Genomic DNA, 57671 nt, shown 5'->3' with positions numbered 1-57671 from the left:
TGCGATCCCCCGATGCACCGGATTAGCACGTTCGGGTGAACACGGTTCTGGGGCCGGCGGTCAGCGCGGGAAGGCGGCTGCGGTCACTCGGCGGCGGCCGGGCGGTCGGCGCCGCCCACGGCCACGTCCTGCTCGGGGACGGCCTGCCCCGAGCGGATCAGGTCGATCCGGCCCATCACCTTGGACCGCAGATCGGTGGGCACGTCGTCGTGCCCGCAGCAGCGCTTCACCAGCTTCTTCACGGCCTGCTCCAGGCCGTACTTCTCCAGGCACGGGGAGCACTCCTCGAAATGCACCTCGAACTTGGTGCATTCGCCCTCGGGCATCTCACGGTCGAGGAACTCGTAGAGATGGTCGAGAACCTCTGAGCAATCCGTCTCGTGCGGCTCTCCGCAGCTCATGAGGCCGAGCCTTTCGTGTCGTCCGACTCACCGGCTCCGGCCGGGACGAGTCCGCGCTCACGCGCGTAGTCCTCCAGCATGCCGCGCAGCTGGCGGCGGCCCCGGTGCAGCCGGGACATCACCGTACCGATGGGTGTCCCCATGATGTCCGCGATCTCCTTGTACGCAAAGCCCTCCACGTCGGCGAGATACACGGCGATACGGAATTCTTCGGGGATCGACTGCAGCGCGGACTTCACGTCGGAGTCCGGCAGGTGGTCGAGCGCCTGCGACTCGGCCGAGCGCAGACCGGTGGACATGTGCGACTCCGCACGTGCGAGCTGCCAGTCCTCGATCTCCTCGGCGGCACTCCGCTGGGGTTCCCGCTGCTTCTTGCGGTACGAGTTGATGAAGGTGTTCGTGAGGATGCGGTACATCCACGCCTTGAGATTCGTACCCTCACGGAACTGGTGGAAGGACCCGTACGCCTTGGCGTACGTCTCCTGCACCAGGTCCTCGGCATCGGCCGGGTTGCGCGTCATGCGCAGCGCGGCCGAGTACATCTGATCGAGAAAACCGAGGGCGTCCCGCTCGAAGCGCGCGTTGCGCTCGGCGGTCGTCTCCTGCGCACGGCCGTCGTCGGTCCCTGTGTCGGTCCCAGTGACCGGACCCACCTCCTCCAACGATGTCGCGGAGCCGAAACCGGACCCGCTCGCATCGGAGAATAGTCGACCTGCCTGCTGCGCGGGCTGTCGATCCGCTCCGCTCAGGGCACGCTCCCGCGTGCTCCTGTCCGCGTGCAGGACCGTCCACTCCAGCTCAGCGGCGTTCGAGCGGCGCGGGCAGATGGTCGAACCCATGCGACGGACTCCCTCTCCACGTACAGCGTTGTTCTTCAGACGCTCCGAACAACAGCGGCCCCGTACGGCGCATTCCCGGGGCCGGCGCGGCCCGCAGGGGGAGGCGGGTGGGACCACCCCGTCACCGGAGTCCCTCCAGCCACCCGGCCACCGCCGCGGTGAGCACGTCCATCGCCCGGTGCGCGGCCGGCGGGGCCTTCTTGGGCACGGCGAAGCCGTGGTCCGCGTACGGCACCTCGACGATCCGGTGCGCGCCGGCGGGGAACTCCTCCGGGCGCCCGAACGGGTCGCGGCCGCCCTGCACCACGAGGGTGGGCACCCCCGTCCCCAGCAGCTCGTCGGCGCGCGACTTCTCCGGGCGGCCCGGCGGGTGCAGCGGGAAGCTCAGCGCGAGCACCGCGTGCGCCCCCAGCTCACCCGCCGTGCGGCAGGCCACCCGGGCCCCCGCGCTGCGGCCGCCGGCGACGACGGGCAGCGCCGGTGCCGTCAGAGCCGGCCACAGTCCGCGCCAGCCGGCGTCGAGGGTCCGGGGTGCCGGCGCCAGCTTCTTTCCCGCCACCCGCCAGGGCTGTTCCACCAGGGCGGTGGTCACTCCGCGGGCGGGCAGGGCGGCCGCGAGGGCCTGGAGGTCGCGGGCCTCGACACCGCCTCCCGCGCCGTGGCCCACGGCGAGCACCAGACGGGCGTCCTCCGCGGGGAACCAGGTGATCCTGGCCGTCCCCGTGTCCGTCCCGACGGTCTCGGTCCTTCGTGTCGTCCCTGTGCGGCTCACGGACTCATCCTGCCGGATCCCGCCTGATCAGAAGAGTGTGCTCATCTCCGGCGCGGCCAGCTCCTCGAGCAGTTCCGGACCGTTGTTGCGTACGTTGCTGACCGCCGTGGTCACCGGGTAGGCGCGCATCAGCCCGCCGGGCGGCGGTTCCAGCAGCGCCTTCAGTTCCCCGATGTCGGTGCGCGACGGGTCGAGCCAGTCGTCCCAGCGGTCGGGAGTGAGCATGAGCGGCATCCTGGGGTGGATGTCGGCGAGCGTGGCCGGCCCCTCGGCCGGGGCCACGGCGAGCGGGGACGTCTCCGCCTCGGTGGTGATCACGGAACAGGTCACCCACCAGGCCCGGGGATGGTCGTCGGGCAGGGACGGATCGCGCCAGAACTCGTAGAGGCCGGCCATGGCGAAGACGGAGCCGTCGGCGGGTGTCACGAAGTAGGGCTGCTTGCGGGGGCGCTTGCGCTTCCCCTTCTCCTCCAGCTGCCGCTCGTCGGCGCCGGTGACCCACTCGTAGTAGCCGTCGGCGGGCAGGAGGCAGCGCCGGGACACGAAGGGGCGGCGGAAGGACGGCTTCTCGTGGACGGTCTCGGCGCGGGCGTTGATCATGCGGGCACCGCCCTCCGGGGTTTTCGACCAGGACGGCACGAGTCCCCACGTCAGTGTGCGCATCTGGCGAACCGGACGTTGGTCGTCCGCGTCCTTCACAGGACGTTCCAGGATCGCGTAGACCTCCTTGGTCGGGGCCACGTTCCAATCCGGTTCCAGGGTCTCCGTCGGGTCCCACTTCTCGACACCGAAGAGCCCGGTCAGATCCTCCGGCCGCCGGCTCGCCGCATACCGTCCGCACATAAGTGCCAGACTGCCACGACTCGCACGTCGAGCGGACACCACTGCCGTACTCACCTCAAGGAGCCGCCCGCACCATGGACAGCACCGCACTGGGCGATCTGTGGGATCGCGTCTTCGGCACCCAGCCCGCGCCCGAGCAGTGGCTGGTGGTCGTGACGGCCACCGTGGCACTAGCCGCCGTGGTGCCCGACCTCATATGGCGGCTCTCCCGCAACGCGATCACCATCGCCCACGAGGGCGGCCACGGGCTGGTCGCCCTGCTCACCGGGCGTCAGCTCTCCGGCATCCGTCTGCACTCGGACACCAGCGGCCTCACCGTCAGCCGCGGCAAACCGTCCGGCATCGGCATGATCCTCACCGCGGCGGCCGGTTACACGGCTCCCCCGCTGCTCGGCCTGGGAGGCGCCTGGCTGCTGTCCGCCGGGCGGATCACGCTGCTGCTGTGGCTGTCGACCGCACTGCTCGCGGTGATGCTGGTGATGATCCGCAATCTCTACGGCGCGCTGACCGTCATCCTCACGGGGACGACGTTCCTCCTGGTGTCCTGGCTGACCTCGCCCGACGTGCAGTCGGCGTTCGCGTACACCGTGGTCTGGTTCCTGCTGCTGGGCGGCGTGCGGCCGGCGTTCGAGCTGCAGTCCAAGCGCCGCCACGGCGGTGCGCCCGACTCCGACGCCGACCAACTGGCCCGGCTGACGCACGCCCCGGCGGCGATGTGGCTCCTCCTCTTCCATGCGGTCTCGCTCTGCTCGCTGATCGGCGGCGGACGCTGGATGCTCGGGCTCTGAGGTCCGACGCAGCCGAGCCCCTTTACCATCCCCTTGTTACGCCCTGATTTCGTCCTATTTGTTCAGGCTCTGGGATTGCGGTGAGCCACTAAAGTGAGGGGCATGACCGAAAGCTCCGCGCACCCCGCCCTCTGGCCCGCCCCCCGTGCGACCGGGGCCGTCGACGCGACCGTCACCGTGCCCGGATCCAAATCGGTCACCAACCGCGCTCTCGTCCTCGCCTCCCTGTCCTCCGAGCCGGGCTGGCTGCGCCGCCCGCTGCGCTCCCGCGACACCCTGCTGATGGCCCAGGCGCTGCGCGCGATGGGCGTCGGGATCGAGGAGGGGGTGGGTCCGGACGGGTCCGGTGAGGCCTGGCGCGTCATCCCGGCGGGCCTGCACGGTCCGGCCGCGGTCGACGTCGGCAACGCGGGCACGGTCATGCGTTTCCTGCCTCCGGTGGCCTGTCTGGCGGACGGCCCGGTCCACTTCGACGGGGACCCCCGCTCCTACGAGCGCCCCCTGCACGGGGTGATCGACGCGCTCAAGAGCCTGGGCGCCCGGATCGACGACGACGGACGCGGGGCACTGCCCCTGACCGTGCACGGCGCCGGTGCGCTGGACGGTGGTCGCGTGGCGATCGACGCCTCCTCGTCCTCCCAGTTCGTCTCCGCGCTCCTGCTGTCCGGCCCCCGCTTCAACCAGGGCGTGGAGGTCCGCCACACCGGCTCGGCCCTTCCCTCCATGCCCCACATCCGGATGACCGTCGACATGCTGCGCGCCGTCGGTGCCCAGGTCGACGAGCCGGAGACCGGCGGAGAACCGGACGTCTGGCGCGTCTCCCCGTCCGCGCTGCTCGGCCGCGACCTGACGGTGGAACCCGACCTCTCCAACGCCCAGCCCTTCCTGGCCGCCGCGCTCGTCACCGGCGGGCGCGTCACCGTTCCCGACTGGCCGCTGCGCACCACCCAGCCGGGTGACGCTCTGCGGGAGATCTTCACCGCGATGGGGGGCAGCTGCGAGCTGACCGAGCGGGGCCTCACCTTCACCGGCTCGGGCCGCGTCCACGGCATCGACGTCGACCTGAGCGAGGTCGGTGAGCTGACTCCGGGGATCGCGGCGCTGGCGGCGCTGGCCGACTCCCCGTCCACCCTCCGCGGCGTCGCCCATCTGCGGCTGCACGAGACCGACCGCCTGGCCGCCCTCACCAAGGAGATCAACGGCCTCGGCGGCGACGTCGTGGAGAGCGCCGACGGACTGCTGATCCGGCCCCGCCCGCTGCACGGTGGCACCTTCCAGACGTACGACGACCACCGCATGGCGACAGCGGGCGCGCTCATCGGCCTCGCGGTGCCCGGAGTCGAGATCGAGAACATCGGCACGACGGCCAAGACGCTGCCGGACTTCCCGGAGATGTGGTCGGGCATGCTCGGGGCCGCCCCCGGGGCGGTCGGCGTCTCACCCGGAACCACCGGGACCGCCCCCGCGCGGCGCGAGGTCTGAGCCGATGCGCCGTTACGGGAAGAACCCCGACGAGGACGACATCCGCGTCCGTCCCAACCGCAAGGGCAACCGGCCCCGCACCCACACCCGCCCCAAGCACGAGGACGCCCTGGACGGCATGGTCCTCACCGTCGACCGCGGCCGGCTCACCTGCCTGGTCGACGGCCGCACCGTGATGGCGATGAAGGCCCGGGAGCTGGGCCGCAAGGCGGCGGTGGTGGGTGACCGGGTCTCCCTCGTGGGTGACCTCTCCGGGGACAAGGACACCCTGGCCCGCATCGTCCGCATCGGCGAACGGCGCTCCGTACTGCGCCGCACGGCCGACGACGACGATCCGTACGAGCGCGTGGTCGTGGCCAACGCCGACCAGCTCGCCGTCGTCACCGCGCTCGCCGATCCCGAACCGCGGCCCCGCATGATCGACCGCTGCCTGGTGGCGGCGTACGACGGAGGCCTCTCCCCGCTCCTCGTCCTGACCAAGTCCGATCTGGCCTCCGCGGACAGGCTCCTGGAGGCGTACACCCCGCTGGGCGTCCCCTACATAGTCACCAGCCGCGAGGAACTGGAGAACGGCGACGCCGCGGACCGGGTGCGCGAACTGCTGGACGACCGGGTGACCGCCTTCGTCGGCCACTCCGGGGTCGGCAAGACGACGCTGGTCAACGCCCTGGTTCCGAAGGACAGGCGCCGGACCACCGGTGTGGTCAACGCCGTCACCGGGCGCGGCCGGCACACCACGACGTCGGCGCTCGCACTCCCGCTCCCCGACGCCCGCGGCTGGGTGATCGACACCCCGGGTGTGCGGTCCTTCGGGCTGCACCACGTGGACCCCTCCCGGGTCATCAACGCCTTCCCGGATCTCCAGCCGGGTACGGAGAACTGCCCGCGCGGCTGCACCCACGACGGCCAGGAGCCTGAGTGCGCCCTGGACGCCTGGGTGGCGGAGGGGCACGCCGATCCGGCGCGGCTGGACTCGCTGCGGCGGCTGCTCTCGACGCGGGAGCGTCGCGAGGGCGACTGACGGGCGGCGGTTCGGACGGGCGGCACGCTCGGCGGGGTAGGCCCGGCGGGCGGAGGCCCCGGCGACAGTGCCGCCCGACTCGCGCACGTTTGCGAGCCGTCACGGCTGGTAAGGGCATAATCGCGTCGAGCGAGACGAAGCCGTCACCTATGTGGGAGGCACCTGACGATGGCGTGGTTGCTGGTCGTGGTCGCCGGACTGCTCGAGACCGGCTTCGCCGTGTGCCTGAAGCTCTCCCACGGGTTCACCCGGCTCTGGCCCACCATCGCGTTCTGCGCCTTCGCCCTCGGCAGCTTCGGCCTGCTGACCCTGTCCCTCAAGAAACTCGACGTCGGCCCGGCGTACGCGGTGTGGACGGGCATCGGCGCGGCAGGCACCGCGATCTACGGGATGGTCTTCCTCGACGACGTGGTCTCGACGCTCAAGCTGGTGTCGATCTCGTTGGTGATCGTCGGTGTGATCGGTCTGCAGCTGTCCGGCTCCTCGCAGTGAACCCGCGCTCCCTGCCCTGCCTCCTCGGCGGCACGGCCGCCGCACCAGGACCTCGTGGGCGAGCGACGCCGCTCCGCACGCGTACCGATCCGACGGCGTGGGCCTTGGCACGTCAACCGTGTGCACGGCCGTCCACGCGGAAGGGGACGGCCGACGGAGCGCGGCCTCCCGCGCCCACGGCAGTCGCCGCCCGCAGCACCGGAGCCCCGGCGCTGCGGAGTTGACGAGCCCGGACGCCGTCGAGGGGCCGCACGACACCCGGCCGACGCTCTCCCGCCCGGCGGGGACGCGGGGCCGTGTAGCCCGGTCGGGTGCCGGTGGATACTGTGACGGCATGCCCGACTACCACGATGATCTGCGCCTGGCCCACGTACTGGCGGACGCCGCCGACGCGGCGACGATGGACCGGTTCAAGGCTCTGGACCTCAAGGTCGAGACCAAGCCGGACATGACCCCGGTGAGCGAGGCGGACAAGCACGCCGAGGAGCTGATCCGCGGACATCTGCACCGGGCGCGGCCGCGCGACGCCATTCTGGGCGAGGAGTACGGGGTCGAGGGCACGGGACCGCGGCGCTGGGTCGTCGACCCGATCGACGGCACCAAGAACTACGTACGGGGTGTCCCCGTGTGGGCGACGCTGATCTCCCTCATGGAGGCGGGCGAGGACGGCTTCCAGCCGGTGGTCGGCGTGGTCTCCGCGCCGGCGCTGAACCGCAGGTGGTGGGCCGCCAAGGGTGCGGGCGCCTTCTCCGGCCGCAGCCTCACCTCCGCGACGCGGCTGCACGTCTCGCAGGTCGAGCGGATCGCGGACTCCTCGTTCGCCTACGCCTCGATGACCGGCTGGGAGGAGCAGGGGCGGCTCGACGGGTTCATGGACCTGACGCGGGCCTGCTGGCGGACGCGGGGGTACGGGGACTTCTGGCCGTACATGATGGTCGCCGAGGGAGCGGTGGACATCTGCGCGGAGCCCGAGCTCTCCCTGTGGGACATGGCCGCGAACGCGATCATCGTCCAGGAGGCGGGCGGCATGTTCACGAGTCTGGACGGCGTCCCCGGCCCGGGCGGCGGCAACGCCGCGGCCTCCAACGGCCTGCTGCACCACGAGTTGCTCGGCTATCTCAACCAGCGCTACTGAGTGCTCCGCGCGCCCCCTTGTCGTGCCACTTCCGGGGTGCAACTCTGAGGCCCCCCACTTGTGAACTTGTGAATCGACTCACGAGAGTTGTTCGCACGTCACTCCTCGAAGGAGGTGGCTCCCTTTGCTCGTACGTGACGCCATGAGCACGGTTGTCCTCACCATCGGACCCGCACACACACTCCGCCAGGCGGCCCGCCTGATGTCGGCCCGCCGTATCGGAGCGGCCGTCGTCCACGACCCCGACCACTGCGGCCTCGGAATCATCACCGAACGCGACATCCTCAAGGCGGTCGGCTCCGGACAGGACCCTGACGTGGAGACCGCCTCCACCCACACCACGACCGACGTGGTCTTCGCCTCCCCCGCCTGGACCCTCGAGGAGGCCGCCGAGGCGATGACGCACGGCGGTTTCCGGCACCTGATCGTGCTGGACGGTGACGGGCCGGTGGGGATCGTCTCGGTCCGCGACATCATCCGGTGCTGGACGCCGGCCCGGCGGCCCCGCGCCGGAATGGTTCTCGGGCCCGCGTCGCCGACACCCTGACAGCGGTGGGCCGGATCCCCGGAAGAACCTTCCGGGGATCCGGCCCACCGCCTTGCGGTTGAGCGCCCTCGGACACGTCTCCACAGGAGGGTCGCCCTGCCCGGAGGGCAGGCCCGGCGACGTCCGGTGCGTGCGACCGACCGGCGGAGGGTCGCCCCGATACCTGAAGTGCCGGGGCGACCCGACAACGCGGCGTGTGTACGTGCCGGGTGTCGCCGGGCGGAGGGTACTTCCCGAAAAACCCGGCCCTAGCCGCGCAGGGCCTGGACCGCCGCCTCCAGCCGCTTGCCGAAGTCTCCGTCCGCCTGACGGAAGTTGTTGATCGCGCGATCGGCGATGTCGTCGCGCGAGACCTTCGCGATGAAGCCGGAGAGATTGTCGATCAGGCGGCCCTTCTCGTCCTCCGACATCAGCCGGTAGAGGTTCCCCGCCTGGACGAAGTCGTTGTCCTCGGCGTGCACCGCGGCCTCGTGGTTGCCGGTGCTGCCGGTGACCGGAACCGGCTGCCACAGCGGCCGGTCCGTCTGGAACGGGCCGCCGAAGCTGTTCGGCTCGTAGTTCTTCGCGCCCTTGTGACGGCCGTCGTACAGGTAGCCGTCACGGCTGTTGGTGCGCGCCTCCGTGGCATGCGGGCGGTTCACCGGCAGGTGGTCGGCATTGATGCCGACGCGGTAGCGGTGCGCGTCGCCGTACGCGAAGAGACGGCCCTGGAGCATCTTGTCCGGGGACGGGCCGATACCGGGCACGAAGTGCGCGGGGCTGAAGATCGACTGTTCGACCTCGGCGAAGATGTTCTCCGGGTTGCGGTTGAGCTCGAGCTTGCCGATCTCGATCGGCGGGTAGTCCGCGTGCGGCCAGACCTTCGTGAGGTCGAACGGGTTGAAGCGGTACGTCGCCGCCTCGGCCGCCGGCATGATCTGCACCTGCACGGTCCACGTCGGGAAGTCGCCGCGCTCGATGGACTCGCGCAGGTCGCGCTGGTGGCTGTCCGGGTCGACACCGGAGAGGCGGACGGCCTCCTCCGTGGTGAGGTTCTTGATGCCCTGGTCGGTCTTGAAGTGGTACTTGACCCAGAAGACCTCGCCGGCCTCGTTGTTCCACTGGAAGGTGTGCGAGCCGAAGCCGTCCATGTGGCGGTAGGAGGCGGGAATGCCGCGGTCACCGAAGAGCCAGGTCACCTGGTGCGTGGACTCCGGGGACAGCCCCCAGAAGTCCCAGACGTTGTCCGCCTCCTGCGAGCCCGTGTACGGGTCGCGCTTCTGGGTGTGGATGAAGTCCGGGAACTTGATGGCGTCCTTGATGAAGAACACCGGGGTGTTGTTGCCGACGAGGTCGTAGTTGCCCTCCTCGGTGTAGAACTTCAGCGCCCAGCCGCGGGGGTCGCGCACCGCGTCGGCCGCGCCGAGGTTGCCCGCGACGGTGGAGAAGCGCAGGAACGTCTCGGTCTGCTTGCCGACCTCGGAGAGGAACTTCGCCCGCGTCCACTGCGAGACGTCACGGGTCAGCGTGAACGTGCCGTACGCACCGGCGCCACGGGCGTGCACGACACGCTCCGGGATGCGCTCCCTGTTGAAGTGGGCGAGCTTCTCCAGAAGCGCCTGGTCCTGGACGAGAACCGGTCCACCCGGGCCAGCGGTCTCGCTGTTCTGGTTGTCGGCTACCGGCGCGCCGGCCTCCGTGGTGAGCGGTCCCTGCGTCACGTGCGCCTCCTGCGTCATGTCCTGCACAGTCGTGGTCTGCTGCGCAGCCTGTCCCTTGGCGTCTGCCGGTCTCGATCCTACGATGGACTTTGTCTAAGTCAAGTGAACATCCAAAGTCACACCCATTCGGGACTCGGTCCCTCCACTGTTAGGCTGGAGCCATGAGTGACCTCCTGGAACGACTTCGTGGACGCGGCTGGCGCATGACGGCCCAGCGGCGCGTCGTGGCCGAGGTTCTTGACGGAGAGCACGTGCACCTGACGGCGGACGAGGTCCACGCGCGGGCGGTCGACCGGCTCCCGGAGATCTCGCGCGCCACCGTGTACAACACCCTGGGCGAGATGGTCTCCCTGGGCGAGGTCATCGAAGTCTCCACGGACCGGCGCGCCAAGCGGTACGACCCGAACGCCCACCGCCCCCACCACCACCTGGTGTGTGCGCGCTGCGGAGCGATCCGGGACGTACACCCCTCCGGCAATCCGCTGGCCGATCTGCCGGCCGCCGAGCGGTTCGGCTTCACCGTCTCCGACGTGGAAGTGACCTACCGCGGCATCTGCCCTAACTGCGCGGCCACGGCCTGAGTCCACCGGGCTCCGGCCGGCGGCCGCGGAGACGCACGCCTCCCAGGACGTACGACACCGCCCCGCTCGCACAGAAACCGGCCGTTCGCGAAGTCGGCTGCTCGCACACAACGACCGAGGCCCGGATCCTTGAAAGGATCCGGGCCTCGGTCGTCAGTAGCGGGGACAGGATTTGAACCTGCGACCTCTGGGTTATGAGCCCAGCGAGCTACCGAGCTGCTCCACCCCGCGTCGTTGTGAGTGCAACGTTACGGCACCCCGCCGACCAGCGCAAATTCCTGCGCCGGACACGGGACCCGCCCGCCACGGGCCCGCCGTCCACCGTCACGCGGTGAGCTCCTGGTGCAACGCCTCCAGCAGCCGGGCGGCCCGCTCGGTCACCTCCGCCGGCCCGAGCTCGACCGCCCGGGCGCACCAGCGCTGCCCCTCGGTGAGCTCGCCCCTGCGGGCGGCGAGCAGCGCGAGGCGCAGCGCCGCACGGCCGTGCCCGTCGTTGGCCGCACGGCTCCACCACAGGGCCGCCTCCCGTTCACTGCCCTCCCGGGCGAGCAGGAGGCCGAGGTTGAACGCCCCGTTACGGCTGCCGGACTCGGCGGCCTCGCGGTACCAGCGGGCCGCGCTCTTCATGTCGCCGCGCGCGGCCGCGAGCATCCCCGCCCGGACCTGGGCCCGGCGGTGGCCCTGCTCGGCAGCCCTCTCGTACCACTCCTCGCACTCTGTCTTCTCGGGGGTCGGCTCCCCCAGCCCCGGCGGGCCGGGGGGCGGCTGCCGCAGGTCGAGGACACCGGCCAGCCGGAAGGCGGCCTCGGCGCTGCCGCCGCCCGCCGCGCAGCGCAGATGGCGCTCGGCCTCCTGTTCCTCGCCGTCCCGCAGCAGCGCCATCCCGACCTGGAGCGCCGCGTCGGTGTGCCCGGCCGCCGCCGCCCGCCGGTACCAGTCCAGCGCCGCACGGTCCTCGTCGCGTCCGGCGTGCAGGATGCCGAGGTTGAAGGCCGCGTCCACGCTGCCCGACTCGGCGGCCTTGGAGAACCAGGGCTCCGCGCCGGTCGCGTCACCCGCCTGGAGCAGCAGCACGGCCAGCGCGTTCGCCGCCTCGCGGTGCCCGGCGTAGGCAGCCCGGCGGTACCACTGCTCGGCCTGCGCGACGCGGTCCTGGGCAGCGCAGAGCAGGCCCAGGTTGTACGCGCCGTTGATGTCACCCGCGTCCATGGCGGCGCGGTACCAGCGCTCGGCCGTCTGCTGCTCGCCCCTCGCGGCGTGGAGCGCGCCCAGAGCGTTGGCGGCGTTGCCGTCGCCGTGCTGGGCGGCGCGCAGCCACCACACGGCGGCGCTCTCCTCGTCCCCCGCGTCGCGCAGCAGGAAGCCGAGGGCGCAGGCCGCGCGGGCCTCGCCGTCCTTGGCCGCGGTGAGGTACCAGCGGCCGGCCTCCTTGAGTTCACCGCGCTGCTCGAGGATGGCCCCGAGGTGCAGGGCCGCGCGGCGGTGCCCCCGCGCGGCGGCCTGCCGGTACCACTGCTCCGCCTCGCGGGCCCGGCCGGCCGCGGCGCCGGCGACACGGCTGTCGCGCCTCCCCCGGGCGCCGCCGTCCAGGGCGAACCGCGAGACCGCGCCGGCCTCGCGGCCGAGCCCGAGTGTGTCGTGCGGCTCACCGGCGGCCGTGCGCTCGAGGGCGCGGGCCAGGCGGTAGGCGGCCTCCCGGTGCCCCTGTTCGGCGGCGGCGCGCAGCCAGCGCTCCGCACCGAGGTCGCTGCGGTGTTCCAGCAGGTCGGCCAGGGCGTACGCACCGAGGGCGTGGCCCTGCTCGGCGGACTGGCGCAGCCAGTACTCGGCGCCCGGCTCGTCCCCGCGCTCACGGAAGTGGCGTCCGAGGGCATGCGCGGCGGCGGCGGAACCGGCGACCGCCGCGATGCGCCACCACCCTGCCGCCTCGTCCGCGTATCCACGCTGGTGGAGCAGTACACCCAGGTTGTTGGCCGCAGCCCGGTCGCCCTCGGCGGTGGCGGCGCGCAGATAGGCCTCTGCGGCGTCCAGATCGCCTCGTCGCAGCAGGAGCGCCCCGAGGACGCTCATCGACGCGATGTCGCCGGCCTCCGCCGCACGCCGGTGTCTCGCCTCCACCTCGTCGGCGTGGTCCGCCGTATCGGCCGTGTCCGTGGTGTCCGCCGTGTCCGTGGTGTCCGCCGTGTCACCGGTGTCCGTCGTGGCGTCGGTGATCGGAGCACCGGTGAGGTCCACGGCACCCTCGGCGTCACTCGCCCGGGCCCTGGTCGTGGCGATGGACGTGAGGCCGGCACCGACGCCGTCAGCGGCTCCGGCGCGCTCGGCGACGGCAGCGGCGAATACCGCATCTGCCACCTTTTCCGCCGCTCGGCCGCGTCGCTGCACAAACCGCCCTGTCTCCAACAGAGTTGCCCTGTCCCCCATAAATACCATCGTCGCACCACCCCCAACCCGCGTACACCTGGAATATCGCGGCCAGCGAGGTCACTTCAGCGTTTTGTCGACATGCCCACAGGGAGACAAGTCAAACACGTCCAGCAGCAACTCATGCCCTTCGAACCGCACTTCACCCGGACAACGTGAGAAAATCCGGCCCGGCATGACGAAGGCCCGGATCCTTGGAAAGGATCCGGGCCTCAATCTTCAGTAGCGGGGACAGGATTTGAACCTGCGACCTCTGGGTTATGAGCCCAGCGAGCTACCGAGCTGCTCCACCCCGCGTCGTTGTGTTCAAACCGTACCACGACGCGGGGTGGAGCTTTCTCAGCCGCCCTGGCCGTCGCCCTTCTCCCCGGACGCGCCGGCGGTGTCGGCCTTGTCCGGCGCTTCGGGAGCGCCGCCGTTGCCGGCCTCCTTGGGCTGGGCCGCCGCCGCCTTCCGGAGAGCGGCCTGCAGGGCTTCCTGCGCCTTGCCGTAGGCCGCCCAGTCGTCCTCCTTCAGGGCCGCCTGACCGTCCGCGTACGCCTTCTGGGCGTCCGCGATCGCCTTCCTCAGCGCGGCGTCCCCGGTGGCGGGGGGCTGCGTGGTGTCGCCCGGGGGCTGGTTCGGCTCCGTGGGCGGCGTGGTCGTGTCGGACCCCTCGACCCCGAAGACCGCGTTGAGCGCCTCCCCCAGGCTGTTCTCGAAGACGACCTTCGAGCCGTACGAGGCGGCCACCTTGCGCAGCAGCGGGTAGTTCTGCGTGCCACCGCGGGTGTAGACCGGTTCGATGTACAGGAAGCCTCCGTCGAGCGGCACCGTGAGCAGGTTGCCGTACTCGATGTCGGAGTCCGTGCCCTTGAGGTTTCTCACGAACTCGGCGACGTCGTCGTTGCCGTTGAGCTCACTCTGCACCTGGCCGGGACCCTTGACGGTGGTGGTGACTCTCAGGAGTCGGATCTTCCCGTAGTCCTTGCCGGCCGCGTCCGCGTCCACCGCCATGAAGGCCCCCAGGTTGGGGCGCCCCTTCGGGGTGAAGGTCGTGGTCAGGGAGAACCTCTGGGCGTCCTGGCCCGGCATCTTCATGCTCAGGTAGTACGGCGGAACGGCCCCGGGCTCCTTGTTGGTCGGGTCGTCCGGCACCTGCCAGGCGTCACTGCCGCTGTAGAACTGGGCCGGGTTCTCCACGTGGTAGCGGGTCAGGAGCTCGCGCTGGACCTTGAACAGGTCCTGCGGGTAGCGCAGGTGGTCCATCAGCTGCTGCGGGATGTCCGACCGGGACTTCACCGTGCCGGGGAACGCCTTGCGCCACGTCTTGAGCACCGGGTCCTCGGTGTCCCACTCGTAGAGCTTGACCTTTCCGTCGTACGCGTCGACGGTGGCCTTCACCGAGTTGCGGATGTAGTTGACCTGGTTCTGCTGGGCGACGACCGCGCGCTGGTTGGTGGTCAGCGAGTCGGCCGTGGTGTCGCCGAGCGTCGTACGCGAGGCGTAGGGGTAGCCGTTGGTCGTGGTGTACGCGTCGACGATCCACTGGATCCGGCCGTCGACGACCGCCGGGTAGGCGTCGCCGTCGATGGTCAGCCAGGGCGCCACCGCCTCGACGCGCTCCTTGGGCGTGCGGTTGTACAGGATCCGCGACCCGTCACCGATGGCTCCCGAGTACAGGATCTGCGGCTCGCTGAACGACACGGCGTAGGCCGCCCTGTTGAAGGCGCTGGAGAGGCTGACCCCGCTGTCGCCCTTGTAACTGGTGGTCTTCTCGCCGTCCTCCTCGTAGTCGAGCTCCTTCTGGGGCCCGCCGACGATGGAGTACTGCTCGGTCTTCTCGCCGTAGTAGACCCGCTGCTCGTACGTGCCCAGTTCGCCCGTGGTGGGCAGGCCCGACTCCGTGAAGTCCGGGGAGCCCGTCGGGTTGGTGCCCGTCGTCGTGCCGCGGGCCGCGATGACTCCGTAGCCGTGGGTGTACGTGAAGTGGTCGTTGATCCAGTTCCGCTTGGGCAGGCCCTGGAGGTTCAGCTCACGCAGGCCGATGACGGTGTCCTGCTCCTTGCCGTCCGGGCCCGGGTAGCGGTCGACGTCCAGTGTCTTGGGGAACTGGTAGTAGTTCCTCTTCTGCTGGAGCTGCTGGAAGGCCGGCGAGACGACGTTCGGGTCCATCACTCGGTAGCTGGCGGCGGAGTCGGCGCTCGCCCGCAGCTTGGCGTTGTCGTCCGTCGTGCTCGTGCCCGCGTAGTCGTCGACCTGTGCGTCGTCGATGTCGTACGCGTCGCGCGTCGCCTGGATGTTCTTCCGGATGAACGGCGCTTCCTTGGCCTGCTCGTTGGGCTGGACCTGGAACTTCTGCACGATCGCCGGGTAGAGCCCGCCGATCAGGATCGCCGAGAGCACCATCAGGCCGAAGCCGATCACCGGCAGCTGCCAGGTGCGACGCCAGAGCGTCGCGAAGAACAGCACCGCGCAGATCACGGCGATGCAGAACAGGATCGTCTTCGCCGGGAGATAGGCGTTGGCGTCGACGTACCGCAGGCCGGTCCAGTTGTCCGTGGCCTTGAAGTCACTGGACTTCACGGCCAGGCCGTACCGGTCGAGCCAGTACGCCACCGCCTTCAGCGTCACGAAGATGCCGAGCAGCACGGAGAGATGGCCGGTGGCCGCACCCGTGGCCCGGGCGCCGGGGCTGGTGATCCGCAGCCCGCCGTACAGGTAGTGGGTGAGCGCCGCCGCGATCAGCGACAGCACCGCCGCGGCGAAGCCGAAGCCCAGCAGGAAGCGGTACCACGGCAGGTCGAAGGCGTAGAAGGCCACGTCCAGCTTGAACTGGGGGTCCTTCTGCCCGAACGGCACGCCGTTGACATACATCAGCCACGTACGCCACTGACCCGAGGCGGAGGCCCCGGCGATCAGCCCGACGAGCGCGGTGACGGCGAGCAGCACCCACTTCTTGTACGGGGCGACGCTCATGCGGTAGCGGTCCAGGCTCTGCTGCTCCAGCGACATCGCGCTCAGCGGCGGCCGGAGCCGGTGCGCGAGCCAGATGTTCGCACCGATGGCCAGGGCCATCAGCAGTCCGAAGACGAGGAACAGTCCGATCTTGGTCCACAGTGTGGTCGTGAAGACGGACGAATACGCGACGGACCTGTACCAGAGCCAGTCCGTCCAGAACCCGGCGAACATGACGAAGGCCATGGCGAGAACCACCAGGACCCCTAGTGTCATGAGCAGGGTACGGACGCGCCGGGACGGGCGGCCGACTCTGATCCGTGGCCCGGTCGGGCCTCCGCCGCGGTCCGGCATCTGGAAAGCCAACGTGCGCACCTCGAAGTTCGCGGTCGTGTGAAGCAGGCCCAGCGATCGTAGAGCCCACCTATGCAACTTACTGAGGCTTTACCTAGTTCCCGTTACCGGGGCGGAAGGAGGCAGGATGTTCGACATGCCCAACGTTTCCCCCTCCGGCCCTCCGATGGCCGCCAGCCCCCTCACCGTCGCCGTCCTCGAGATCGACGCCTACGCCGCGACTCTCGGCTGGGACCAGCCCGCCCGGCTGTTCGCCCTCGTCGACACCGCGCGGCTGCGCGCCCAGGAGCCGGGTCTCGCCGCCCAGCTGGGTCTCGACGACACCTCGTCGACGACCGCCACCCTCACCCCCATCGAGCAGGAGGAACTCCCCGACGGCACCGCCCTGGACGAATTCCTCGCCACGATCGCCTGGCCCGACGCCGTGACCGGCTGCGCCATGACCGTCGAGCGGCTGATGCTGCCGCCGTCCGCCGAGGCGTCCGTACCGGACGGTCTGAGTGACTCCGAGCTCACCGCCTGGGTCGCCCGTCACCCGGACCGGCAGGAGGTCCGGATGACGGTGGCGGTACTGCGGGACGGGTCCCGGGACTCCGCCGTACGGCTTCGGGAGAAGGACTCCGCGAACGAGGTCCTGACCGGTGCGGGACTCGTTCCCGGGCTGGCCGAGGCCCTCGCGGCCACCTTCGAGTCCTGATCCCCGCTCGCCGACCCCCGTGGAGCCCGGCCTCGGAGCCTGCCGGGTGACCTGGGACCGGAAAGCGGACGCGGTCCGGTGCGTGCGATGACAAGGCGCCGGAAAGCCCTGGTGGCGGAGCTACCAGGGCTTTCCGGCAACGCGGGAAGCGTGCGTGCCGGGGCGTGGTCGCTCGCTCAGAGGTCACCCGGCAGGCTCTCAGCCCGCCGAGCAGCTCGGCAGGCCGGCCGTGTCCCCCGCGCGGATCCTGTCCAGGGACTTCTTCGCGTCGTCGAGCGTCTTCACGCGCACGAGCGTGAGTCCGTCGGGGGTGTCGGACGCGGCGGCGGCGCAGTTGTCGTCGGGGGTCAGGAAGTACCGGGCCCCGGCCTCGCGCGCACCGACCAGCTTCATGGTGATGCCGCCGATGGGTCCGACCTCGCCGGCGTCGTCGATGGTGCCGGTGCCGGCGACGAACGCGCCGCCCGTCAGCTTGCCGGGCGTCAGCTTGTCGATGATGCCCAGCGAGAACATGAGGCCGGCGCTGGGGCCCCCGACGTCGGCGAGCTTGATGTCGATCTCGAACGGGAAGGTGTAGTCGGTACCGGCCTGGATGCCGACGATCGCCCTGTTCTCCGTCGGCGCCTTCCGTGTGGTGAGGGTGATCTCCTGGGAGCCTCGGGGCTCCTTGCCCGCCTTCTCCGCGGCGGCCGCCACCTTGGCCGGGATGATCGTGAAGACGACCTTCTGACCGGGCTTGTGCTCGGTGACGAGCTTCGCGACGTCCTCGGGTCGCTCGACCGCCGTACCGTCGACGGCCTTGATCACGTCACCGGCGTGCAGTTCGCCCTGGGCGGCACTGTCCTTGAGGACGGTCGAGACGACGACGCGGGACGTCACGGGGATCTTCAGTTCCTTCAGGGCGGCGACCTTGGCGCTCTCCTGGGACTGACTGAACTCCTCGGCGTTCTCCTGCGTCGACTGCTCCTCCGTCTTGCCGTCCGGATAGAGGGTGTCGTGCGGCACGATCACGCTGTCGTGGGCCAGCCAGCCGTAGACGGCCTCGACCATGTTCATGTCGTAGTCCGCGCCGGTGACCCGGACCGTCGTCATGTTGAGGTGCCCGGACGTGGGGTAGGTCTTGTGGCCGCTGATGTGCAGCACCGGCTCGCCACGAGCGTCGCCCAGCGTGTTCACGGTCGGCCCGGGAGACATCTCCGCGTACGGCACGGGGATCAGCACGCCTGCGCAGAGCAGCGCGATCAGAATGAGGGTCGAGGCGAGCATCGTCGCGGTGCGGCGTGGCATGGAACGACAGTACGGGAAGGGACTGTCAGTGCACCGTCGGGGCCGGTCCGTACGGGCGGGCGGTCGGTGCCCGGCGCGGCGCCCGGCGTCGCCGGTCCGCCGGGCGTGCCGGGGGACGTGCGGACGGGGCCGAGAAGCGGTGCGGACGTCGGCGACTGCGTGCGGTCGACGTGCTCTCAGACGGATTCGGAACCGGAGTGCGACTTCTCCATCGCATCACGGAACCGGGCGTAACCGGCGAGTTCGGTGACGTCGCCGGTCGTGCGGTCGCGGGCCGCCCACCCTCCCCATATCGCCGCGCCAAGAGCAGCGATAAGCGGAATCAGAAGCCAAGCAAGTGCTGCCATCACGACCTCCCTACCCCATGAGCGACCGCAATTGACGATCAGAAGATTAACCACCTGCGGGACCAACGCTCGTGGCAGGGGTGCGGTTACGCAAATCGGGGCTGATGACCCCCGGGGCGGTTTGCGGTCAGCAGGCGCCGACCCACTCCTCCGTGCCGTCCGAGAAACGCTGGTGTTTCCAGATCGGGACCTCGTGCTTGAGGTCGTCGATCAGCTTGCGGCAGGCCTCGAACGCCTCACCCCGATGGGCGCAGGAGACGGCGACGACCACCGCCAGATCGCCTACAGCCAGCTCACCCACACGGTGGACGGCGGCCAGCGCCCTGACGGGGAACTCCGCGACGATCTTCTCCGCCACTCTGCGCAGCTCCTCCGGCGCCGTCGGATGACAGGAATAGCCGAGCGCGCCGACGTCCTGTCCCCCGTCGTGATTGCGCACCGTACCGACGAACAGCGCGGTGCCACCGGCGGCGTCGTCGCCGACCGCACGGAAGATCTCGTCGACGGAGAGCGGCGTCTCCCGGATCTCCAGCAGCCGGATGGGGTCCTGCGCCGCCTGCTCACCGGGGTGGTCCTGGGTGCGTGCCATGGGACCATCGTGCCGTACGCCACCTGCATCGCGGAATTGCGTGTCCGGCCGACGCGGGGCCCGCCGCCCTGGGGCCTTCTCCAGTACGCCGGCGGTACGGGACCTCCGGACCGGTCAGAAACGGCGGCGTGCCTTACGGGCGCGCCTGACCAGCGCGGCCGTGCCGAGCAGGGCGACCGTCGCCCCCGCGGCGCCCGCAGCGGTGGCGTCCTTACGTCCGAGGCGGCGTCCGGCGAGGGTGTGACGTCCCTCCACCTCTTCGAGGAGCGCGGCGAGGACGTCCTCGTTGGACCACCGGGGCCGCCATCCCACGTCGTGCAGCCGGCTCACACTGACCACCCAGGGGTGCATCGTGTAGGCGAGGTCGCCCGCCGGGGACGGCGTGAGACCGATCCTGTGCAGCCGGGCGGCGGCACCCAGAGCGACGGCGGACGGGAGTTCCATCCGGCGCACTCCGGAGAGTTCCTCGACCTCCTCCTGTTCGAGCCAGCCGTCGCAGCCGACCGCGAACTCGCCGTCGATCTTCTCGAGCGCGGCGTACTCCAGAGCGCTCACCAGGTCGTCGACGTGGCAGAACTGCCATGCGGGGCGTGATCCGGCGACCACCAGGAGCCTCGGCGACTCGAAGTACCGGGTCAGCGCCGTGTCGGTGCCGCCGACGAGGACCGCGGGGCGGACCACGGTGACGTTGAGACCGGGGTGGGCGCGGGGTGCGCGGCGACCCAGCCGTTCGATCTCCAGCAGGTCACCGACGCCGGTGGCCTCCGCGGTGGCGCGCAGTTCGGCGTCCTCGGAGAGCGGCAGGTCGTTGTCCGGCAACGCGCCGTAGACCATCGCCGAGGTGCACAGCACCACCCTGTGCACCCCTACGGCCGCGGCGGCGGTCAGCACCGTCTGCGTACCGCGCACGTTGTAGGCGGTACGGGCGGCCGGGTCTGTCTCCAGGTCCAGGTCGAGTGCCAGGTGCACGACCACGTCCGCCCCGCGGAGCTTCTCCGCGATGGCGGGGTCCCGGACGTCCAGGATGTGCCACGTCGCCTCGGAGACGTCCCCCCTGCGCTCGTCTATGGCGATGACCTGCTTGATGTCCTCGGAAGCGGCGAGGTGCGCGGTGAGCAGTTCACCGACGCCGCTCGCGGCGCCGGTGACCGCGACGACGGGGCCCCGGCTTCTCGGGCTGTCTTTCGTAGGCTTGCTTTCGGGCGAGGGGTCGGCCAGGTTTCGCGCTGCGCGAACCTGCGGATCTGGGGAACTCACCGGGCGTCTCCAGCGGTTGTCTTCAGTACGTACCCGAATGACGCGTGCGTACCAGGTGGCGTCCATCCTGCCGCAGGCCGGGAGCCGACGGAGCACTGAGGGCCCGACCGGGCTTCGGTGTCTACGCTGGATGGTGATGTCGGGCAGTCGCCGTCGGTTCGAGCCGGCGGCCCTACGAGCCGAGGAAACCCGTGAGTGACACCCCATTCGGATTCGGCCTTCCGCCGGAGGAGCCGGAAGACGGCGACGAGGGCAAGAAGAAGGACCCCACCGGAGGTGGGCAGGGCTCGGGCGGGCCGGCGAACCCGTTCGGCTTCGGCCCGGGCGCGGGCGGGGACAACCCGTTCGCTGCGATGTTCGGCTCCATGAACCCGAACGACCTGGGTGCGGCCTTCCAGCAGCTCGGCCAGATGCTGAGTTACGAGGGCGGCCCGGTCAACTGGGACATGGCCAAGCAGATCGCCCGCCAGACGGTGTCGCAAGGCACCCCGGACGGCAGCAAGGACGTGAGCGTCGGCGCTTCGGAGCGGTCCGCCGTGGACGAGGCACTGCGTCTCGCCGACCTCTGGCTGGACGGTGTGACCTCACTGCCCTCCGGCTCGGTCTCCTCGGTTGCGTGGAGCCGTGCCGAATGGGTCGAGGCGACGCTTCCCGCCTGGCAGCAGCTGGTGGACCCGGTGGCGGAGCGGGTCGGTCTCGCCATGGGCGACGTCCTGCCGGAGGAGATGCAGGCCATGGCCGGCCCGCTGATCGGCATGATGCGGTCGATGGGCGGCGCCATGTTCGGCCAGCAGATCGGGCAGGCCGTGGGGACGCTCGCCGGTGAGGTCGTCGGCTCGACCGACATCGGCCTGCCGCTGGGCCCGGCCGGCAAGGCCGCCCTGCTCCCGCAGAACGTCGAGCGGTTCGGCAAGGACCTCAGCGTCCCGCAGGACGAGGTGCGCCTGTACCTCGCGCTGCGTGAAGCCGCCCACCAGCGGCTCTTCGCACACGTTCCGTGGCTGCGCTCCCATCTGTTCGGGGCCGTCGAGGCCTATGCGCGTGGCATCAAGGTCGACACCAGCAAGCTGGAGGACGTCGTCGGCCAGTTCGATCCCTCCCAGCCCGAGCAGCTGCAGGACGCACTGCAGCAGGGCATGTTCCAGCCGGAGGACACCCCGGAGCAGAAGGCGTCGCTGGCCCGGCTGGAGACGGCGCTCGCCCTCGTCGAGGGCTGGGTGGACGCGGTGGTGCACGAGGCGGCCGCCTCCCGGCTCACCTCGGCGGACGCCCTGCGCGAGACGATGCGCAGGCGGCGGGCGTCCGGCGGTCCCGCCGAGCAGACCTTCGCCACCCTCATCGGTCTCCACCTGCGTCCGCGCCGCCTGCGGGACGCTTCGCGGCTGTGGGCCTCGCTCACGGACGCCCGGGGCGTCGACGGCCGTGACGGCCTGTGGGAGCACCCGGACATGCTGCCGACGGCCCAGGACCTGGACGACCCGGACGGCTTCGTCCACCACGAGCAGCTGGACTTCTCCGAGCTGGACAAGATGCTCGGCGAGGCTGCCCAGGGGAAGGGCACGCGGCCGTCCGGCGGCACGGAGCGGGACAGGGGCGACGATGCGCACGGCACGCCCGAGGTCGGCAAAGACGGCACCGAGCACGGCGAGGGCAAGGACGACGGCGACCGGTGAGCCTGCACGACGACGCCGTCCTCGTACTGAAGGAATACGGCGAGCTCCCCGGCCGGAGGACGGACGGGGAACAGGACGAGCTGCGGCAGACGTATCTGGACCATCTGGCCGGGCACCCGGACGGCATGTGGAAGTCGTGCGGGGTGGGGCACCTGACGGCCAGCGCGCTGGTGGTGGATCCGGAGCGGGGCAAGGTTCTGTTGACCCTGCACAGGAAGCTGCGGATGTGGCTGCAGATGGGCGGACACTGCGAACCGCAGGACGCCACGCTGGCGGCCGCGGCCCTGCGTGAGGCCACGGAGGAATCGGGCATCACCGGGCTCACCCTGCTGGCGGGCGGACCGGTCCGGCTGGACCGGCACCCGATTCCGGCCCCCTGCCACTGGCATCTCGACGTCCAGTACGCGGCGACCGCCCCGCCCGGGGCGGCGGAGCGGATCAGCGACGAATCCCTCGACCTGCGCTGGTTCCCGTACGACGAGGTGACCCGGGTGGCCGACGCCTCCGTCGTGCGGTTGCTGGAAGGGACCAGGGCGCGGCTGGAGGAGCAGGGCCAGGGCGTGCTCCGACACTAGGGCGTGTGTCGAAAGTAGCGCCGTCTGCCCGAAGGGCAGGCTCGGCGGTGTCCGGTGCGTGCGATCGCAAGGCGGAGGGTCGCCCCGATACTGGATGTATCGGGGCGATCCCGACAACGCGGCGAGTGTGCGTGCCGGGCGCCGCCGGGCAGGCGGGACTTTCGATACACGGCCTAGCGCCGCCCCGGCGGCGCCCGGGGTGCGAGCGCACGGCGGAGGGTCGCCCCGATACCGGATGTATCGGGGCGCTCCCGACCACACGGCGCGTGGGCGTGCCAGGCGTCGCCGGGCGAACGGGGCTTCGGAAGCCCGCCTGCGTGTACGGACCGGGAGGGGCGGCCCCCGAAGAGGCCGCCCCTTTCCGTTTCCGTCCCGTCCGGGACGTTCTTGCCGTCCGTGCCGAACCGCTCAGTTCCAGGCGTTGTTCTGGTTCTGGGCGCGGGCCCCGTGCTGGCCCACGCCGAACTGCGCTGCCGCGCCCTGGCCCATCTGCGCGTTCTGCGGAGGCAGCACCTCGCTCGGCTGAACGAGGGCGAAGCCCGTGCCCAGGAAGCTCAGCTCCCAGCCCTCCCCCGTGTTGCCGCGGCGCCGGGTGACACCCGAGGAGTGGGTCTGCGCCTGCATCTGCACCCGTAGCCCACTGGACCAGGCGACGACGGCGTCGGCGTCGGCGTTGACGTACTTCTCCGGGGTGACCTGCATCATCAGGGGCCGGCCGGACGTCATCAGCGCCACCTTGCCGGTCCCGGAGATGTTCAGCTGGTACTTGCCCGTCCCGGAGATCCCGTACTGGCTGTCCACGGCGATGACCTCGGTGTGCAGCGAGGAGTCCAGGGCCAGGACGTAGGCGCTGTCGACCGTCATGCCCTCGCGGTCGACGTCGACCAGGTGGATGTACTGGGCGAGGTTGGCCAGATAGACCGTTCCCTGGCCGGAGCAGCGCATCAGGTCGAGGCCCTCGCCCGTGTTCCTGCGGGCGCTCCGCTGCCCCTGCGACTGGTATTCGCCGTCGAATTCCATGAGCCCCTGGTAGGCGACCATGGCGCCCTTGCGGGCGAGGACGTCGTCGTGGCCGGTCAGCGAGACGCGCAGGAGCTGCGGGTTCTGAATGGTGTACCGGTCCTGCGACTGCTGTTCGGTGTGGCTGAAAAGCGGACTCTGCATGATGTGTCTCCCCCCGCTCAGTTCCTGATCCGCAGGCGGTCGGTGCTGTCCTCGCTCGGCTGGACAACGACGATGCCCTGCCCGGAGAACGCCATCTGGTACGCCTCTCCGCTGCCCCGTCCGATGAGGGAGCCGGCCTTGAAGCTGCGCTTGCCCTTCACCTTGAGGTTGGGCGACCACGCGACGAGCGCGTCCGGGTCGACGTACGTCTCGTCCTCGCCGCGGCCGCAGTCCACGACGATCGGTGTGCCGCGCGAGGTGATGGCCACCCACCCCGTGCCCTGGATGCCGACGTTCCACAGTCCCTGGCCGGTGAACTTGGCCAGACCCTTGACCCGCTCCACGCCCCAGGAGAGGTGGCCGTCGAACGCGAGGAGGTTGGAGCCGTTGACGGACAGCGCGTCGTTGTCGAGAGGGATGACGACGACGTCGGCGCCGTAGTCGGCGAGGTAGAGCAGTCCGTCACCGGCGCACTTCATCAGGGGCGCGCCCTCGCCGGTGATCCACTGAGCGGCGATCTGGCGGACGGCGGGGGGATTGGGCTCGTACTGGATGAAGCCTTCATAGGCCACCATCGAACCGGTACGTGCGTAAAGGTCCTGGCCGGAGGCCATGGCGACCTTGAGCATCGTGCGGCCGTGGTTCTCCATCCTGGCCGTGACGGGGGTCGGGGCGAAGCCCGCGAGTTGCTGGTTCATGACGGGCTCCCTCAGACCTCGTAGGGCTGGACGACGATGAAGTTCCCGGGCGCTCCCCGGAACTGGAGGTTGACGGTCTCTCCACTGTGACCGGGATACGCGTTACGGCGCAGCCGGACCTGACTGGAGATGATCACCTGGGAGGCGGACGACCAGGCCACCACCGCATTACAGTCCGCGAAGGTGGTCGGGGTGACGGGCAGGACCACCGGAGTCCCGTGGGTCTTGACGACGACGGTGCCAATCCCCTGGAACTGCATGGTGAACAGGGCCCCGCCGGGTATCCCGTGTCCCTCGATCCTGCGTACCTCGTACTGCAGCGACTCGTCGAAGGCGAGGACGTTCTCGGCGGAGACGCAGATGCCGTCGCCCTGGAGTTCGATCGGGTGCAGGTGCGATCCGTCCTCGGCGAGGAAGACCTGGCCGCGGCCGGTACAGCGCATCAGCTGCATTTCCTGGCCCGTCGCGTTGCCGACCACGCGGCCGGTGAATCCGGCGCCCTTGTAGCCGAAGTCGACCTTGCCCTGGTACATCACCATGCTGCCCTGGCGGGCGAGCACTCCGCCACCTCCCATGGTCAGGTCGACGCGCATGAGCTGCTGGTTCTGCGGGGTCCAGCGCTGCCCGGTGGCCGTCTCCTTGTAGGGCTGCAAGGCGGCCTGCAGCCCCGCGCCTCCCTGGGGGACACCTTGGGACACGCCCGCGTGCTGCTGGCCGTACGGGGCCTGGGTCTGCTGCCCGTAGGCCGGCGCGCCGGGGGGCTGCTGGCCGTACGGGGGCGCCGGGGGCTGCTGGCCGAACGGCGGGGTGCCGGGAGGCGCGGACTGGCCGGGGACCTGCGCGAACTGCGGCTGCTGGGGAGGCTGCCCGTAGGGGCCGGGCGCCTGGGGATTCACGGGCGCCTGGGGGGCCAGCGGCGCCGCCATGGTGGGTGCGGTGTGCAGCGGCTGCTGCGGTGCCGGAGCCGGGGCACCGAAGGCGGGTGAGGGCTGGGGCGCCTGGGGGGCGGCCGGAGCACCGAACGGCGGGGGGGCAGTGGCCTGGCCCGGCGGGGCGAACGACGGAGCGGCGGCTTGCGGCGGCACGGGAGCCTCCTCGGCCACCTCGCCGCCGAAGTTCTTCAGCAGCGCGTCGAGCCCACCGTCGAAGCCCTGGCCGACAGCGGCGAACCGCCAGACGTCCTTCAGGTAGAAGTCACCGAGCATGACGGCCCGCTCGGTGGTGAACTCCGAACCGGTGAAGGCGTACCTCGCCACCTCCTGGCCACCCGCGACGATACGGATGTACCCGGGGCCGGCCTGGGACATCTGTCCCGCCCCGTCCAGGGTCGCGGTGAAGGACAACCTGTGGATACCGGCCGGAACACGGTCGAGGGTGACGCGGAACGACTCGGTGTCACCGGCCTGAGGCCCGAGAAGCTGAATCGACTCTTCGGGCGATTTCGGTTGGTTGAAGAAGATGAAATACCGGTCGTCCGAGAGCCGTTCGTCGGCGTCGAGGCCGAAGCAGCTGATGTCGAACGTCAGGCCCGGTCCGGCGATCTGCACACCTACGTACAGATCCGTCCCCGGCGTGAGATCACTGATCTTGGCCTTGTGGCCGCGTTGGAATTCCCTGGCCATGCGTAACGACCGTCCCCCATCCCGAAGGTGAATGCGTCGCGTCAGGCTAACCGCAAAACACGACGGCGGGCTAAGTCGGTACAGACCCGGTACAGAATCACCGAACGTCACTCTTCGCGTGCGGCGGGCAGGCTCGGCAGCCGGTCGGCCGCCACGATCCCTTCGAGATAACCACGGGCCCGCTCGGTGCGCGGATAGGACTCCAGCAGGCGCCAGAAACGCGGACCGTGACCGGGCACCAGCAGATGGGCCAGCTCGTGCAGGAGCACGTAGTCGACGACGTACTCCGGCATGCCCTGCAGCCGGTGGGAGAGGCGGATGCTGCCTTCGGCGGGGGTGCAGGAGCCCCAGCGCGTGTTCTGGTTGGTCACCCAGCGCACCGAGGCGGGCCTCGCCCGCCCGTCGAGATACCGGACGGCCAGCCGCTCGGCACGCTCGGCGAGCTCGCTGTCACCGATCACCCGCCTGCTCTCCTGCGCGGCGAGCTTGTCGAGCATGCGGCCGACCCAGCGCTGCTCGTCCGCCTCCGACATCCGGGCCGGAATGAGCACGATGGTGCGGTCGCCCTCCCGGTAGGCGGAGACCGTCCTGCTGCGCCGGGCGCTCCTGCGGACTTCTACGGCGCCCGTCACGGAGGCACGGGACCGGGGGGCGGCCGTACCGCGCCGATCGCGTACGGAGCCGCGCGCGGGGGTCTCCCCGGCAGGACCGGGCGAGGAGTCGGCAGGCACGCCCCGACGTTACCCGCTGCGGGCGCGAGAAGTCCCGCCCCCTCGACGGCCGGCATTGATCTACTTGTCGCGCCGCGCCATTTGAACGATTAACGCCCCGCCCTGTGGATAACTCTGCGCACGATTCTCGGCCGCGCTGCATTCTGGCAACGAGCCCGAACGACTTGAGGAGAAGTCATGCATCCGATGCTGAAGCCCGCACTGCGCCGTGCCTGGCGCGGCCGGAACACCGTGCAATTCGGTGTGACACCCGCGCACGCGGTGACGCTGGGGCCGATGGATATCGCGACCGGAAGCTTTCTTGAACTGCTGGACGGAACACGCGGTTTGCCGCTGCTGCGGGAAGAGGCCAGGGCGCTGGACCTGTCGGACCGTCACGTCGACCTCCTCGTGTCGCGGCTCACGGAGGCCGGGCTGCTCGACGACCCGAAGGCGGGCGGCCCGGAAGCCGATGCCTTACGCCGGCGTGCGGAGACTCTGGAACGGCAGCGCCCCGACGCGGCGTCCCTCTCGGTGGTCCACCCGACGCCCGGCGGGGCCATGCGTACACTCGCCGCCCGTCGGGCGACGCGGGTACAGGTGCGGGGAGCGGGCAGGGTCGGCGCGGCGATCGCCGCGGTGCTGTCCGGGTCCGGCGTGGGCCGGGTCGAGGTGCTCGACGGCGGTCGTACGGAGCCCTGGGACGTCGCACCGGGAGGACTCCCGGAGGCGGCGATCGGGGAACGGCGGGACACGGCGGCCCGGCAGCTGGTCCGCCGGTCCTCGGTCGGCGGACCACCCCGGGCGGGGACGGACGGTGCGGCACCGGGCGGTGAGCCCGCCCTGTCCCTGGTCGTGGTGGCTCCGCGGGACGGCCTCTCCGTGTACGCCCCCGATCCGGACACGGCGGCGCAGTGGGTGGCTACGGGTACACCGCACCTGTTCGCCGGTGTGATCGAGGCCACGGGGGTGGTCGGCCCGCTCGTGCTGCCCGGCGGCACCGGATGCGCGGGGTGCCTGGCGCTGAACCGTGCCGACCTGGACCCGCAGTGGCCACGCATGCTGGCGCAGTGGCGATCCGGCCGGCGCACCTGGGTACCCGCCTGCGACCTGGGACTGGCGACGGCGGTGGCCGGGCTCGCGGCGGCTCATGCCCTGTCCTTCCTCGACGGGGACCTGCCTGCCAGTACGGGCACCCGGTGGGAGGCCGCCATGCCTCTGCTGGACTGGCGGTCGGAGCGCCTGGGGCCCCATGCAGACTGCTCCTGCGGGGCCGCCGGGCACACTGAGGGGGAACTCACCTCCGCAGGCGGTGCCGCGCAGGACACAATGGCCGGGTGACCGCCGCAGAGGGAGCAGGACCCCGTACTCACCGGCACGGCAGTCCGGGAACTGGAGGAGCACATGTCTGATCTTCCCCGGAAGGCGGTCACCCGTACCGCGAAGCTGGCCGCGCTACCGCTGGGCTTCGCCGGCCGTGCGACCTGGGGGCTGGGCAAGCGCCTCGGTGGCAGGTCCGCGGAGATCGTCGCCCGCGAGGTCCAGCAGCGCACCGCCGACCAGCTCTTCAAGGTGCTGGGCGAGTTGAAGGGCGGTGCCATGAAGCTCGGTCAGGCGCTGTCCGTGTTCGAGTCCGCGCTGCCCGAGGACATCGCGGGCCCATACCGGGCGGCGCTGACCAGACTGCAGGAAGCCGCGCCTCCCATGCCGACCCGGACCGTCCACGCGGTCCTGGCGGAGCGACTCGGTCCCGACTGGCGGGAGCTCTTCCTCTCCTTCGACGACCGGCCCTCGGCCGCCGCGTCGATCGGCCAGGTCCACCGGGCGGTGTGGCACGACGGCCGGGACGTCGCCGTGAAGGTGCAGTACCCGGGCGCGGGCGAGGCATTGCTCTCGGACCTGGCCCAACTCAGCCGGTTCGCGCGGCTGCTCGGTCCTCTGGTTCCGGGAATGGACATCAAGCCGCTCATCACGGAAATGCGGGACCGGGTCTCCGAGGAACTCGACTACGGGCTGGAGGCCAAGGCCCAGCAGGAGCACTCCGCGGAGTTCGAGGACGACCCGGACGTGGTGATCCCGGGGGTGGTGCACCAGTGCGAGCAGGTGCTCGTGACGGAGTGGATCGACGGGATACCCCTGTCCGAGGTGATCTCGGACGGCACACCGGCCCAGCGGGACAGGGCCGGGCAGTTGCTGGCGCGCTTCCTCTTCTCGGGACCGGCGCGCACCGGTCTGCTGCACGCCGATCCCCACCCGGGCAACTTCCGCCTGCTGCCTCCCGCGAGCGCCCCTGCCGGTACCGACCCGGCCACCGGCGCCGACACCGCACAGGCCGAATTCGACGGCGAAGCCGAGGCGGGGGAGAAAGCAGAGACTGGAGCCGGCTCCCAGGCCGCTACGGGTACCGGCCTGGACGCCGGCACCGAGGCGGAGGCCGAACCCGAGACCACGGAGGGCCTCGGCGAGGACGTGGACCGATGGCGCCTGGGAGTACTGGACTTCGGCACGGTGAACCATCTGCCGGGAGGCCTCCCGCAGCCCATCGGTGACTCCCTGCGGATGACGCTGGACGGTGACGCCGAAGCGGTGTACGCCATGCTCCGCGAGGAGGGCTTCGTCAAGGAGTCGGTCGAGCTCTCACCGGACGCCGTGCTCGACTATTTGCTCCCGATCATCGAACCCGCGCAGGTACAGGAGTTCACCTTCACCCGCTCCTGGCTGCGCGGTCAGGCGGCCCGGATCGCGGATCCGCGATCCCCCGCACATCAGCTGGGCAAGCAGATGAATCTCCCCCCGTCCTACCTGCTGATACACAGGGTCACGCTGAGCACCATCGGCGTCCTGTGCCAGTTGGGCGCGACAGTCCGGCTGCGGGAAGAACTGGAGGCCTGGCTGCCGGGCTTCGTCCAGGAGTACGAGCCGCAGGAGGAGTGGGCGGGCGAGCCGGAGAAGGAAGCGCCTGCCGAGGCCTGAGCCGTGTCAGCAGGGTTCTGTCCGCGGGCGCCGTCACCACCAGGCGGAGTCGAGGCGGCTCTCGATCGATCTGATGTGGGCGCGTGAGCACTCGCCGCAGAAGTACTGCCGCCTGCCGTTCTCCAGGGAGTAGACCCAGGTCGGGGGCACGGTATCGCCGTCCGCGGTGATGCCGCAGCGGGCGCAGGTCACGCGTTCGGCAGCCGCGTTCGCCGGCTGACGGCTCTCCTCGTCCACCGTGCGACGATAACTCCACCGGCCTCGGTCAGCACGGCGCAACGCCCCACGGGGCCGGTCGGTTGGGACCGGCCCCGCAGGAGGGAGAGCGGCTGCGACAGGGCAGAGCGGTTGCCCGGTCGGTCAGCCGTGGTGCGACGCTGACGCACGGTCAGTGCATGACCGCCATGGCGAGCGCGCGCCGGGCGCGCATCGAAGCGCGCTCCGCCCGGCGCTGCATCCGCCGAGCGGCCACCAGGCGCTGTGCCTGCCGGTCCACGTCTGCTTCCCTCAGGCGATCGCGCATATGCGCGCGTGCCAGGGCTTCTGGGATGAGTTGCATCTCGCGGGTCCTGTTCTGACGCGAGTCGTTCGCGCCGATGATGGTGACGTCCGGGGTCGCGGAGCCGACGGGCTCCCTCGTGGGGGTGATCATTGGTGTCTGGTTCCGGGGGTCATGGGTGTAGGGACGATCGATGGTTCCGACGCGCTTCGTTCGTGTGGGGGACATGACCCCCAGGCCGGCGGTCACGCCGCGACCGGGTTCTTGCGCGGGCGCCCACGCGGACGCTTGCGGGCCACGACCACGCCCTGGACGAAGAGCTCTCCACCCCAGACGCCCCACGGCTCGCGCCGCTCCTTGGCTCCGGCGAGGCAGGCCTCGACGAGCGGGCAGGTCCGGCAGAGGGACTTGGCGTACTCCACATCGGCCGGCGACTCGGCGAAGAAGACCTCCGGGTCGTAGGAACGGCAGGGGACGGGCACGCCGAGGTCGTCGATGGCGTCGTCGAGAGCGGTGAGCGTGGTGAGGGGGGTCAAGGTGGAGTCCTCCGTGAGGCCGGGCGGGGAGATCGCGTCGGAAGGCGGTACGGACGGGGCGTGCGTCTCGAGTTGCACGGTGGTGTTGTCCTCGTCTGGTCGTGCCGGCCTGTTGGCCGGTTGGCGGCTGGTACCAGGTCCTGCTGTCCCGAGGCTCCTTCGTCTCGTCTCATCCGTTCGGACAAAACAAAAGGGCCGCGGATCCCGGGTGGGGTTCCGCGGCCCTGAAGGCGCCGGCCTGATCGAATCAGGCTGGATCACTCCAGGGTTCAGGCCCACGGAAGGCCCACATCGTGTGGTGCTGCGTCGTCTTGTGCTGCTTCGCCCCCGCACCGGCTGCCGCAAAGGCATAGGCCTGGGCCTGTCCCTTCGCTACTGCTGCCGCCGGTGCCTCGGTCGGTCGCTCATTGCGGCGCTCCCGGACGGGCAGGCTCGCCAGGGAAAGCGGGCTGACAGCGGGAACGCCGGACACACCGGTGCCACGAAGCGAGAGTTCCGAAGAGCAGGCGAGGCTGCCGAGCGAGCATGCGGAGGCGACCGAGGGATCGGTCATTTTGATGGTGTTGATGATGCTGATCACTGCAATCGCCTCCTCTCGGCGTCTCGGCAGATCCGGCCGGGCCGGTCCTGCGGTATTCGGATAAGTACAGCACGGGGCCAGGGCTTCAGAGAAGCCGCTGTTCCCGTGGTTAAGAACCTATGGTGATGACTGCTGCCCGCGCAAACTGTTTTTTCGCCGAGTTCTTCTCACACCTCGCGGGCGGACTCCCCCGGGGACTCACCTACGGGCCGACCTGCGCAGATGGCCAGCACGTCAGCTCCGAACCGGGTCAGCTTCCGGTTTCCGACACCCGGGATGACGACGAGTTCACGCTCGGTGCCCGGCACGGCCTCCGCGATCGCCATCAGCGTTTTGTCCGTGAACACGCAGTAGGCGGGCTGGCTGGTCTCCCGCGCTCTCTCGGCACGCCACTGCCGCAGCCGCTCGTACAGCCCCTCGTCCATGTCGGAGGGGCAGTCCTCGCAGCGCATCAGCTTCATCTCGCCCGCCTCCGTGAGCGTCCTGCCGCAGACCCTGCACCGGACGGGGCCACGCCGTCCGGACCGGACCGCCGGCTCCGTCCCGGCCGCCCCCGTGGCCGTACCCGGGCCGCGGTCGATGCCTCCGCTTCCCCCGGATCCGCCTCGCGCACCGAGCGCCGGGGACCCGGGGCGCAACCCGTTCAGGAAGCGGGTGGGCCGCCGGTTCCCCCGGCCGCCCGGTGAGCGTGACACCGCCCACGACAGCGACAGGTGGAAGCGGGCCCGGGTGACTCCCACGTACAGCAGCCTGCGTTCCTCCTCGACCTGCTCGTCCGTCTTGGCGTAGGCGATCGGCATCATGCCCTCGGTGAGCCCGACCAGGAACGTGGCGTCCCATTCCAGGCCCTTGGCCGAGTGCAGCGAGGCGAGTGTGACGCCCTGGACGGTGGGGGCGTGCTGGGCGGCGGCGCGTTCGTCGAGCTCCGCCACCAGAGCGGAGAGCGTCGCACCCGGCCTGGCCTGTTCGAAGTCCTCGGCCAGTCGCACCAGCGCCGCAAGTGACTCCCAGCGGTCCCGTGCCGCACCCGATCCGGCGGGCGGCTTGGATGTCCATCCCTTGGTGGAGAGCACCGCACGCACCTCGGACGGCAGGTCGTCGGCGCCGTCGAGCAGGGAGTCGTTACTCCCCGCGCGAGCGGCCCCACGCAGGGCGACACCCGCCTCCCGCACCTCGGCCCGGTCGAAGAAGCGCTCCGCGCCGCGCAGTTGGTAGGGCACGCCGGCGTCCGCGAGGGCCTGCTCATAGACCTCGGACTGCGAATTGACCCGGTAGAGCACGGCGATCTCACCGGCCGGCACCCCGGCGGCGATCAGCTCGCGGATCCGGCGGGCGGTGCCCTCGGCCTCGGCGGGCTCGTCCGGGTATTCCGTGTAGGAGGGCTCCGGTCCCCTGGCACGCTGGGAAACCAGTTCCAGCCGGTGCTCGGCGGCCCTGCCGCGTGCCTGGCTCAGCAACCCGTTGGCCAGGTGCACCACCTGAGGTGTGGAGCGGTAGTCCCGCACCAGCTTGACGACCGTCGCGTTCGGGTGGCGGGTGCGGAAGTTCAGCAGGTGGTCGGGGGTGGCGCCGGTGAAGGAGTAGATCGTCTGGCCGACGTCGCCGACGACGCAGAGACTGTCCCGGTCACCGAGCCAGAGGTCCAGGAGCCGCTGCTGCAGGGGGCTGACGTCCTGGTACTCGTCGACGACGAAGTGCTGGTACTGGCGGCGTACGTGGTCGGCGATGTCATGCCGGTCCTGGAGGATGCCGACGGTGAGGAGCAGCACGTCCTCGAAGTCGATCACCGAGCGGTCGCGCTTCAGCTGCTCGTACGTCCCGTAGATCTGGGAGAGCTCGGCCGGGTCGCGCGGGGCGTCGCGCTGGGTCTTCGCGACAGCCGCCGGATAGTCCGCGGGCACCGTCTGGGTGACCTTGGCCCACTCGATCTCGCTCGTGACATCGCGCAGCTCGTTGCGGTCGAGGCGGATCCCGCAGCGGGCCGCGGCCTCGGCGACCAGCTGGACCTTGCGCTCCACGAGACGGGGAAGCTCCCCCCCGACCGCTTTCGGCCAGAAGTACTGGAGCTGGCGCAGGGCGGCGGAGTGGAACGTCCGGGCCTGCACACCGGTCGCGCCGAGCTGGCGCAGCCGTCCCCTCATCTCACCGGCCGCCCGGTTGGTGAAGGTGACGGCGAGCACGGTGGCCGGTTGGAGGATCCCGGCCCGCACCCCGTACGCGATGCGATGGGTGATCGCCCGCGTCTTGCCCGTACCGGCGCCGGCCAGCACACACACGGGACCGCCGAGGGCCACGGCGACCTCGCGCTGCTCCGGGTCGAGCCCGTCCAGCACGGCGTCCGCGGACTCGGGGACCTGAGGGAAAAGGGTGGAATGCGTTGCTGCTGTCACCCCGCCATGCTGCCAGGTCGCCGGGGGCGGGCGCGGTGGTTGTCCACAGGGAATGCCGTTCGTCATACCGGTCAGGGCCGGTGGGACAGTGTGTGCGGGAGAGCGGTTCGAACACGGAGAGGCTGACCTCGCTACGGGGCCGAGGCGCGACCCGCAGGACACCGGCCACCGCGGACGCCGAGCCGCCGGACCGGTTCCGGCCGCCACGGCAGGTTGACGGGAATGGGAGCCGGTCCGCGTTCGTTGCCTCCATGCGGGACAGTGCGCGAGCCGTGCTGTCCCGTTCTTCTCAACGAGACGGTCGAGACAAGGGAGCACTGACGACATGCCGGGCACTGTGACGATGTACAGCACCACGTGGTGCGGCTACTGCCGCCGGCTCAAGGGGCAGATGGACCGCGAAGGCATCGCGTACACCGAGGTCAACATCGAGCAGGACCCGGATTCGGCTGCCTTCGTCGAGAAGGCGAATGGCGGAAACCAGACGGTCCCCACTGTGCAGGTGGTTCCTTCCGGTGGCGGCGCTGAGGTCGTGATGACGAACCCGAGCCTCGCCCAGGTGAAGCAGGCGCTCGGCGTCTGACTCCCGCGAGACGCGAACCCCCCGACCGGCCTGACGCTGATCGGGGGATCGCGTGCCCTGGAGACCCCGCGCCGGACTCCGCACACCTCGCGGGAACGCAGCGGGACCGAGCGCTCGGCTCGGCGGCCGTCGCAGGCAGAAGCTCTCGGCGCATGACAGCCGCACCGGTTCAGAGCGTGAGTACGGGCCGGATGGAGAAGGCCTCGCACAGGTCCTCACCGTCCGGGCCGTACACGAATTCGGCCGTGGACGGATTGCGGTTGGAGGTGGCCAGGGGCAACCATGCGAGCAGGTGACCGTAGCCGCCGCACACCGACTCGCCACCGTCTCCGCCGTGGACCGCCGCGATGTCGCTCGTCAGCTCCGTGCGGTAGGTGTCGTAGGCGATGTGCAGGCCGAAGGCGTTCAACTGGTTCTGCGGGCCGGTGTGGTCCCCGTACGGGATGCGGTCGAGGGGGCAGTCGTTCCCCCACCGGAAGAGGGTCTCCGCGCCAGCTCCACAAGCGTGTTCCCACTCGTCGGAGGTCGGCATCCGCAGGCCACGAGCCGCGAGAACAGCCGGCGTGTCAGCAGGCGACGCGATCAGGTTCTCGTCCTCCACAGCCATGAGCACAGTGGCCATGACGACGTTCCGGCGGGCGCTGAGCACCTGCGCGAGGTGGGCCCGCAGGTCAGGTCCGTAGCCGAAGCCCTGGGCCAGGCTCTCGGCGTGGTCGGCAGTCTGCTGCGGGGTCGGTTGCCAACGGTCCAGGTCGAAGCCGAGGGACACCGGCCCTCCGGGTATCAGAGCGAATTCCTGCTCGTCCCGCTCGATCCGGACGCGATGCAGCGGGGCACCGAGGTGCTCCGTGGTCTCGACGAGGGTCACCCGACCGCCCACCGAGCCGGCGGCCTCCTCGGCGACGCGGCGTGCGGTGGGCAGTGCGAAGGACCGCCACTGGCCGAGAGTGAGATCAGCGAGAGACACGGACCGCAGTGTTGCACGCAGGTCCGACACGCCGGCGAACCCCTCGCCGGCCCAGGTCTAGGAGAAGATCGCCACCTGACGGGCCCGGTACCGGGTCCGCACACGGAGGAAGCCCCGCCGGAGCGGGGCTTCCTCCGTGTCACGGGCGTTCAGCCGGCGCTGCCCGGCCTCGGCAACGGCTTGCCGTACCAGAGCTCGATGAGGCGTGCCGCGATGGAGACGCCGAACGGAGGCAGGACCTCCCCGGACTCGAAGGCCGCGGCCAGTTCCTCACGGGAGAACCAGCGGGCTTCCTCGATCTCCTCGCCGTCCACGTCGATCTCCGAGGAGGTGGCGCGTGCCATGAAGCCGAGCATGAGGCTGGAGGGGAACGGCCAGGGCTGGCTGGCGATGTACTCGACCTCGCCCACCGTGATGCCCGCCTCCTCGAACACCTCGCGCGCCACGGACTGCTCGATCGACTCCCCGGGTTCGACGAAACCGGCGAGCGTGGAGAAGCGGCCCTCCGGCCAGTGCACCTGACGCCCCAGGAGCGCCCGGTCCTGGTCGTCCGTGACCAGCATGATCACCGCCGGGTCGGTCCGCGGGTAGTGTTCGGCGCCGCAGGCCTGGCAGCGGCGGATGTGGCCGGCGGCCGCGATGACCGTGCGTTCGCCGCAGCGTGAGCAGAAGCGGTGCAGCCGCTGCCAGTTCTCCAGGGCGACCGCGTGCACCATCAGCCCCGCGTCACGTGCGCCCAGGAGGAGACCGGCCTCGCGGAGCCCGGCGGGGCGCGCGGACTGGTCCATGCGGCCAGGGAGGGAGTCCTTCTGGAGCGCGAAGTAGCGGACACCCTCCTCGTCCACGCCGAGGAAGTAGCGGTGGGTCTCGGTGAGCGGCGCCTCGAAGGAGGGCGTCATGACGAGCTCGGTGCCGCCGTCGGGGGTGTCGTCGATGAGCGCCTGTCCCCCGGAGACGACGAAGACTCTGGTCGTCGGGTGGCTCCAGGCTGCGGCGAGCCAGGCTTCGTCGAGCCGGTGGTGCGCGGCGCGGTCGATACCGCTGGGCGCGGTGAGACCGATCGGACGGTCTGCGCTGGCGTGGTGGAAGGTGCTCACAGGTGCTTCCTACTCCCCCGGGGGTGGATCGGTGTGCAGAGGATTCAGCGGTGGGCCGCGGCCAGCTCGCCCCACAGGTGGGCGCTGGTCTCCACGCCCTTGAGGAGGAGGTCGAGCTCGACCTTCTCGTCGGGTCCGTGCCAGCCGTCGGACGGTACGGAGATGCCCAGGAACAGCACGGGCGCGCCGAGCACGTCCTGCAGGTCGGCGGCGGGCCCCGAGCCTCCCTCGCGGGTGAAGAGGACCTTCTTCCCGAAAGCCCGTCCCATGGCGCGGGCCGCCGCCCGGAGCGCGGGATGGCCGAGCGGGGTCAGGCAGGGGCGTGTGGCGGGCGAGAAGGTGATCCTGTGGCGGATCCCGGCGGGGATCCGGTCCTCGGCCCAGGCGCGGACCAGCGTCTGCACACGCTCCGGGTCCTGGCCGGCGACGAGCCGGAAGCTCAGCTTGACCAGGGCGGAGGAGGGGATCACGGTCTTGCTCCCCGCGCCCTGGTAGCCGCCGCCGATGCCGTTGACCTCGGCGGTGGGGCGGGCCCAGACGCGCTCGAGGGTGGTGTGGCCGGCCTCGCCCGCAGTGGCGTGCGAGGCCGCGGTACGCAGCCAGGCGTCCTCGTCGAAGGGCAGTTCGGCGAAGAGGGCCCGCTCGGTCTCGGTGAGCTCGGCCACGCCGTCGTAGAAACCGGGGACGGCGACCCGGCCGTCGTCGTCGTGGAGCGCCGCGACGAGGCGGGCCAGCGCCGTGGCGGGGTTGGGTACCGCGCCGCCGAAGGAGCCGGAGTGGATGTCCTGGTCCGGGCCGTACAGCTGGATCTCGCACTCCGCGAGTCCGCGCATGCCGGTGCAGAGGGTCGGGGTGTTCTCGTCCCACATGCCGGTGTCGGAGACGACCACGACGTCGGCGGCGAGGCGGGAGGCCCGTTGTTCGGCCAGCGCCCGGAAGTTCGGGGAGCCGGACTCCTCCTCGCCCTCGACGAGGAGCTTGAGGTGCACGGCGGGGGTGGTGCGGCCGGTCGCGGCGAGGTGGGCGCGGACCCCCAGGGTGTGGAAGAACACCTGGCCCTTGTCGTCGGCCGCGCCGCGTCCGTACATCCGGCCCTCGCGGATCACCGGCTCGAAGGGGTCGCTGTGCCAGCCGTCCTCGCGGGCCGCGGGCTGCACGTCGTGATGGCCGTAGACGAGTACGACCGGTGCGTGCGGGTCGTCGGAGGGCCATTCGGCGAAGACCGCCGGCGCACCGGGCGTCTCCCAGATCTCGGTGACCGGGAAGCCGGTCTCCGAGAGCTTGGCGGACAGCCACTCGGCGCTGCGCCGTACGTCCCCGTCGTGCTCCGGCTGGGCGGATACGGACGGGATGCGCAGCCATGCGGCGAGGTCGTCGAGGAAGGCCGCGCGGTGCTGCTCGGTGTACGTACGGACGGCATTGTCCGGGGTGTCGCTCATGCTCCTGAGCCTATCGGCCCCGCGGAGGTGGCTCGTCCAGCAGGAGCCGCTCCAGCTCCGCCCTGCCGGGCAGGGCGGCCGGGCGGACCGTCTCCCCCGTCCGCACGTACAGGAAGGTCGCGGTGACCGACTCCAGGGGCAGTGCGTGCAGCTCCGCCCAGGCCAGCCGGTAGACGGCGAGCTGGAGCGGGTCGGCCGTGCGGTGCCGGGTGGTCTTCCAGTCGACGATCTCGTACGTGTCGCCCGTGCGGTAGACCGCGTCGATCCGGCCGCGGATCAGCCGGCCCGCGAGGACGATCTGGAACGGGGTCTCCACGCGGTACGGGGTGCGCCGGGCGTACTCCGTGCGCTCGAAGGCCTCCTTGAGCTCGGCGAGGTCGCGTTCGTCGGCGATCTCCGCGTCGTCCTCGCCTCCGGGGAGCTCGTCCGGGCCGAGCATGGGCAGCGGCAGTTCCTCGAAGCGGGACTCCACCCAGGCGTGGAAGCGGGTGCCCCGGCGGGCGGCGGGCTGCGGGGGCCTGGGCATGGGGCGGGCGAGCTCGCGGGCGAAGCCGTCGGGGTCGTCGGCCAGGTGCAGCAGCTGGGTGGCGGAGAGCGAGGCGGGTACGAGGACGTCGCGCACGGCCGCGCGGGCACGGCGCAGCTCCCCGGCGAGGGCGTCGAGATCCCGGTCCCAGGAGGCGAGCGTGCGGGCTTCCTCCGGGGTCAGGCACGCACCCGTGTCCCGGTCCGGCCCGCCGCCACGGTCCACGGGGGTGCGGGCGGCCGGGACGTGCGGGACGGCCTCCCCCGCGTGCGGGCCGGAGACGTCCGTCGGCGGCTCACCCTCCGGGAACGGGTCGTCGTAGGGCGCTTCCTCCTCGGAGGCGTAGGCGGGGTCGTCGTACGGGGCGTCCTCGTCCGCGTACGGCGGTTCGTCCTCCTCGTACGGAGGTTCGTCGCCGTGCGGGGAGGGCGGGGCGTACGCGTCCGGTACGGGGGTGGCGGACAGGGCCTCGAGGTGGGCCAGCACCGTGTCCCGGGCGGCCCGGCGGCGGGCCATGGCCGTGGCGTCCAGGGGGAGCGGCCAGGCCTGATCGGTGTTCCGCTCCGCGAGGGCGGGATTCTCCTCGTCCTCCGCCGGTTCGTCGGCCCAGACCTCGATCTCGCCGTACCCGGCCGCGCAGTGGTCGTGGAGGGCCTCCAGGAAGGCGGACGGTCCGCGGGCCTTCTTCTGGGACGGCCCCCACCGGTGCCCGGAACCCAGGAGGAGGCTGCGGGGACGGGTGAAGGTGACGTAGCCGAGGCGGAGCTCCTCGGTGTGCTGGTGCGCCTTCATCTCCTCCTTGAAGGCCTTCAGGCCCTTGGCGTCCCAGGAGCGGACGTCCGGGAGGGTGGCCGCGTCGCCGCGCAGGTCGTGCGGCAGGACCTTGGCCTGGGAGGTCCAGGCGTCCCGGGACCGGCCGCTGGGGAACGTGCCGGTGACCAGGCCGGGTACGGCGACCACGTCCCACTCCAGCCCTTTGGACTTGTGCGCGGTGAGGACCTTGACGGTGTTCTCGCCGCCGGGCAGGGCGTTGTCCAGCCCCTTCTCGTACTGCGCCGCGGTGCGCAGGAAGCCGAGGAAGGCCAGGAGGGAGGCCTCCCCGTCCACTGCCGCGAACCCGGCCGCGACGTCCAGGAAGTTGGCGAGGGTCTCGCGGCGGCGGGCGGCCAGGGCGTGCGGTGACGCGGAGAGTTCCACTTCGAGGCCGGTGGTGGAAAGGACACGGTGCAGCACGTCCATGAGGGGGTCGGCCAGCGCGCGGCGCAGGTCGCGGAGCTCGGTGGCCAGGCGGGCGAAGCGGACGCGCGCCTCGGCCGAGAAGGGCAGACCGTCGTCCTCGGTCCCGCCGGTCTCCAGGAAGGTGTCGAGGGCGTCGGCGAGCGAGATCACCTCCGCCGGGTCGACGCCTTCGACGGCCTCCGCCAGCCGGACGTCCGGGTCGATGTCCTCGCCGCCGGGCGACGCGCGGTGCACAAGGAGGCGGGCGCGACGGCCCAGCAGGGCGAGGTCGCGGGGGCCGATGCGCCAGCGCGGGCCGGTGAGCAGCCGGACCAGGGAGGCGTTGGCCCCGGGGTCCTGGAGGACTTCGCAGACCGCGACGAGGTCGGCGACCTCCGGAAGGTGGAGCAGCCCGGACAGGCCGACGACCTCGACGGGGACGTCCCGGGCGACGAGTGCCGCCTGGATGCGGGGGAAGTCCCCGGCGGTGCGGCACAGGACGGCGATCTCACCGGGCTCCGTACCGGTGCGCACCAGGTGGGCGAGGGAGTCGGCGAGCCAGTCGAGCTCCTCGGCGTGCGTACGCAGGAGGGCGCACCGGACCATGCCGTCGCGCTCGGCGCCCGGGGCGGGGCGCAGGGCCTCGACGCCTTCGTGCATGGCGCGCAGGGGTTCGGCGAGTCCGTTGGCGAGGTGGAGGAGGCGGCCTCCGCTGCGGCGGTTCTCGCTGAGGGAGTAGCGGGTGGCGGGGGTGCCGTCGGCGTGCGGGAAGTGGAGCGGGAAGTCGTCGAGGTTGGCGACGGAGGCTCCGCGCCAGCCGTAGATGGCCTGGCAGGGGTCGCCGACGGCGGTGACGGCGTGGCCGGTCGCGGCTCCGCCCTCCCCGCCGAAGAGGGCGGCGAGCAGGAGTCGCTGGGCGACGGAGGTGTCCTGGTACTCGTCGAGCAGGACGACCCGGAACTCGTCGCGCAGGAGGGCGCCGACCTCGGGCCGGGTCAGGGCCAGCTCGGCGGAGAGGGCGATCTGGTCGCCGAAGTCGAGGAGGTCGCGGCTGCGTTTGGCGTCCCGGTAGCGCCGGGTCAGTTCGAGGAGCTCGCGGCGGGCCTCGGCCGTCTCGGGGATCTGGCGCAGCTCGGCGTTGGTGAGCCGGGCCGTCGCCAGCGTGCCGAGGAGCTCGGTGTCGTACGCGGCGAGCCGCTCGGGGCGTACGAGGTGTTCGGAGAGCTCGGCGTCCAGGGCGAGCAGGTCGCTGACCAGGGTGGGGAAGGACCGGGTCAGGGCGGGGTAGGGGCCGGGTGCCTCGCGCAGCACCCGGGCGGCGAGCTGGTAGCGGGTGGCGTCGGCGAGGAGGCGGGTGGTCGGTTCGAGCCCGATCCGCAGGCCGTGGTCGGTGAGGAGCCGGCCGGCGAAGGCGTGGTACGTGGAGATGCTGGGCTCGCCCGGGGGGTCGTCCGGGTCGATGACGTCCGGGTCGGTGACCCCGGCGCGGACGAGGGCCTTGCGCACGCGTTCGGCGAGCTCTCCCGCCGCCTTGTTGGTGAAGGTCAGGCCCAGGACCTGTTCGGGAGCGACCTGGCCGGTGCCCACGAGCCACACCACACGGGCGGCCATCACGGTGGTCTTCCCCGAACCGGCTCCGGCCACGATCACCTGCGGGGCGGGCGGCGCGGTGATGCAGGCCGTCTGCTCCGGGGTGAAGGGGACCCCGAGGAGTTCCTTGAGCTGCTCGGGGTCGGTGATACGGGTGGACACCTGGAGAGGCTAACCGGAGGGACCGACAACGCCGCCCCCGCGGCCGTTCCCCCCCGGGCCGTCACTCGATGATCTGCCGGCCTTCGGGCTGCGCGCTGCACGAGGCCCGGAAGGCGCAGTGGGTGCAGTGCTGGCCGGTCGTGGGCGTGAAGCGCTCGTCCAGGACGCGGCCGGCGGCCGTCGCCAGGAGGTCGGAGACCCACTCCCCGGAGAGGGGCTCCTGGGCCTGAACCCTGGGGAGGGTGTCGCCGCCCTCCTTCTTCGGGGCGGGCTGGCGCAGTTGTACGAGTTCGGCCCCGCCGGCTTCGGGCCGGCGACCGTCGAACACGTCGTCGACGGCGCCCTCCCTGACCGCCAGCTGATACACGGCGAGCTGAGGGTGGGCGGCCACCTCGTCCTTCGTCGGGGCCGCCTTCCCGGTCTTGAAGTCGACGACGTAGGCCCGGCCCTCGGTGTCCTGTTCGACCCGGTCCATGGAACCCCGGATGCGCACCGCGTACGCGCCCGCTTCGAGCGTCACGTCGAAATCGTGCTCACTGGCGGCCGGTGTGCGGCCGGCGCGGTCCAGGACGTGCCAGTGCAGGAAGCGTTCCAGGGCGGCCCGTGCCTGGTCCTTCTCCTGGCGTGACTTCCAGGGAGCGTCGAAGACGAGGCCGTTCCACACGGAGTCCAGCCGCTCCATCAGGACGTCCAGATCGGCGGCGGTGCGTCCCGAGGCCACCTCGTCGGCCAGGACGTGCACCACGTTGCCGAAGCCCTGGGCAGCGGTCGACGGGGCGTCCGCCTTCACTTCGCGGCCCAGGAACCACTGGAGGGCACAGGTGTTGGCGAGCTGGTCGAGCGCGCTCCCGGAGAGCGCGACGGGGCGGTCGCGGTCCCGCAGCGGCACCTCGGAGCGGGTGGGCTCGTTCAGTCCCCACCAGCGGTGGGGGTGGGCGGCCGGGACGAGCGGCCGGTCCTCGTCGTCGGTGAGCGCGGCCATCCGCGCCAGCCGGTGTGCCGCGGCGTCGCGCAGGGCGTCGGAGGCCTCCGGGTCGACGGTCGTCGCCCGGAGCTCGGCGACGAGCGGGGCCACGGCGAGCGGGCGGCGGGGCCGGCCGGTGACGTCCCGGGGTGCGACGCCCAGCTCGGCGAGGAAGCGGGACGGCTGGTCGCCGTCGTCGGCGGGTGCCTTGACCGCGGTCACCACGAGCCGCTCCCGGGCACGGGTGGCGGCGACGTAGAAGAGGCGGCGCTCCTCGGCGAGGAGTGCCCCGGGGGTGAGCGGTTCCGCCAGCCCGTCACGGCCGATCCGGTCCGCCTCGAGGAGCGAGCCCCGGCGGCGCAGGTCGGGCCAGAGTCCTTCCTGCACGCCGGCGACGACGACCAGCCGCCACTCCAGGCCCTTGGACCGGTGCGCGGTCATCAGCCGTACGGCGTCGGGGCGCACGGCACGCCGGGAGAGGGTGTCAGCGGCGATGTCCTGGGCGTCGACCTCCTCCAGGAAGTTGAGGGCGCCCCGACCTCCGGTACGTTCCTCGGCCCGGGCCGCGGTCTCGAACAGGGCGCAGACGGCGTCGAGGTCCCGGTCGGCGTTCCGGCCGCTCACTCCTCCGCGCAGCGCGGCCCGCTCGAGCCGGCCGGGCCAGGGCGTGCCGTCCCACAGCGTCCACAGGGCCTCTTCGGCCGTCCCGCCGCCCTCGAGGAGTTCGCGGGCCGTGCGCAGGAGTGCGCCGAGCCGCTGTGCGCCCCGGGCGTACGCCGGGTCGTGGGTGACGAGCCGTTCGGGTTCGGCGAGCGCCCGGGCGAGCAGTTCCCCGGAGGGCGGGGGTACCCGGTTGCCCGCGGCCCGCTCCTCGTCGCGCAGTGCCCGGCCGAGACGCCGCAGATCGGCCGCGTCCATGGAGCCGAGCGGGGAGGTGAGCAGGGCCAGGGCCGTCTCGGTGTCGAGCAGTCCGTGCGCCGTACCGTCCTGCTCGGGCAGCGGCCCGGCGGCCGGCTGCGACAGCCTGGGAGCAGCGCCGCTGACGGCCGAGTCGTCCGCGGGCGCGCCGGACCGCTCCGGGACGGCGCCACGTCCCTGGAGCGGCCCCGTGAAGTCACTCCCGGCGTCGGGCCGAGGGGAGGCGTCACGTCCCGCGTCGGAGTGCTCAGGGGAGGCGTCACTCCCCGCCTCGTCCCTGCCGGCCGGCCGCCGCTCCACCGCCGCGCCGCCCAGGGCCGCCGTGGCGACCGCGCGCAGGGCGGTCAGCAGCGGGGCGACCGCGGGCTCGTGGCGCAGCGGCAGGTCGTCGCCGTCCACGTCCAGGGGTACGCCCGCGGAGGTCAGGGCCCGGCGCACCGCGGGGATGGAACGGCCACCGGCACGGGCGAGGACCGCCATGTCCTTCCACGGCACACCCTCCTCCAGGTGCGCGCGCCGCAGCAGGTCGGCGATGTTCTCCAGTTCGGTGGAGGCCGTCGGGTAGGTGTACGCCTCCACCCTGCCGCCCTCCCGCACCGCCGACAGTTCACGGTGCGCGCGCACCTTGTCCGACGGTAGGCGGGTGAGCGGCATCCGGCGGGTCAGCAGTCGCGTGGCCCCGAGCAGGTCGGCCCCGGAGCGGCGGGAGGTGGTGAGGACCCCGACGGGAGCGGGGCCGCCGTCGGCCCGGCGGAAGGTGTCGGGGAAGTCCAGGATGCCGTTCACGTCGGCGCCCCGGAAGGCGTAGATCGACTGGTCCGGGTCACCGAAGGCGATCAGCGTCCGGCCGCCGCCGGCGCCCGGGGAGCCGCTTCCCCGGTTGCCGGCCAGTGCGTGCAGCAGACGGACCTGGGCCGGGTCCGTGTCCTGGTATTCGTCGACGAGTACCGCGTCGTAACTGCCGGCGAGTTCGGCCGCCACCTCCGGCCGTTCGGCGAGCAGGACCGCCCGGTGGACCAGTTCGGCGTAGTCCAGGACGCCCTGCGCGTCCAGGACGTCCAGGTACTCGGCGAGGAACTGGGCGGCGGCGCTCCAGTCCGGGCGGCCGGTGCGCCGGGCGAAAGCGGCGAGGGCGTCGGGACCGAGGCCCAGTTCGCGGCTGCGGGCCAGCACCGCGCGTACCTCGTCGGCGAAGCCCCGGGTGGTCAGGCAGGCCCGCAGTTCGTCGGGCCAGCGCACGTGGGCGAGCCCGGCCTGTTCCAGACCGAGCTGACCGGCGAGCAGGTCGCGGACGGTGACGTCCTGCTCCGGCCCGGAGAGCAGGCGCAGCGGATCGGCGAACAGGTCGGCGTCCTGGTGGGCGCGGACCAGGGCGTAGCAGTACGAGTGGAAGGTGGTGGCCTGCGGGCCCCGGATGCCGCCCAGCCGGGACGCCATGCGGTCGCGCAGTTCCACGGCGGCCTTGCGGCTGAAGGTGAGTACCAGGATCCGGGCGGGGTCCGTCCCCGCCGCAACGCGCCGCGCGACCGCTTCGACGAGTGTCGTCGTCTTGCCCGTACCCGGTCCCGCAAGGACGAGCAGCGGCCCGTCCCGGTGGTCAACCACCGCACGCTGGGCAGCGTCCAGAAGAGGCGGGGCCACAGAACCCGGGGGCGTCCGCACCAGCCGGTACGCCCCCGGCGCCCGCCGTCGTGTCCGAGGGTGCGGGCTGTGCCGGGTGGTGGAGGAGGAACTCACGTGGGTCGCCGGTCCTGGTGGGTGTACGCGGTCTGTGCGGTGCCTGGGGTGCTGCTGGCTACGAGGGAACGGAGCTGCGCGTGAACGACGCTACGCCGGTGTCGCCGCGGATCGTGACCGGCCGGCTGCGTCCCTCGTCACGTGTGCGTCGTCCCCGCAACCCGCGGGCGCCCTCGTACCGGCCCGGCGCCTGTCGTGGCGGGGCACGATGGCCGAAGCTGTCACCTGTGAGTTTCCTCGCTCCCGTCCGGGCCGTCGCCCTCGCGCCCGTTCCCGTCCGGACCGCTCCCGCCAGGACCGTCGCCCTCCGGACCGCTCCGGCCCCGGCCGCAGCTCCCGTCCGGATCACCGCCCCCGCCGACGACGCCGTCCCACCTCGCGTGCTTCATATCGAGGCGCGGAAGGTGCCCCTCTGCACCCCGCGGGGCCGTGCGCAGCGGCGTGCCCTCCTCGCGGTAGTGGCCCAGGGCCCGCTGCTCGTGTCCCGGCAGGAGCGCCCCGTCGGCCCGCACCACACGCCACCACGGCACCGCGGAGCCGTACAGCGCCATGACCCTGCCCACCTGCCTGGGCCCGCCGTCCCCGAGCCATTCGGCGACGTCGCCGTAGGTCATGACCCGACCGGGCGGGATCAGGTCGGCGACGTCCAGGACCCGTTCCGCGTACGCGGGCAGCTCGGCGGCGGGCACGGAGGGCGCGGCGCCGGGGAAGCCTCCGCCTGTCCGGTTCTTGCTCATCCGGTTCATCTTGCCGTACGCCACCGACAGGGGCGCCGGTTCGGTGTAACCCTTGTCACACAGGGGGCGGGCAGGGGCGAAAAAGCGTATGTTGCGCTTCGCGCGCCCGTGCAATGCCCCCTGATGCCCCCGTCTGTCTGCAGGCCGTGCCACCATCGTCCGGGCGGTGACCGGTGATACGAGAACACGAAGACACATCAGAGGCGATGAAGGAGCAGGGCGTGCAGCCACCGAAGTCGGCGGACGCCCCTGATGCCGATCCGCGCCCTGATGTCCCGGAGGGCTCTGACGTCCCGGAGGGCTCTGACGTCCCGGAGGGCTCTGACGTCCCGGAGGGCTCTGACGTCCCGGAGGGCTCTGACGCAGGTCACCCCACAGAAGCCGCCGACACATCCGCAGGAGCCGGCACCTCGGCACCTGCCGGCACGTCGGGCTCCCGGAAGACTCCGGAGGCCGCCTCCGGCTCCCGGAAGGCCCCGGAGGCCCTCTCCGGCTCGACCCTCGCGTCCGCCGACGCCGCCCTGACGGACCGCGTCTCCGGCGACGAACCGCTGCTGCCCGCCCGGGTGCACCGCCCCTCCGACCTCCTGCGGCTCCTCATCGGCGTCCTCGCCATCGCCCTGCTCTTCGCCGTCGCCGCCTTCGCCCAGGGCACCACCACCGGGCTGGAGAACGACATCTCCAAGGGCACCGACCAGGCACCGGACCTGCTGATCAAACTCGCGGGCCTGATGTCGAGCATCGCCGTCCTCCTCGTGCCCGTGGCCTTCGCCATCGAACGCCTGATCAAACGCGACGGACTGCGCATCGCGGACGGTGTGCTCGCCGCCGTGCTCGCCCACGGAGTCACCCTCGCCACCGACCTCTGGGTCGCGGGATCGGCCCCCGCCACCATCAGGGAGGCGCTGACCCAGCCGCAGCCCGGTCATGCGCTCACCGATCCGGTCCACGGGTACCTCGCGCCCGTCATCGCCTACATGACGGCGGTCGGGATGGCCCGCAGACCGCGCTGGCGGGTCGTCCTGTGGGTGGTCCTGCTCCTGGACGCCTTCGCGATGCTGGTCGGGGGGTACACCACGCCGTTCTCCATCGTGCTCACGGTGCTGATCGGCTGGACCGTGGCGTACGGCACCCTGTACGCCGTCGGTTCCCCGAACGTCCGTCCGACCGGCCAGCATCTGATGGCCGGCCTGCGCCACGTCGGGTTCCGTCCGGTCGCCGCGATGCGGACCGAGGCCGAGGAGACCCCCGACAACATCGACCAGAGCGACCGGGGCCGCCGCTACCTCGTGACCCTCGAGGACGGGGCACCCCTGGACGTCACGGTCGTCGACCGCGAGCAGCAGGCCCAGGGCTTCTTCTACCGGGTGTGGCGCAGGCTCACCCTGCGCAGCATCACCCAGCGCCGCTCCATCCAGTCGCTGCGCCAGGCGCTGGAGCAGGAGGCGCTCCTCGCGTACGCGGCGATCGCGGCCGGGGCCAACGCCCCCAAGCTGATCGCCACCTCCGAACTCGGCCCCGACGCGGTGATGCTCGTCTACGAGCACATCGGCGGACGCTCGCTGGACGCGATGGCGGACGAGGAGGTCACCGACGAACTGGTGCGCGGCGCGTGGCGGCAGGTGAAGGCGCTCCAGTCGCGTCGGATCGCCCACCGCAGGCTGACCGGGGACGCCATCCTGGTGGACGGTTCCGGCACCGTCTTCGTCACCGACCTGCGCGGGGGCGAGATCGCGGCAGGCGACCTGGTCCTGCGCATGGACGTCGCCCAGCTGCTCACCACGACCGGGCTGCGGGTGGGCGCCGAACGGGCCGTCGCCGGAGCGCTCGCCGTGCTGGGGCCCGACGCCGTCGCCGACTGCCTGCCGCTGCTGCAGCCGATCGCGCTCAGCCGCTCCACCCGGGCGACGCTGCGCCGTCTCGCCCGGGAGCGCTCGCAGCGTGAGCGTGACGCGGTCCTGGAGGCCTCCCAGGTGGCCAAGCAGTCCCGGGCCCAGGAGCACGAGGAGCCGGCCGGGGACCGCAAGGCGGCCCGCAGATCGCTGCGCACCGAGAAGCAGGCCGAGAAACGGGCGATAGACGACGCCCTGGAAGAGGCGCGCGAGGAGGACATGCTCGCCCAGATCCGGCGGCAGGTGCTGCTGATCCGGCCACAGGCTCCGGTGGAACCGGTCCGGCTGGAGCGCATCAAGCCCCGGACACTGTTCAGCTTCATCGCCGGCTCGATCGCCGCGTACTTCCTGATCTCGCAGGTCACCGAGGCCGACTTCGGCACGGTCGTGGAGCAGGCGGAGTGGGGCTGGGTCGCGGCGGCCCTGGGCTTCTCCGCCCTGAGCTACGTCGCTGCGGCCATGAGCCTGCTCGGCTTCGTGCCCGAGCGGGTGCCGTTCGGCAAGACCGTGCTGGCCCAGGTGGCCGGTTCCTTCGTGAAGATCGTGGCACCGGCGGCCGTCGGCGGGGTGGCCCTCAACACGCGCTTCCTCCAGCGCGCCGGAGTGCGCCCGGGCCTCGCTGTCGCGAGTGTCGGTGCCTCCCAGCTGTTCGGACTGGGCGCCCACATCCTGCTGCTCGCCCTGTTCGGCTATCTGACGGGTACGGAGAAGACACCGGACTCGCTCACCCCTTCGAGAACGGTGATCGCGGGGCTGCTGACCGTCGCCGTACTGGTGCTGGTGGTGACGGCGATCCCGTTCATGCGCAAGTTCGTCGTGACGCGGGTCCGGTCGCTGTTCGCGGGAGTCGTCCCGCGCATGCTCGACGTCGTGCAGCGCCCGCAGAAGCTCGTCACCGGGATCGGCGGCATGCTGCTGCTGACCGGCCTGTTCGTCCTCTGCCTGGACGCGTCGATCCGCGCGTTCAGCGGACCCGACGTCCCGCAGCTCAGTTACGCCAGCATCGCGGTGGTCTTCCTCGCGGGCAACGCCCTCGGTTCGGCGGCCCCGACCCCGGGCGGCATGGGAGCGGTCGAGGGCGCCCTGACCCTGGGCCTGATCGCAGTCGGCCTGCCGAAGGAGGTCGCGGCGCCGGCGGTCCTGCTGTACCGCGTGATGACGTTGTGGCTGCCGGTACTGCCGGGCTGGATCTGCTTCAACCAGCTGACCCGCAAGGGCGAGCTCTAGGTGTTCTCCACGGAGGTCGGTCGCGGTGACCGTGATCACCGTCCGGGGAGCTCGAGCGGGTGAGGGCCTTACGGGTTCGGTGTGGATGACGGCGCCCCGGCCCGGAAGGCCCTCGTGCCCCACCGTCACGCACTTCTGAACCCGGACCGGAGCGGGGTGGGCAGGGCCACCCGCATGGACCGGCGCCCCGGGCGGCCGGCCCCCGCCCGCCGCACGATGGGGGCTATGAGGACTTCCCCCGCCGTGCGCTCCGCCGCCCTCGTCGCCACCACCGTCGTGCTGCTGCCCCTGGCCGCCTGCTCGGACGGCGGCGGAGGTGCGGACCGGTCGGTGCCCTCGGCGGCGTCGACCGCCTCCCCCACGGCGACGGCGCGGAAGCTGGTCTCACAGAAACTGGACTGGCAGCCCTGCCCGGCGCCGAACCAGGCCCAGGGCAGCGGCACCACGCCCTCCCCGCTCCCGGGCGGGGCGTCGTGGGAGTGTTCCTTCATGAACGTACCGCTCGACTACGGGGATCCGGGCGGCGAGACCATCGAGCTGGCGCTCATCCGCGCCGCCGCAAGGAACAAGGACCGGCGAATCGGCTCCCTGGTCTTCAACTTCGGGGGTCCCGGCGCCTCCGGGGTCGCCACGCTGCCGTCCTTCGGGACCGCGTACGACGCCCTGCGCACCCGCTACGACCTGGTGAGCTTCGATCCGCGCGGGGTCGGCCGCAGCGAAGGTGTCGAATGTTCGAGCGACCAGGCGCTGGACGCCCGCTACGAGAAGGACGGCACGCCGGACGACCCCCAGGAGGTGAAGGCGTTCGTCGAGGACCAGCGGTCCTACATCGCGGACTGCGAGAAGACCTCCGGGGGCGAGCTGCCCTACGTCGGCACCACGAACGCCGCCCGGGACATGGATCTGCTGCGTCAGGTGCTCGGCGACAGCAAGCTGCACTACTTCGGCATCTCGTACGGCACCGAGCTGGGCGGCGTCTACGCCCACCTCTACCCGAGGAACGTCGGCCGGGCCGTCCTGGACGCCGTGGTCGACCCGACGCAGGACGCGAAGCAGTCCTCGGTCGGCCAGGCACGGGGCTTCCAGCTCGCCCTGGACAACTTCACCGCCGACTGCGCCGAACGCGACGCCTGCAAGCTGCCCGGTTCCACCGCCGCGGAGGTCCAGGACGGGATCGCCGCGCTCCTCGCCGGCCTGGAGAAGTCACCCGTTCCGGGGCTCGGCGAACGGAAGCTGACGCAGACCCAGGCCACCACGGGCATCGCGTCCGCCCTGTACTCCAAGGAGACCTGGCCTCTGCTCGAACAAGGGCTCGACGAGGCGGACGGTGGCAACGGCGGTCTGCTGCTCGCGCTCGCCGACTCCCTGAACGGCCGTGACCAGAACGGCCACTACGACAACTCCAACGCGGCCAATGCGGCGATCAACTGCGCCGACTCGAAGCAGCGGTTCACCCCGGAGCAGACCGAGGCCGCCCTCCCCGAGTTCCGCAAGGCCTCCCCCGTCTTCGGTGACTACCTGGGGTGGGGACTGATGTCCTGCACCGGGTGGCCCGTGGCGGGCGCCTGGGTGACCCCGGACGTCAGCGCCCCGGGGTCCGCGCCCATCCTGGTCATCGGGAACACCGGGGACCCTGCGACGCCGTATGCCGGCGCGAAGGCGATGGCCACCGAGCTCGGCAAGGGGGTCGGGGTCGAGCTCACGTACAAGGGCCAGGGGCACGGCGCGTACAACGGCGGCAGCGCCTGCGTGCAGAAGGCCGTGGACGGCTACCTGCTGGACGGCAAGGTCCCGCCGGACGGGACCGTCTGTTCCTGACCCGGGCCGGCCGCTGGTACGCCCCACGCGGGCGGGGCACGGCTCGTAGGGCGGAAGGGGCCGCGTGACCTCGCTTCACCGGCGCCCGACCCCCCGGGACGGGTGGCGGACGGCGGACGGCGCACGTGCTCCTGACCCGGCGCACACGAACGGGCCGGCTCCGCGGGGAACGGAACCGGCCCCTGTCCGCCTACGGCCTCACGGGCCGCGAACCGCCTCGGTGACGCCGCTCGTGCTCACTCCAGGACGTGTATCGAAAGCCCCGCCTGCCCTTCGGGCAGACGGGCAGACGGGGCTACTTTCGACAGACGCCCTAGTAGACCGGCTTCTCGGGCTCGATCTGGTGGACCCATCCGATCACGCCGCCGCCGACGTGCACCGCGTCGGCGAAGCCCGCGGACTTGAGGACCGCGAGGACCTCCGCGCTGCGGACACCGGTCTTGCAGTGCAGGACGATGCGCCTGTCCTGCGGGAGGTCCTGCAGGGCGTTGCCCAGGAGGAACTGGTCCTTCGGGATCAGCTGGGCACCCGGGATCGAAACGATCTCGTACTCGTTGGGCTCGCGGACGTCGATGATCTGGATCTTCTCGTCCCCGTCGATCCACTCCTTGAGCTGCTTCGGAGTGATCGTGGAGCCGGCCGCCGCCTCCTGGGCCTCCTCGGACACGACGCCGCAGAAGGCCTCGTAGTCGATGAGCTCGGTGACGGTGGGGTTCTCTCCGCAGACGGCGCAGTTCGGGTCCTTGCGGACCTTGACCTGGCGGTACTGCATCTCCAGCGCGTCGTAGATCATCAGTCGGCCGACCAGCGGGTCACCGATGCCGGCGAGCAGCTTGATGGCCTCGTTGACCTGGATGGAGCCGATGGACGCGCACAGCACGCCGAGGACACCGCCCTCGGCGCAGGACGGGACCATGCCGGGGGGCGGCGGCTCCGGGTAGAGGCAGCGGTAGCAGGGTCCGTGCTCGGACCAGAAGACGGACGCCTGGCCGTCGAAGCGGTAGATCGAGCCCCATACGTAGGGCTTGTTCAGCAGGACCGCCGCGTCGTTGACGAGGTAACGGGTGGCGAAGTTGTCCGTACCGTCCACGATCAGGTCGTACTGGGCGAAGATGTCCATCACGTTGTCGGCTTCGAGCCGCTCCTCGTGAAGGACCACGTTCACCAGGGGGTTGATCCCCTGCACGGTCTCCTTGGCCGACTGGGCCTTGGACCTGCCGATATCGGCCTGGCTGTGGATGACCTGGCGCTGCAGGTTCGACTCGTCGACCTCGTCGAACTCCACGATGCCGAGCGTTCCGACGCCGGCCGCGGCCATGTACATCAGGGCCGGCGAGCCGAGGCCGCCGGCACCGACGCAGAGCACCTTCGCGTTCTTCAGCCGCTTCTGTCCGTCCATCCCGACATCCGGGATGATCAGGTGGCGGGAGTACCTGCGGACCTCGTCGACGGTGAGCTCAGCAGCTGGCTCGACCAAGGGGGGCAGCGACACAGGAACCTCAACAATGCAGGTGGTCGGTTTCTACGTACTTCATCTACGTACGGTTGTTCTCCCGTAACACTGCCACGCCGCTCCTCATTCCGAGATACCCGGTCCGATCCGCGAGACGAATTCGTCCCAGTAGCTGGGCAGTGTCGCGAATGGGTCGGCCTGTCCCCCCTCGTCACCCCGGTCGGTGAAGAAGATCGTGCCCGCACCCTGCCACCGGGCGATGCGCATGGCCTCCTCGAGGTGGGTGCGCGGGACGCCGTGGACGAAGTGGGCGAAGCGGCCCGGCTCGTAGGCTGCGGTCCATTCGGCCACCTGCGACCAGCGGTAGTCGGTCCACGGCCCCCGGAAGGTGACGAGCTGGTCGGCGGCCTCGGCGTAGCCCGGATACGGATGGGTGCCGTGCCCCAGCACCAGTAGCCCGCCCTCCTCGTCCGTGCCGTCGCTGTCCCCGAGGAGGGCTGCGAGGGTGCTGGTGAGCCGGCGGACGGCCGGCAGGAGATCGCGATCGGCCGGGCAGCGGTCGAGGTAGAAGCCGCCGACGCGGTACCAGTCGAGGAAGGACCGGGCGTCGGCGACCAGCTCCCCGTAGGGGCGGCTGCCGAAGGCGAGGTCGAGGTGCCCCAGCAGCCTGCCCCCCGCCGCCGCCCGGAGGGTGTCGTCCGGAGCCTCGCCGTGCAGGGCGCGGTCGCGGGCGTTGCGCAGCCGGCCGGCGGCGTCGAGGCAGTGCGGGTCGGGGCGGGCGCCCGGCCCGTTGTCGATGTTGAGTACCGCCCAGCGCAGCGGGGTGCCGGGGCGGTTCAGCCCGGCCCATTCGGCCGGCGCGAGCAGCGGATGGGCGTAGCCCGGGACACCGACGCCGAGCCGTTCGGCGCCGCCGGTCCGGGCGAGAAACCCGGTGCCGGTCAGATGCGGCACGCCGCCTCCATCCAGATGTCGGCGAGGGACTCCTCCAGGTTGATCCGGGGGCGCCAGCCGAGCCGGTCACGGGCGGTGCGGACGTCGGCCTGCTGCCAGGCACCGCAGCCGTCGGGGTAGGGCGACGGGGTTGCCGCGAGGTGTTCGACGACGGACTCCGTGGAAGTACGGGGGGCGCCGATCGGGAGCCGGGCGGGCGGGGTGTCCAGTTCGTGGAGGGCGCCCATGTACCCCGCGACCCGCGCGAGGACCGCGGCGGCGTCGCGCAGCCGTACGGCCCTGCCCGTGCCGATGTTCACGACACCCTGGGCGGCGGAGAGCGAGGCGGCGTGCACGGCGCGCGCCACGTCCCGTACGTCGACGAAGTCGCGCTGGACACCGAGGCCGCTCAGCCTGAGCTCGGCGTCTCCGGACTGCATGGCGCGGCGCATGGTCTCGGCGAGCCGGCCGATCGGGGAGCCGGCCGGGGTGCCGGGCCCGACCGGTGAGAAGACCCGGAGCACCACGGCGTCCAGACCGGAGCCGAGGACGAGTTCGGTGGCGGCGAGTTTGCTGACCCCGTACGGGCCCCCGGGGCGGGGCACAGCGTCCTCCGCGGTGGACGACCCGGGCTGCGAGGGGCCGTACTCGGAGGCGCAGCCGACCTGCACGAGCCGGGCGCTGCACCCACTGCGCCGCATGGCCTCGCAGACCGTCGCGACGGCCACGGTGTTGTGGCGGGTCAGGTCCCGGGCGCCGCCGCGGGTGGCGCCCGCGCAGTTGACGACGACTCCGGGATGGACGGCGTCCAGGAAGCGGGTGAGCGCTCCGGGACTGCCGCTGGCGAGGTCGAAGCGTACGTCGGCGTCGTCGCCGCGGCCGAGTGCCGTGAGGTGCACGGCGGGGTCGGCGAGCAGGCGGTCGGCGACGAAGCGGCCGAGGAATCCGTTGGCTCCGAGCAGCAGAACCCTCATCGCGCACCCCCTCGGTGCCGACGGCGGGCTGCCGGTGCGGGAAATTGGGGGTTCATGTCCGGTTTCTCCTTGTGGAAGGTGTGTGCGGTGCGAGGGGAAGGCCCGCGGCGTCGGCTCCGCGGGACGGTGCGTCCACGGCCTGGACCGTGGCGTGGGTGGATGCCCGGGAGAGGGTGACCGATGCGTGGATCAGTAACCCCAGGGCGGCGATTCCACAGGCCAGGGCGGGTACGCCGGCTGCTCCGGCCTCCCGGACGACGGTGTCCACAGGCCGGGCGAGGAGGTCGAGGCCGGGCAGGCGCCCGGCCAGAACGAGGAAGGGGGCCGCCGCTTCGACGGCGCAGGCGGCCGCGAGCCCGGTCGCGGCGGCTTCCGGGAAACCGTGGACGGCGAGCAGACGGGCCAGCAGGAGGAGGACGCCAAGGGCGGCCGGGGCGAGGAGGGCGCCGTCGCCTCCGTAGCCGAGACCGGCGAGGTACAGCAGCGCGGTCGTCGCGCACAGGAAGAGTGCGACGACTCCGAGGAGCAGGGGGCGCACCCCGCCGCCGAAGTCCGCCAGTGCGTGGCTTCCCGTCAGCCGGTGGCGCGCGCCTGCGGAGAACAGATGGGCACACCAGGTGGCCGGGGCCACGGCCAGGGCGAGTCCGAGCAGCGGGGCGGGGGCGGCGTTCCAGTGACCGTCGGGGCCGCCGCTGATGACCTGGTGGAGCAGGTCCTCGCCGTACACCGCGTATCCGAGGAGCCAGCAGACGTACAGCGTGACTCCGCCGGCCCCGTCCGGGGCGCGTAGCGGGCCGGTGCGCAGGCAGAGCCGGAGCCCGAGGTGGACGAGCAGCGCCCCCGCGGCGGTCACCGCGAGGCGCGATCCCCCTCCGAGCACCCCTTCGGTGCCCCGCAGCGCCCCGGCGGTCGCGAGGCACGCGGCGCCGGGCAGCAGGGCGAGCAGCGTCCAGCCCGACCACGCCCCGGTGGCCCTCCGGCCCGGGTCCGGGGACGGGGGCGGCCCGGGGCGCTCCGCCCGGGGGGCGCGGGCGTAGAGCTCTTCGGCCAGCGAGAAGACGTCGCGGTGCCGGTAGCGGGCGGCGGCACGGTCGGTGAGCCCGTGCGCCTCCAGCCCCGCAGCGATCTCCAGAGGATCCACGGCCCGCGCGCACAGGTCGCGGTGCCGGTGCATGAGCACCTTCACGGGGTCGGCGGATCCGTGTCGCACGAGGGGCCGGGGCGCCGGGTGGTACGCGATCTCGGGGGCCCGCACGGCCGCCCGGAGCACCCCGGCGCTCCCGCCGGGGCTCTGGGCGGGGCTCTGCGCGGGGCTCTGGACGCTGTCCAGGGCCCGCCCGGGGACACCAACCGGTCCGGGGCCGTCGCCGTCGGCGGGATCCCCGGGGCCCGCGGAGTCGACCGCCCCGGAGGGGGGCGTCTCCCGGGGGCCGGAGTCCCGGGGCTCCGGTTCCCCCGCGGCCCCGCCCAGGCCGGTGGCGTCGGCCGGTCCCCCCGACGGGGCTCCTCCGCACGCCTGGCCTGCCGCATCGTCACGCATCGCCGTCTCCCGTCCGGCCCGCGCCCGCGCGGACGTCCTCGGATCCGAGCGCCCAGCGGGGCCTCCGGGGCGCCCCGGAGGCGACCGGCTCCTGAGGCCGCTGGTCCAGCACGTGGGCCTCGGGGGGCGCCGCGAAGGGGCGGGGCGGCCCGGCGTGGTCCTCGAACCCCGCTCCGGCCGTCCACCGGGCCGGGGCGTGCGCCACCAGGTCCAGGTAGATGCCGCGAAAGGCCGTGAGGTTCTGTTCGACGGTGAAGAGTTCGAGTGCGCGGGCGCGCGCCGCGGCGCCCAGGCGTGCACGGCGCGCGGGGTCGCGGAGCAGCGCGACGCAGGCGTCCGCGAGCGCCCGGGGGGTGCGCGGGGGTACGACCAGTCCGGTGCCGCCCACGACCTCCACCACCGCGCCCACGTCCGTCGAGACGGTGGCACGGCCGCAGAACATCGCCTCGACCAGGTTGAGGGGGAAGCCCTCCACAATGCTGGACAGGACGACGACCCCGCCGGCCGCGTACGCCTCGGCGAGGCCGGGCACCTCGGGTCCGCCGATCTCCTCGAAGGTGACCGGCCGGTCGCCGACCGCGTGCGCGTCCGTGGCCTCGTCGGGGAAGAGCCGGGCGGCGAGTGCCGTGCAGTGGGCGCGGTACGCCTCGTCCTCGTCCCCCTGGGCCGGGGCGCCGAAGAAGCGCAGCCGGGCGTCGGGTTCGGCCCGGCGCACCTCGGCGAAGGCGTGCAACAGGGCGATCAGGTCCTTCGCCGGCTCGATCCGCCCGATCCACACCAGGGTGCCCGGGCCGGCACGGTCCTCACCCTCCCCCACGGCACGGAAGCGTTCCGCCTCCATGCCCGGGTAGACCGTGCGCAGCTTCTCGCGGCCGGCCCCGCAGCGCTCCTGCCACCGCCGGACGTGGGTGCTGCCGGGCGTGATCACCGCGGCCTGCCGGTACATCTCGGAGGCGAGGAGACCGTGGAACCCGGCCAGGAGGGCGCGCACCGGCGTGCGCCACGGCGTCCCGGGCGCGGCGAGGTAGTGCGTCCGCAGTGGCAGGCTGTGTTCCGTGACGAGCAGGGGGACTCCGAAGAAGCGTTTGGCCAGCAGCCCCGGCAGGGCGGCGGCGCCGGAGGCCGCGTGGCAGAGGTCGACCGCCGCGAGCCCGTCCTCGTCGTACCAGTCGAGGGAGAGCGGGCGCAGCGCCCGCTCCAGCGCGGAGGCGAAGGCGAGGTGGTCGGGGACGGTGGCGCCGTGGACGGTCCGCCCGGCGCCCGGGGCGCGGCAGGCCGACTCCACGATGCGGACCGTCGCCTCGGAGCGCAGGGCGGTGGGCAGCCCGCCGCCCTCACGGGCCAGTTCGGCGAGGCCGTAGAGGCCCTCCGCGAAGAGATCCGCCGCCGCGGTGTCCGCGCCGCCCGGCTCCGGGGCGGCCCGCGCGCCCGCGCGGACGGCACCGACGAGCGCCGTCACGTGAGCCGTGAAGCGGTGCCTGTCCCGCCGCCCGTACGAGCGCCCGAGGCCGGTGGCGAGCCGGCCCGGCAGGCCACGCGGGCGGTCTCCGCGACGGGCGCACCCGTCGTCCGTCCACAGCGGCGCCGTCCGCACCCGGCCGATCCGGTCCGGGAGTCCGATCCGGCCCTGCTGTTCCTGGCGGGCCGAGCGGCTGAGGGAGAAGAGGTCGAACTCGTGCTGGGGAAGACCGCGCACCAGACGGTCGCACCAGAGTCCGGACTCACCGATCGCATACGGATGACCACCGTCCGTGAGGAGTCCGATCCGCACGAGCACACCCCCGATCTTCCGTGTGGGCGGCCGCCGTTGGTCGGCGACTCGCAGCGGGACGACCGTAAGCGGATGCGACGGTGGTGGGGGGGGGGGGGGGGGGGGGGGCCCCCCCCACCCCCCCCCCCCCCCAACCAACCCCCCCCCCCCCCCCCCCCGCCGGGGCAAAGGCGGGGGGGGGCCGCCCCCGCCCGCCGCCGGCCCCGCCCCCC

The 57671-nt window shown here is 71.8% G+C and carries 46 protein-coding genes and 2 tRNA genes; 15 read left to right on the top strand and 33 right to left on the bottom strand.

What is annotated here, in order from left to right:
• Positions 1-83: 83 nt before the first annotated feature.
• The 4 genes from rsrA to ACH4VO_RS01295 all read right to left on the bottom strand — a co-directional run bounded on the left by rsrA (position 84) and on the right by ACH4VO_RS01295 (position 2855).
• Complete coding sequence (rsrA, locus tag ACH4VO_RS01310; protein ID WP_360997175.1) at positions 84-401, bottom strand: mycothiol system anti-sigma-R factor; 318 nt, start codon at positions 399-401, stop codon at positions 84-86.
• Entirely contained in the window at positions 398-1054 is a 657-nt protein-coding gene (locus ACH4VO_RS01305) for a sigma-70 family RNA polymerase sigma factor (protein WP_069170812.1), read from the bottom strand. The genes rsrA and ACH4VO_RS01305 overlap by 4 nt, the downstream gene beginning before the upstream one ends.
• Before the next feature lie 307 nt (positions 1055-1361).
• Positions 1362-2012 (bottom strand): alpha/beta family hydrolase, encoded by a 651-nt coding sequence (locus tag ACH4VO_RS01300; RefSeq protein ID WP_360997177.1) that lies wholly within the window; start codon positions 2010-2012, stop codon positions 1362-1364.
• 27 nt (positions 2013-2039) lie between these two features.
• Positions 2040-2855, bottom strand: a complete 816-nt coding sequence (locus ACH4VO_RS01295; protein WP_360997179.1) for an SOS response-associated peptidase — start codon at positions 2853-2855, stop codon at positions 2040-2042.
• A 74-nt stretch (positions 2856-2929) separates the two neighbouring features.
• On the opposite strand from ACH4VO_RS01295, the gene ACH4VO_RS01290 reads away from it, so the two are divergent.
• The 6 genes from ACH4VO_RS01290 (at position 2930) to ACH4VO_RS01265 (ending at position 8320) form a co-directional block, all read left to right on the top strand.
• Positions 2930-3643: a M50 family metallopeptidase gene (locus tag ACH4VO_RS01290; protein WP_360997181.1), complete on the top strand. Its 714-nt coding sequence runs from the start codon at positions 2930-2932 to the stop codon at positions 3641-3643.
• Between the two features lie 102 nt (positions 3644-3745).
• Positions 3746-5125 carry a 3-phosphoshikimate 1-carboxyvinyltransferase gene (gene aroA, locus ACH4VO_RS01285; RefSeq protein ID WP_360997183.1) on the top strand — a complete coding sequence of 460 codons (1380 nt, stop codon included), beginning with the start codon at positions 3746-3748 and terminating at the stop codon, positions 5123-5125.
• 4 nt (positions 5126-5129) lie between these two features.
• A complete protein-coding gene (rsgA, locus tag ACH4VO_RS01280; protein WP_360997185.1) occupies positions 5130-6146 on the top strand; it encodes a ribosome small subunit-dependent GTPase A in 1017 nt (338 codons plus the stop codon).
• 168 nt (positions 6147-6314) lie between these two features.
• Positions 6315-6638 (top strand): multidrug efflux SMR transporter, encoded by a 324-nt coding sequence (locus ACH4VO_RS01275; protein ID WP_069170818.1) that lies wholly within the window; start codon positions 6315-6317, stop codon positions 6636-6638.
• A 334-nt stretch (positions 6639-6972) separates the two neighbouring features.
• Positions 6973-7773 carry a histidinol-phosphatase gene (gene hisN, locus ACH4VO_RS01270; RefSeq protein WP_360997186.1) on the top strand — a complete coding sequence of 267 codons (801 nt, stop codon included), beginning with the start codon at positions 6973-6975 and terminating at the stop codon, positions 7771-7773.
• A 124-nt stretch (positions 7774-7897) separates the two neighbouring features.
• Positions 7898-8320, top strand: a complete 423-nt coding sequence (locus ACH4VO_RS01265; RefSeq protein WP_360997187.1) for a CBS domain-containing protein — start codon at positions 7898-7900, stop codon at positions 8318-8320.
• Positions 8321-8568: 248 nt separating this feature from the next.
• On the opposite strand, the gene ACH4VO_RS01260 is transcribed toward ACH4VO_RS01265, so the two are convergent.
• Positions 8569-10038, bottom strand: coding sequence for a catalase (locus ACH4VO_RS01260; RefSeq protein WP_360997189.1), 1470 nt, complete (start codon positions 10036-10038; stop codon positions 8569-8571).
• A gap of 143 nt (positions 10039-10181) precedes the next feature.
• On the opposite strand from ACH4VO_RS01260, the gene ACH4VO_RS01255 reads away from it, so the two are divergent.
• Positions 10182-10601: a Fur family transcriptional regulator gene (locus ACH4VO_RS01255; RefSeq protein ID WP_360997191.1), complete on the top strand. Its 420-nt coding sequence runs from the start codon at positions 10182-10184 to the stop codon at positions 10599-10601.
• A 157-nt stretch (positions 10602-10758) separates the two neighbouring features.
• Here the strand turns inward: ACH4VO_RS01255 and ACH4VO_RS01250 are convergent.
• The 4 genes from ACH4VO_RS01250 to ACH4VO_RS01235 all read right to left on the bottom strand — a co-directional run bounded on the left by ACH4VO_RS01250 (position 10759) and on the right by ACH4VO_RS01235 (position 16316).
• A tRNA-Met gene (locus tag ACH4VO_RS01250) sits at positions 10759-10832 on the bottom strand.
• 93 nt (positions 10833-10925) lie between these two features.
• The gene (locus ACH4VO_RS01245) at positions 10926-13034 is read right to left on the bottom strand and encodes a tetratricopeptide repeat protein (protein WP_360997193.1); all 2109 of its coding nucleotides are present in this window, start codon (positions 13032-13034) and stop codon (positions 10926-10928) included.
• Positions 13035-13248: 214 nt separating this feature from the next.
• Positions 13249-13322 (bottom strand) — tRNA-Met (locus ACH4VO_RS01240).
• Between the two features lie 42 nt (positions 13323-13364).
• Entirely contained in the window at positions 13365-16316 is a 2952-nt protein-coding gene (locus tag ACH4VO_RS01235) for a UPF0182 family protein (protein ID WP_360997213.1), read from the bottom strand.
• Between the two features lie 127 nt (positions 16317-16443).
• Between ACH4VO_RS01235 and ACH4VO_RS01230 the strand changes: the two genes are divergently transcribed.
• Positions 16444-17013, top strand: a complete 570-nt coding sequence (locus tag ACH4VO_RS01230; protein ID WP_360997195.1) for a PPA1309 family protein — start codon at positions 16444-16446, stop codon at positions 17011-17013.
• Between the two features lie 198 nt (positions 17014-17211).
• Here ACH4VO_RS01230 and ACH4VO_RS01225 read toward each other — a convergent pair whose 3' ends face one another.
• The 4 genes from ACH4VO_RS01225 to ACH4VO_RS01210 all read right to left on the bottom strand — a co-directional run bounded on the left by ACH4VO_RS01225 (position 17212) and on the right by ACH4VO_RS01210 (position 20493).
• Positions 17212-18300 carry a PDZ domain-containing protein gene (locus ACH4VO_RS01225; protein ID WP_360997197.1) on the bottom strand — a complete coding sequence of 363 codons (1089 nt, stop codon included), beginning with the start codon at positions 18298-18300 and terminating at the stop codon, positions 17212-17214.
• Between the two features lie 176 nt (positions 18301-18476).
• A complete protein-coding gene (locus ACH4VO_RS01220) occupies positions 18477-18647 on the bottom strand; it encodes a hypothetical protein (protein WP_360997198.1) in 171 nt (56 codons plus the stop codon).
• A 127-nt stretch (positions 18648-18774) separates the two neighbouring features.
• The gene (locus ACH4VO_RS01215; protein ID WP_360997200.1) at positions 18775-19236 is read right to left on the bottom strand and encodes a molybdenum cofactor biosynthesis protein MoaE; all 462 of its coding nucleotides are present in this window, start codon (positions 19234-19236) and stop codon (positions 18775-18777) included.
• 114 nt (positions 19237-19350) lie between these two features.
• Positions 19351-20493: an SDR family oxidoreductase gene (locus tag ACH4VO_RS01210; RefSeq protein WP_360997202.1), complete on the bottom strand. Its 1143-nt coding sequence runs from the start codon at positions 20491-20493 to the stop codon at positions 19351-19353.
• 191 nt (positions 20494-20684) lie between these two features.
• On the opposite strand from ACH4VO_RS01210, the gene ACH4VO_RS01205 reads away from it, so the two are divergent.
• Positions 20685-22166 carry a zinc-dependent metalloprotease gene (locus tag ACH4VO_RS01205; protein ID WP_360997203.1) on the top strand — a complete coding sequence of 494 codons (1482 nt, stop codon included), beginning with the start codon at positions 20685-20687 and terminating at the stop codon, positions 22164-22166.
• Positions 22163-22741, top strand: a complete 579-nt coding sequence (locus tag ACH4VO_RS01200; protein WP_360997205.1) for an NUDIX hydrolase — start codon at positions 22163-22165, stop codon at positions 22739-22741. Before ACH4VO_RS01205 ends, ACH4VO_RS01200 begins: the two co-directional genes overlap by 4 nt.
• 408 nt (positions 22742-23149) lie before the next feature.
• Here the strand turns inward: ACH4VO_RS01200 and ACH4VO_RS01195 are convergent, their stop codons facing one another.
• From ACH4VO_RS01195 to ACH4VO_RS01180, 4 genes are all read right to left on the bottom strand, one after another.
• A complete protein-coding gene (locus ACH4VO_RS01195; RefSeq protein ID WP_360997979.1) occupies positions 23150-23905 on the bottom strand; it encodes an AIM24 family protein in 756 nt (251 codons plus the stop codon).
• A gap of 17 nt (positions 23906-23922) precedes the next feature.
• The gene (locus ACH4VO_RS01190) at positions 23923-24603 is read right to left on the bottom strand and encodes an AIM24 family protein (RefSeq protein ID WP_360997977.1); all 681 of its coding nucleotides are present in this window, start codon (positions 24601-24603) and stop codon (positions 23923-23925) included.
• Between the two features lie 11 nt (positions 24604-24614).
• Positions 24615-26225 carry a TerD family protein gene (locus ACH4VO_RS01185; RefSeq protein ID WP_360997975.1) on the bottom strand — a complete coding sequence of 537 codons (1611 nt, stop codon included), beginning with the start codon at positions 26223-26225 and terminating at the stop codon, positions 24615-24617.
• Between the two features lie 107 nt (positions 26226-26332).
• Complete coding sequence (locus ACH4VO_RS01180; RefSeq protein WP_360997973.1) at positions 26333-26956, bottom strand: M48 family metallopeptidase; 624 nt, start codon at positions 26954-26956, stop codon at positions 26333-26335.
• Between the two features lie 177 nt (positions 26957-27133).
• Between ACH4VO_RS01180 and ACH4VO_RS01175 the strand changes: the two genes are divergently transcribed.
• Both ACH4VO_RS01175 and ACH4VO_RS01170 read left to right on the top strand, forming a co-directional pair.
• Complete coding sequence (locus ACH4VO_RS01175) at positions 27134-28276, top strand: ThiF family adenylyltransferase (protein ID WP_360997972.1); 1143 nt, start codon at positions 27134-27136, stop codon at positions 28274-28276.
• Between the two features lie 63 nt (positions 28277-28339).
• Positions 28340-29908 carry an AarF/ABC1/UbiB kinase family protein gene (locus ACH4VO_RS01170; RefSeq protein ID WP_360997970.1) on the top strand — a complete coding sequence of 523 codons (1569 nt, stop codon included), beginning with the start codon at positions 28340-28342 and terminating at the stop codon, positions 29906-29908.
• Positions 29909-29941: 33 nt separating this feature from the next.
• Here the strand turns inward: ACH4VO_RS01170 and ACH4VO_RS01165 are convergent, their stop codons facing one another.
• The 5 genes from ACH4VO_RS01165 to ACH4VO_RS01145 all read right to left on the bottom strand — a co-directional run bounded on the left by ACH4VO_RS01165 (position 29942) and on the right by ACH4VO_RS01145 (position 33913).
• Positions 29942-30145, bottom strand: a complete 204-nt coding sequence (locus tag ACH4VO_RS01165; RefSeq protein WP_360997968.1) for a hypothetical protein — start codon at positions 30143-30145, stop codon at positions 29942-29944.
• 151 nt (positions 30146-30296) lie between these two features.
• The gene (locus tag ACH4VO_RS01160) at positions 30297-30656 is read right to left on the bottom strand and encodes a hypothetical protein (protein ID WP_360997966.1); all 360 of its coding nucleotides are present in this window, start codon (positions 30654-30656) and stop codon (positions 30297-30299) included.
• Positions 30653-31021 (bottom strand): WhiB family transcriptional regulator, encoded by a 369-nt coding sequence (locus ACH4VO_RS01155; protein WP_069170837.1) that lies wholly within the window; start codon positions 31019-31021, stop codon positions 30653-30655. Before ACH4VO_RS01155 ends, ACH4VO_RS01160 begins: the two co-directional genes overlap by 4 nt.
• Positions 31022-31190: 169 nt before the next feature.
• Positions 31191-31523, bottom strand: coding sequence for a hypothetical protein (locus ACH4VO_RS01150; protein WP_360997964.1), 333 nt, complete (start codon positions 31521-31523; stop codon positions 31191-31193).
• A 167-nt stretch (positions 31524-31690) separates the two neighbouring features.
• On the bottom strand, positions 31691-33913 hold the full coding sequence (locus ACH4VO_RS01145) for an ATP-dependent DNA helicase UvrD2 (protein ID WP_360997963.1): 2223 nt from the start codon (positions 33911-33913) through the stop codon (positions 31691-31693).
• Positions 33914-34238: 325 nt separating this feature from the next.
• On the opposite strand from ACH4VO_RS01145, the gene ACH4VO_RS01140 reads away from it, so the two are divergent.
• The gene (locus tag ACH4VO_RS01140; RefSeq protein ID WP_360997961.1) at positions 34239-34496 is read left to right on the top strand and encodes a mycoredoxin; all 258 of its coding nucleotides are present in this window, start codon (positions 34239-34241) and stop codon (positions 34494-34496) included.
• Between the two features lie 169 nt (positions 34497-34665).
• Here ACH4VO_RS01140 and ACH4VO_RS01135 read toward each other — a convergent pair whose 3' ends face one another.
• From ACH4VO_RS01135 to ACH4VO_RS01110, 6 genes are all read right to left on the bottom strand, one after another.
• Positions 34666-35463, bottom strand: coding sequence for a hypothetical protein (locus ACH4VO_RS01135; RefSeq protein WP_360997960.1), 798 nt, complete (start codon positions 35461-35463; stop codon positions 34666-34668).
• A 149-nt stretch (positions 35464-35612) separates the two neighbouring features.
• On the bottom strand, positions 35613-36560 hold the full coding sequence (gene nudC / locus ACH4VO_RS01130) for an NAD(+) diphosphatase (protein ID WP_360997958.1): 948 nt from the start codon (positions 36558-36560) through the stop codon (positions 35613-35615).
• 44 nt (positions 36561-36604) lie between these two features.
• On the bottom strand, positions 36605-37999 hold the full coding sequence (locus tag ACH4VO_RS01125; protein WP_360997957.1) for a dipeptidase: 1395 nt from the start codon (positions 37997-37999) through the stop codon (positions 36605-36607).
• A 10-nt stretch (positions 38000-38009) separates the two neighbouring features.
• A complete protein-coding gene (locus ACH4VO_RS01120) occupies positions 38010-41495 on the bottom strand; it encodes a UvrD-helicase domain-containing protein (protein WP_360997955.1) in 3486 nt (1161 codons plus the stop codon).
• A gap of 61 nt (positions 41496-41556) precedes the next feature.
• On the bottom strand, positions 41557-45114 hold the full coding sequence (locus tag ACH4VO_RS01115; RefSeq protein WP_360997953.1) for an ATP-dependent DNA helicase: 3558 nt from the start codon (positions 45112-45114) through the stop codon (positions 41557-41559).
• A 221-nt stretch (positions 45115-45335) separates the two neighbouring features.
• Positions 45336-45851, bottom strand: a complete 516-nt coding sequence (locus ACH4VO_RS01110; RefSeq protein WP_360997952.1) for an MGMT family protein — start codon at positions 45849-45851, stop codon at positions 45336-45338.
• A gap of 221 nt (positions 45852-46072) precedes the next feature.
• Between ACH4VO_RS01110 and ACH4VO_RS01105 the strand changes: the two genes are divergently transcribed.
• Positions 46073-48970: a lysylphosphatidylglycerol synthase domain-containing protein gene (locus tag ACH4VO_RS01105; protein WP_360997950.1), complete on the top strand. Its 2898-nt coding sequence runs from the start codon at positions 46073-46075 to the stop codon at positions 48968-48970.
• Positions 48971-49195: 225 nt separating this feature from the next.
• Positions 49196-50788 (top strand): alpha/beta hydrolase, encoded by a 1593-nt coding sequence (locus tag ACH4VO_RS01100; protein ID WP_360997948.1) that lies wholly within the window; start codon positions 49196-49198, stop codon positions 50786-50788.
• Positions 50789-51101: 313 nt separating this feature from the next.
• On the opposite strand, the gene moeZ is transcribed toward ACH4VO_RS01100, so the two are convergent.
• From moeZ to ACH4VO_RS01075, 5 genes are all read right to left on the bottom strand, one after another.
• Positions 51102-52280 (bottom strand): adenylyltransferase/sulfurtransferase MoeZ, encoded by a 1179-nt coding sequence (gene moeZ, locus ACH4VO_RS01095; protein ID WP_069170847.1) that lies wholly within the window; start codon positions 52278-52280, stop codon positions 51102-51104.
• 84 nt (positions 52281-52364) lie between these two features.
• The gene (locus ACH4VO_RS01090) at positions 52365-53195 is read right to left on the bottom strand and encodes a spherulation-specific family 4 protein (protein ID WP_360997946.1); all 831 of its coding nucleotides are present in this window, start codon (positions 53193-53195) and stop codon (positions 52365-52367) included.
• A complete protein-coding gene (locus ACH4VO_RS01085) occupies positions 53183-54148 on the bottom strand; it encodes an NAD-dependent epimerase/dehydratase family protein (protein ID WP_360997945.1) in 966 nt (321 codons plus the stop codon). The genes ACH4VO_RS01090 and ACH4VO_RS01085 overlap by 13 nt, the downstream gene beginning before the upstream one ends.
• A gap of 52 nt (positions 54149-54200) precedes the next feature.
• Positions 54201-55688: a hypothetical protein gene (locus ACH4VO_RS01080; RefSeq protein WP_360997943.1), complete on the bottom strand. Its 1488-nt coding sequence runs from the start codon at positions 55686-55688 to the stop codon at positions 54201-54203.
• Complete coding sequence (locus ACH4VO_RS01075) at positions 55681-57459, bottom strand: glycosyltransferase (protein WP_360997981.1); 1779 nt, start codon at positions 57457-57459, stop codon at positions 55681-55683. The genes ACH4VO_RS01080 and ACH4VO_RS01075 overlap by 8 nt, the downstream gene beginning before the upstream one ends.
• Positions 57460-57671: the final 212 nt, after the last annotated feature.

It is taken from the genome of Streptomyces sp. NPDC020780 (assembly GCF_044334475.1).
GTDB lineage: Bacteria > Actinomycetota > Actinomycetes > Streptomycetales > Streptomycetaceae > Streptomyces.
Note: the sequence above shows the minus strand (reverse complement) of the source record. Positions and strands in the feature narration are given on the sequence as shown.

What these genes read in the sequence shown, in the direction of transcription:
- ACH4VO_RS01215 (WP_360997200.1), bottom strand. Translation starts at nt 19,236, where the DNA reads ATGGCACGCACCCAGGACCACCCCGGTGAGCAGGCGGCGCAGGACCCC.
- hisN (WP_360997186.1), top strand. Translation starts at nt 6,973, where the DNA reads ATGCCCGACTACCACGATGATCTGCGCCTGGCCCACGTACTGGCGGAC.
- ACH4VO_RS01125 (WP_360997957.1), bottom strand. Translation starts at nt 37,999, where the DNA reads ATGAGCGACACCCCGGACAATGCCGTCCGTACGTACACCGAGCAGCAC.
- ACH4VO_RS01085 (WP_360997945.1), bottom strand. Translation starts at nt 54,148, where the DNA reads ATGAGGGTTCTGCTGCTCGGAGCCAACGGATTCCTCGGCCGCTTCGTC.
- ACH4VO_RS01230 (WP_360997195.1), top strand. Translation starts at nt 16,444, where the DNA reads ATGTTCGACATGCCCAACGTTTCCCCCTCCGGCCCTCCGATGGCCGCC.
- ACH4VO_RS01255 (WP_360997191.1), top strand. Translation starts at nt 10,182, where the DNA reads ATGAGTGACCTCCTGGAACGACTTCGTGGACGCGGCTGGCGCATGACG.
- ACH4VO_RS01235 (WP_360997213.1), bottom strand. Translation starts at nt 16,316, where the DNA reads ATGCCGGACCGCGGCGGAGGCCCGACCGGGCCACGGATCAGAGTCGGC.
- ACH4VO_RS01170 (WP_360997970.1), top strand. Translation starts at nt 28,340, where the DNA reads ATGTCTGATCTTCCCCGGAAGGCGGTCACCCGTACCGCGAAGCTGGCC.
- aroA (WP_360997183.1), top strand. Translation starts at nt 3,746, where the DNA reads ATGACCGAAAGCTCCGCGCACCCCGCCCTCTGGCCCGCCCCCCGTGCG.
- ACH4VO_RS01140 (WP_360997961.1), top strand. Translation starts at nt 34,239, where the DNA reads ATGCCGGGCACTGTGACGATGTACAGCACCACGTGGTGCGGCTACTGC.
- ACH4VO_RS01225 (WP_360997197.1), bottom strand. Translation starts at nt 18,300, where the DNA reads ATGCCACGCCGCACCGCGACGATGCTCGCCTCGACCCTCATTCTGATC.
- rsrA (WP_360997175.1), bottom strand. Translation starts at nt 401, where the DNA reads ATGAGCTGCGGAGAGCCGCACGAGACGGATTGCTCAGAGGTTCTCGAC.
- ACH4VO_RS01195 (WP_360997979.1), bottom strand. Translation starts at nt 23,905, where the DNA reads ATGCAGAGTCCGCTTTTCAGCCACACCGAACAGCAGTCGCAGGACCGG.
- ACH4VO_RS01080 (WP_360997943.1), bottom strand. Translation starts at nt 55,688, where the DNA reads ATGCGTGACGATGCGGCAGGCCAGGCGTGCGGAGGAGCCCCGTCGGGG.
- ACH4VO_RS01100 (WP_360997948.1), top strand. Translation starts at nt 49,196, where the DNA reads ATGAGGACTTCCCCCGCCGTGCGCTCCGCCGCCCTCGTCGCCACCACC.
- ACH4VO_RS01110 (WP_360997952.1), bottom strand. Translation starts at nt 45,851, where the DNA reads ATGAGCAAGAACCGGACAGGCGGAGGCTTCCCCGGCGCCGCGCCCTCC.
- rsgA (WP_360997185.1), top strand. Translation starts at nt 5,130, where the DNA reads ATGCGCCGTTACGGGAAGAACCCCGACGAGGACGACATCCGCGTCCGT.
- ACH4VO_RS01245 (WP_360997193.1), bottom strand. Translation starts at nt 13,034, where the DNA reads ATGGTATTTATGGGGGACAGGGCAACTCTGTTGGAGACAGGGCGGTTT.
- ACH4VO_RS01185 (WP_360997975.1), bottom strand. Translation starts at nt 26,225, where the DNA reads ATGGCCAGGGAATTCCAACGCGGCCACAAGGCCAAGATCAGTGATCTC.
- ACH4VO_RS01175 (WP_360997972.1), top strand. Translation starts at nt 27,134, where the DNA reads ATGCATCCGATGCTGAAGCCCGCACTGCGCCGTGCCTGGCGCGGCCGG.
- ACH4VO_RS01275 (WP_069170818.1), top strand. Translation starts at nt 6,315, where the DNA reads ATGGCGTGGTTGCTGGTCGTGGTCGCCGGACTGCTCGAGACCGGCTTC.
- ACH4VO_RS01220 (WP_360997198.1), bottom strand. Translation starts at nt 18,647, where the DNA reads ATGGCAGCACTTGCTTGGCTTCTGATTCCGCTTATCGCTGCTCTTGGC.
- ACH4VO_RS01290 (WP_360997181.1), top strand. Translation starts at nt 2,930, where the DNA reads ATGGACAGCACCGCACTGGGCGATCTGTGGGATCGCGTCTTCGGCACC.
- ACH4VO_RS01190 (WP_360997977.1), bottom strand. Translation starts at nt 24,603, where the DNA reads ATGAACCAGCAACTCGCGGGCTTCGCCCCGACCCCCGTCACGGCCAGG.
- ACH4VO_RS01295 (WP_360997179.1), bottom strand. Translation starts at nt 2,855, where the DNA reads ATGTGCGGACGGTATGCGGCGAGCCGGCGGCCGGAGGATCTGACCGGG.
- ACH4VO_RS01260 (WP_360997189.1), bottom strand. Translation starts at nt 10,038, where the DNA reads ATGACGCAGGAGGCGCACGTGACGCAGGGACCGCTCACCACGGAGGCC.